Origin of the sequence: Aliarcobacter lanthieri (assembly GCF_013201625.1) — a bacterium.
GTDB lineage: Bacteria > Campylobacterota > Campylobacteria > Campylobacterales > Arcobacteraceae > Aliarcobacter > Aliarcobacter lanthieri.
This window is the reverse complement of record NZ_CP053839.1, coordinates 1441298-1498968: the sequence shown is the minus strand read 5'-3', so window position 1 is coordinate 1498968 and position 57671 is coordinate 1441298. Positions and strand designations below refer to the sequence as shown.

Genomic DNA, 57671 nt, shown 5'->3' with positions numbered 1-57671 from the left:
ATTTGCATCTTCATAAACATTATTTACTCCAAAAACTTCACAACCAAATTGGTGAAATTCTCTTAATCTTCCTTTTTGTGGACGCTCATATCTAAACATTGCTCCATAATAAAACCATCTATAAATTCCCCCAGCACGGTCAAGTTTTTTTTCTACAAAGTGTCTTACAACTCCAGCTGTTCCTTCAGGTCTTAAGCAAACATCATTTTCACCTTTATCAATAAATTGATACATCTCTTTATTTACAATATCACTACTTTCTCCAACACTTCTTTTAAATAGTGCGGTTTCTTCTAAAAGTGGAGTTTCTATATATGAAAATCCATATTTTTCTGCAATTTTTGAAGCATTCTCAATAAAATATGTAAATAAAATACTATCTTCATTTACAATATCTTTCATTCCTCTTAAACTTTGAATAGTTTTTGTGCTACTTTGCATTTATAAAATCCTCTATTTGTTTCTCAATTTCTTCTATTTTTTGCCCTGCATCAATAAATATATGCTCAATATTTATACTTTTAATAACTGCTTTCATTCTACTTTGAATTGACATTAGATAATCAATACCCCTTTTCTCTATACTATCATTCTCTTTTTTTGAGAGTCTGTTAATCAATTCATCTTTACTTAATTCAAGTAAAATTATCTTGTTTGGAAAATTATTTTGTGTTGCAAAACGATTTAATTCAAGTAATTTCTCAATATTCTCATCTTTAGCATAAGCAATCCCAGAGATAAATGATCTATCTGAAATTATAAGTTTGTCTAAATTTGGTATAATTACTTCTTGTGTATGTTCAGCACGATCTGCTAAAAATAAAAACATCTCAGCAATATTTGAATTTGCTTCTCCATTTAATATTATTTGACGAAGTTTACTTCCTAGAACTGTTCCTCCAGGTTCTTTTGTAAAAATTGCATTCTTAAATTTATTTCTTAAAATTTCTAATTGGGTTGATTTTCCAGCTGTATCAATACCTTCTATGCTTACATACATTCAATTATCCTTTTTGGAACTAAATGTTCAAAACTTCCTTTAAATCTTATGATTTCTCTAACTATAGTAGAACTTACAAAAGCATGTTCAAGCGTTGGCATTAAGTAAACTGTTTCTAAATTTTTATTTATTGAAGAGTTTGCATATCCCATTTGTAGTTCAAATTCAAAATCACTAACAGCTCTTAAACCTCTAATAATAGTATTTATTTTAAGTTCTTGTGCAAAATCAACAAGCAATGTATCAAACCCAATAACTTGAACATTTGATAAATGTTCTGTTGCCGCTTTTACAAATTCAACTCTTTTTGAATGAGAAAACATAGGTTTCTTTAACTCACTTTTTGCAACACTGATGATTACTTCATCAAAAATCTTTGTTGCTCTTTCTATAATATCTAAATGTCCAATTGTTATTGGATCAAAAGTACCACTATAAATAGCTTTTTTATATGAACCTATATAATCATATTTATTTTTCATATTTATTTCCATCTTTTGTATAAATTATTTTCAATTTTTAGTAAATCAAGCCATTTACCAATTATAAAATTTTCCATTTCTTCTAAGCTTTGTTGTGAACTATAATATCCTAAAATTGGTGGTGCAATAGTAACTCCAAGTTTTGATAGTTTTAACATATTTTTTAACGATATTGTATTAAAAGGTAGCTCTCTTGGAGCTATAATAATTTCTCTTTTTTCTTTTAACATTACACTAAAAGCTCTTGTTATTAAACTATCAGCTATACCTACTGTACATTTAGCTAATGTGTTTTGTGAACATGGAATAATAATCATTTTATCAACTTTGAAAGATCCAGAGGCTAAACTTGCACCAATATTTTTATCTTTAAATATTGTGATATTTTTATCATCTTTAAAAATATCTTTAATTTTTATACCATTTTCCAATTTTAAAGCTTTTTTTGAATTTTTAGAAAAAACTAAAAAAAGCTCTATATCTTTTGGAATTTGTTTTATAAACTTTAAAGCAAGATTTACTCCACTAGCCCCACTAATTGCAACTGTTAATCTCAAAAAAACCTCTAAATTAATTAAATTATAAAAACATTTATACTACCAAAAAAAAGCTTTGAGTTTTATTTTGTATTTTGTATATTTTAAAACTTACTGTATAAGCTTTTATAAATCAATTAATAGATAACATTTTGTATAAATTAAATTATTTAAACTATTACAAAATTAGGAGATAAATATGTCTAAAATATTTACCTATGTTAGGAAAAATCAGAATAATGAATTATATACTAAAGATCAAAAAGATTTTATAGATAGTTATATAAAAAAAAATAACTTGACTGTTAATAAAAGTATTGAAATCGAAATAAATCGACCTTCTCAAGAAAAAAATATTGTTCATTTTTTAGAAAATTGTGAAAAGAACTCTACAATTATTGTTTCAAATTTAAATGTTTTTGGAAGAACTATAGATAGAATTTTAGAAATTGTTAAATTTTTACTTTCAAATAAAATTAGAATAGTTGTTGTTGAACAAAATTTAGATTTCTTTGATGATAATGATAAACTTACACAGATGATTTTAAGTATTATATCAATGACTATAAATTTAGAAAAAGAGCTTATGAGTCTTAGAACAAAAGAGGCATTAAATGCTAAAAAACAAGATGGAATAGCTTTAGGAAAACCAAAAGGAACCATTCAAAAATCAAAATTTGATTTACAAAGAGATAAAATCGAAGAGCTTTTAGGAGTTGGTTTGAGTGTAAGAAAAATAGCTAAATTGTTGGGATACAATAATCATATTGGTTTAAATAATTATGTAAAAAAAAGAGCTATAAAAGAGCATGTTAAGGCTTTAAAAGAGGTATAAATCCTCTTTTTATTAAAAATATTGTAAAATCAAATATCAAATTAAATGGAGTTTTTATGAAGGTATTATTATTAAAAGATGTAAAAAGTTTAGGAAAAGCTGGAGAAATAAAAGAAGTAGCTGATGGTTATGGTAAAAATTTTTTAATAGGAAAAGGTTTAGCTTTACATGCAACTACAGAAGTTTTAAATAGACATAAAGCCGAACAAAAAAGATTAGCACAAAAAGAAGAAGAAGAAATAGCAAATGCTAAAGAATTAGCAGAAAAAATAAATTCTACAAAACTTACAATTAAACATAAAGTTGGAGCAAATAATCAATTAATAGGTAGTGTAACAAATAAAGAAATAAGTGAAGAATTAGAAAAACAATTTTCGATTATGATTGATAAAAAAAATATTAGTATTGATAATAAAATTAAACATTTAGGTATCTTTGAAGTAAATTGTAAATTGGGGCACTCTATAACTGCAAATTTAAAAATTGATATTATAGCTGAGTAAAAAATGTTTCACGCAACTACTATACTTGCTTATAAAGGGGCTAATAAAGCCGTAATTGGTGGAGATGGACAGGTTACTTTTGGAAATTCTGTTTTAAAAGGAAATGCTACAAAGATAAGAACACTTTATCAAGGAAAAGTTTTAGCTGGATTTGCAGGAAGTACAGCTGATGCTTTTAATCTTTTTGATATGTTTGAAGTTCATTTAGAAGCTTCAAAAGGTGATTTATTAAAATCTGTTATTGCTTTTTCAAAAGAGTGGAGAAAAGATAAAGTTTTAAGAAGATTAGAAGCTATGATGATAGTTTTAAATAAAGAGAGAATATTTATTTTAAGTGGAAATGGTGATGTAGTTGAGCCTGAAGATGGAGAAATAGCATCTATTGGAAGTGGTGGAAACTTTGCTATTAGTGCAGCAAGAGCTTTGGCTAAACATTCAAATTTAGATGAAGAAGATTTAGTAAGAGAAAGTTTAATGATAGCTGGAGAACTTTGTATATATACAAATCAAAATATAAAAATATTAAAGTTAGAGGATTAAAAATATTATGGATATGACACCAAAGCAAATTGTTGCTTATTTAGATGATTACATCATTGGGCAACGAGATGCTAAAAAAACTATTGCATTGGCTTTGAGAAATAGATATAGAAGAATGCAAGTTGAACCAAAACTTCAAGAAGAAATTATGCCAAAAAATATTCTTATGATTGGAAGTACAGGAGTTGGTAAAACAGAGATTGCTAGAAGATTAGCAAAAATGATGGGATTACCATTTGTAAAAGTTGAAGCTAGTAAATATACAGAAGTTGGTTTTGTAGGACGTGATGTTGAATCTATGGTTAGAGATTTACTTTATGAATCAATCTCTCTTGTAACTAAAGAATTTGAAGAAAAAATAAAAGATAAAATAGATGAAGAAGTTACTAAAAAAATAGTTGAGAAATTAGTTCCTCCATTACCTGAAGCAGCAAGTGATAGTGCAAAAGAAGCATTTATAAAAACTTATAATCTAATGGAAAAAAAATTATTAAGTGGAGATTTAGACGATAAAAAAATTGAGATTGAAGTTCCAAAAAAAACTCATGTTGAGATAATTGATTCAAGTTTACCTTTTGATATGAGTTCTATGCAAGAAAGCCTAAATAAAATGCTTGGAAGTCTAAATAAAGATAAAATCAAAAAAGAAGTTACTATAAAAGATGCAAAAATTTTATTAAGAGATGTTGCTAGTGATGGATTGCTTGATACAGAAGCTATAAAAATTGAAGCTATAAAAAGAGCTGAAAATGGTGGTATTATATTTATTGATGAGATAGATAAAATAGCAACAAGCAAGAAAAATAATGGTTCAGATCCATCAAAAGAGGGAGTTCAAAGAGATTTACTTCCAATAGTTGAAGGAAGTAGTGTTCAAACAAAATTTGGACAAGTAAAAACTGATCATATATTGTTTATAGCTGCGGGAGCTTTTCATGTATCAAAACCTAGTGATTTAATTCCAGAGCTTCAAGGAAGATTTCCTTTGAGAGTAGAGTTAGAATCTTTAGATGAAGAAGCACTTTATAAAATTTTAACAAATACTAAAAATTCGCTTTTAAGACAGTATAGAGCACTTTTAGATGTTGAAGGTGTAGAATTAGAGTTTGATGACAAAGCAATAAGAGCCTTTGCAAAATATTCAGTTTTAGCTAATGAAAAAACTGAAGATATAGGTGCAAGAAGACTTCATACTGTTATTGAAAAAGTTATAGAAGATATATCTTTTGATGCTGATGAGAAAAAAGGAACAAAAGTTATTGTTGATGAAAATTTGGTTTCACAAAAATTAGAAAAAATTGTGGATAATGTTGATATTACTAGATACATATTGTAGATTAATAATATTTTGCTAAAATGTGTGTTTTAATTAAAAAAGAGGGGAATATATGAAAGTAATAACTTTTTGTCAAGTTGATGATACAATTTTTAATCCAGAATTTCACGTTGAGTCTTTTCACTCAAAAAGTGAAGATAAAGCAGATATTGCTATTTTAGACATAGAATCAATATTTGAGTATGAAGAAAATAAACATAGTGTTTGTAAAGATAAATTTGTAAGTATTGCAATAATTGAAGACGAAGGTGATTATGATGCCTTTAAAAATTTTGGAATAGATGCTTGGATAAAAAGTGCTGATATTTCTCAAATAAATAATCTAATAAATCTTTTAAATAAAAGATTTTTATCATAAGGATTTTCCATTATTATTGATACACACTGCCATTTAGATAACTCTCAATATTATGAAGATATTGATGAAGTTATCAAAAAAGCACTAGAAAATGGTATAAAAGCTTTTTTAATACCAGGTGCTGATTTAAAAGATTTACCAAGAGCAATAGAATTGTCAGAAAAATATAATGAAGTATATTTTGCTGTGGGAGTACATCCATATGATATAGATGGGTTTGATGAAAATATTATGGAAAAATATGTAACTCATCCAAAATGTATTGCTATTGGTGAGTGTGGGTTAGATTATTATCGACTACCTGAAGATGAAGTTGAAAAAATAGAAAATGTAAAAAGACAAAAAGAGGTTTTTATTGCTCAAGTTAAATTTGCAATAAAACATAACAAACCTCTAATTATTCATATACGTGAAGCTTCAAATGATTCTAGACAAATATTGATAGATTACGAAGCAAGAAAAGTAGGTGGAGTTTTACATTGTTATAACGCAAGTGAACATTTACTCATGTTGGCAGAACATAATTTTTATTTCGGTATAGGTGGAGTTTTAACATTTAAAAATGCAAAAAAATTAGTTGAAATTTTACCAAAAATTCCACAAAATAAACTTTTAATAGAAACAGATGCTCCATATTTAACTCCACATCCATATCGTGGTATTAGAAATGAACCATATTATACAGTCTTTGTAGCAGACAAAATGTCTGAACTTTTAGATTTAAGTAAGGTTGAAATAGAAGATATTACAACAAAAAATGCTAAAAATTTATTTAAAGAATTTTCTAATATTTCTTAGATATAATCTAGATATTCAAAATAAAGAGAGGTACTTTTGAAAAAACTAGTCTTAATAATACTACTCTTAAGTACTTCAGTTTATGCAAACTTTTTTACTAATGAAGATTATAAAGTTTTAGATGAACTTGGAGTTCCAAAAGAATTACTTACTTCTTCTTCTTTTCTTTCAAAATATAAAGATTTATCAACACAAAAAAAGATTAAATATTATGATAATTTAATTAAGAAATCTTTATTGAATGCAAAAATAGTAAGAGAAGAGTTAGAAAATGAAAAGTTACCTAGTAATTTATTTTTTCTACCACTTATAGAATCAAGTTATGTTAATCAAATAAGTAAAAAAGGACCTTCAGGACTTTGGCAAATAATGCCTCTTACTGCAAATACTTTAAAATTAAAGAGAAATGAATTTGTAGATGAAAGATTGGATTTAATAAAATCTACTCAAGCAGCAACTTCTTATTTAAAAAAATATTATAAGAAATTTGGAGAATGGTACCTATCAGTTTTAGCATATAATGCTGGCGAAGGAAGAATTATACATGGATTAGCACGTGCATCTTTGGATAATTATTTAGAAAAAAATCCTAATATGTATCATGATAAAGTTATCAAATTATATAACATTTATATAAATGATTATAGAAAAAGTAAAAAAGGAATAGATAACCTTTATACTATCTATAAAGATTTAGGTAAAAAAAATGGAGAATTTGATTATACATATTTGTTAAAATATAATAATTCAAGAGATTATCTTCCAAAAACTAGTATAAATTATATTAATATGCTTGTATCTTTTTCAATATTAGCAAATAATGATAAGTTTAAAAATCTAGATAGAAATTCAAGATATAATCTTGAAAAAGTAACTGCTGCAAAAGGTTTAAGATTAAAAACTATTGCAGATGCATTGTCTATGGATTATAATGAGTTAAAAGGTTTAAATAAACATCTTTTAAAAGAGATTATTCCTACAGATAAAAATAGCTATAGTTTATATATCCCTCATACTAAAGTTGAGTTATTTGATTCTAGAATAGCAACTATTAAAGGTGGATTAACTGTTGAAAACACAAATATACCTAAAAAAGAAAATAATACAAATAATTTAGTAAAATCAAATAAAACTATACATATAGTTAAACAAGGTGATACTTTAGAAGGGATATCTAAAAAATATAAAGTAAGTATTAAAAAGATAAAAAGTGATAATAAAAAACAGACAAATATGTTAAAAATAGGAGAAAAAATTGAGATTTATAAATAAAAAAAGATATTTTATATATTTAATTCTTGTATTTGGTTTCTTATTTACAGGTTGTTCAACAAGACAAACTTCTTATGATTATAGCTCATTTCATAAAAATACAGGAAATACAAATATTAATAATTCAGAAGCTATGCATAGAGCAACGATGAGACCTTATGAAGTATTTGGAGTAAGATATTATCCTTTTGTTGCAAATGTTGGAGATACTTTTGATGGTATTGCATCTTGGTATGGTCCAGATTTTCATTCAAAGAAGACTTCAAATGGCGAAATTTATAATATGTATGCAATGACAGCTGCACATAAAACTTTACCTATGAATACTGTTGTTAAAGTTGATAATTTAGATAATGGAAGAACAACTGTCGTAAGAATCAATGATAGAGGTCCTTTTGTTGTAGGAAGAATTATAGATTTATCAAATAAAGCAGCTCATGAAATTGATATGGTTAGAAAAGGAACTGCTAAAGTTAAAGTAACAGTTTTAGGATATAATGGACTAATAGATGATAAAAATGCTCCATCTGTTGGAACTATTGAAAAAAAACCAGCAGTAGAAACAATAGATGTAGTTGAAGATGTTATTGTCACAACAAATGTTAATACAAATATTGGAGCACCAATCCAAACATCAAATTCTACTAAGCCAGTTGTTGGAAAAGGAAAATTTAGTATTCAAGTTGGAGCGTTTAGTTTACAAGCAGGTGCAATAAAAACAGTTGATGAATACAAGTCAAAGTTCCCTTCGAAAAAAGTTGAATATAGTGAAACAGGTGGAATATATAGAGTTTATATTAGAGGATTTTCATCTTATGATGATGGACAAAAATTTAAAGAAAGAAATAATTTAACAAGTTCAATAGTAGTACAAAATTAGGATTTAAAATGATAGAAATAAATAGAGTTACAAAAGAGACAGATATTAAATGTAAATTGAATTTAGAAGGTAGTGGACAATTTTCTATAAATACAGGTGTTGGTTTTTTTGATCATATGCTTGAAGCTTTAAGTAAACATAGTAGTATTGATATAAATTTAGAGTGTAAAGGTGATTTGCATATAGATTTTCACCATACAGTTGAGGACTGTGGAATAGTATTAGGACAAGCTTTGAAAAAAGCAATATTTCCTATTAAAGCAGTTGAAAGATATGGTAATGCAACTGTTGTAATGGATGAAGCTGCTGTTTCATGTGCTTTAGATTTATCTAATAGACCATTTTTAGTTTATGAAATAGATGTAACTGAAAAAGTAGGTCTTTTTGATGTTGAATTAGTTGAGGAATTTTTTCATGCTTTAAGCTCAAATGCTGGAATAACTTTGCACTTAATTCAAGATAGAGGTAGAAATAAACACCATATTATTGAGGCTACATTTAAAGCTTTTGCTGTTGCTTTAAGAAGAGCATTAGTGAAAAATGAAAAACTTGGAATCCCAAGTACAAAAGGTGTTTTATGATTGAGTTAATTGTTTTTGATGTTGATGGTACATTAACAAATGGACAAATAACTTATAGCTCAAATGGAGATGAATTTAAATCTTTTGATGTCAGTGATGGATTAGCAATAGCTGTTTGGACTAGGAATTTAGGGAAAAAAGTAGCAATTATTACTGGAAGAAATTCATCTATTACAGAAAAAAGAGCAAAGGAATTAAATGTTTCTCATATTTATCAAGGCGTAAAAAATAAACTTGAAGTATTAGAAGAAATTTTAAAAAAAGAGAGTTTAACTTTATCTCAAGTTGCTGCTATTGGCGATGATTTGAATGATTATAAAATGCTTAAAAATGTAGGATTGTCTTTTACCCCAGCAAATGGGACACAATATTTAAAAGATTTTGTTAATGTAGTTTGCAAAAAAAGAGGTGGTGAAGGTGCTGCAAGAGAGATGATTGAATATATAATAAAAAAAGATGGTATGGAAAAGGAGTTTTTAAACGCATGGGTTTAAAAATCTTTGTAGGGATTATATTTATTATATCAATATTCTTTTATTTTACTCCTATAAAAGAAACAAAGAAAGATATAAAAAATGAAGATATAGCATTATTTATATTTGAAAAACCAAATATGTATAGTTTTGATAAAAATGGATTAACTAGAATAATTATTGCAGAGCAAGCAATTAGATATGAAAATAGAGATGAAATGTATTTTGGAGATATTACTATAAATAATAGTAATGAAAAAAGAGATTTTAAAAGTGAAAGTATTAAAGCAAATTTTATAGTAAAAAAAGGTGCAATTTATACTTTAAAAGACGATGTCGAATATTTAAGAGATGATTTTGTTAAAATATATACACAACATTTGATTTATGATGATTTAAATAAAATTGCAAAAAATAATAAACCATTTAAAGCAGAGTATTATACACATAAATATAATGGTGAAAATTTATACTTTAATATAGACAAAGATATTATAAACTCAAAAAATACACATTTTGAGATTGATATGAAAAAATAAGAGGTAAAAAATGAGAATTTTGGCTGGATTAATAGTGTGTTCTACACTTTTATTTTCACAAAGCGAAACTTTAGTAATAGATGCACTTGATTTTAAAGCGGATGATAATAAAGGTATATCTACTTTTACAGGTAATGTAAAAGTAAGAATGGGTGAAGATAAATTAAATGCAGATAAAGTAGATGTATATTTTGAAAATGATAAAAACTCAAAAAATAAAGTTGCTACAAAATATGAAGCTACTGGAAATGCAGATTTTGAAGTAATTTCAAAAGATAAACATTATGTTGGAAAAGGTGATAAAATAGTTTATAATCCTAAAAAAGAAGAATATACTATTCTTGGGAATGGTTTTGTACATGAAAAAAATGATGATAGAAAAGTTTATGGAGATAATATATATATAAATCAATTGACAGGTGAAGCAAAAGTTAAAGGAAGTGAAAATAAACCAGTAAAGTTTATAATAAATGTTGAAAGAGGAGATAAAAATTAGTATGAATTTAATTGATGCTACTTTTTTACAATCAGCTCAAAGTATAGTTGATTCTCCTGCACCAAATATTGCAGAAGTTGCATTTTTAGGTCGTTCAAATGTTGGTAAATCTTCTTTATTAAACTCTTTAACAAATAAAAAAGGTTTAGCAAAATCATCTTCAACACCTGGAAAAACACAGCTAATAAACTATTTTGATATCAAATTTAAAACAACAAATGAAGAAAATCCATATTTATTTGCAAGATTTGTAGATTTACCAGGATTTGGTTATGCAAAAGTGGCAAAAAGTTTAAAAGCTGCTTGGAATAAGAACTTAACTGGTTATTTACAACAACGCCCAAATTTACAAATTTTTGTACATCTAATAGATTCAAGACATCCAGAACTTGAAATAGATAAAAATGTTGATGATTTTTTAAGAACTATTAAACGAGGTGATCAAATAATTGTAAATGCTTTTACAAAAACAGATAAATTAAATAGTAGTGAATTATCAAAATTAAAAAGAGATTATCCAGAAGGAATTTTTATATCAAACCTTAAAAAAAGAGGTATAATAGAACTTCAAAATAAAATTACAGGATATTTATTTGGAAATTAGATTTTATAAACCGACAGTTATTGATATACCAAAAATGCAAGAACTTGTAAAACCTGAAGTTGAAAGTGGAAAGATTTTACTTAGAACTGAAGATGAAATGGCTACAACAATTCGCTCTTATACTATTGTTGAAGTTGATGGAGAAATGGCTGGATTTACAGCAACACATATTCACTCTCCAAGACTTGCAGAAGTAAGAAGTTTAATAGTAAAAGAAAAATTTAGAGGTTTAAAACTTGGAAAGAAATTAGTTGAAGCCTGTGTTAAAGAAGCAGAATTTTATGGAATAAAACAAGTTTTATCTTTAACTTATGAAAAAGAGTTTTTTTTAAGATGTGGTTTTATAGAGATAGAAAAAGAGGATATCCCAGAACAAAAAATTTGGGCAGATTGTATTCGCTGTAAACTCTTTCCAATTTGTAATGAAGTTGCAATGGTAAAAGATCTTTAACTTCGTTAAGTTTATATTAATTTTTTTTTAGTAAAATCGGGCAAAATTAAGCTTAAAGGAATAATTATGCCACCTACTACCTTGCAAATTATCGCACTTGTTATATTCGTTCTCGCAATTATACACATATTCTCCGTTAAATATTTTGAACATTTATCTCACAGAAGTCAAAAACACTCAGGACTTTTTCACTTATTGGGTGAAATAGAAGTAGTTTTTGGTATTTGGGCTATGGTTTTAGTAATTTTTATGTTTCTTTTATTAGGTAAACAAAGTACAGTCGATTATGTAAATACTAGAAACTATGTTGAACCAATGTTCGTTTTTGTAATTATGGTTATTGCTGCAACAAGACCAATCTTACATACTGTTATAGCTTTTGTTAAAAAATTATCAAATATATTGCCAGGTAAAGGTGCAATGGGATTCTATTTTGTTGTTTTAGCAATAGTTCCTTTATTGGGTTCATTTATTACTGAACCAGCAGCTATGACTCTTGCCGCTCTTATTTTAAGTGATAAGTTATTTTCTCAAGGAATTTCAAATAAATTTAAATATATGACTTTAGGAGTACTTTTTATAAATGTTTCAATTGGTGGTACTTTAACAAATTTTGCTGCTCCTCCTATCTTAATGGTTGCTCAAACTTGGGATTGGAGTACTGTTTTTATGTTTAAAACTTTTGGTTGGAAAGCAATTATTGCAATTCTTATAAATACTAATTTTATGATATTACTTTTCTATAAAGAATTATCAAAAATAAATATTAGAACAACAGTTAGTGATAGAGAAAAGCTTCCTTTTGGGATTGTTTTGGTACACTTTATGTTTTTAATTTTGGTAGTATATTTTGCACACTATCCAGCATTCTTTATGATTTTATTTTTACTTTTTTTAGGTGTAACTTACGCTTATCAACAATATCAAGATAGATTGATGTTAAGAGAAGGTCTTTTAGTTGCATTTTTCTTAGGTGGACTTGTAATCTTAGGTGGACAACAAGAATGGTGGTTAAAAGATATTATTTCAAGTTTAAGTAATGCTGAAGCATTTGTTGGAGCAATTACTCTAGGTGCATTTACAGATAATGCTGCTATAACATATTTAGGGTCATTAGTTGAAGGATTAAGTGATGAATTTAAATATTATTTAGTTGCTGGAGCAGTATCTGGTGGTGGATTAACTGTTATCGCAAATGCACCAAACCCAGCAGGGGCAGCTATTTTAAAAAGCCATTTTGAAGATAATACTATAGATCCAAGATATCTATTTTTAGGTGCACTAGCTCCAACATTAATTGCTAGTATATGTTTTATAGTTTTATAAGGAAAAATTTATATGATTACTAATTTTGCCAAATTTGCAAGAACAAATAAGAGTTTGATAGTTTTTTCAAACTCTTTTAGCCATATAGAAGTGTTTAAGAAATTTTATAATGTTAGAGTTAAACCAAAAGAGTTTGGTTACTTAAAAATAAATGAAGATAGAATTTGTTTATTGGAAGATGATTTAAAGTGTGATTTAATTCAAGGAAGAACGGATGCTTTAATTAGGAATAAACTTTTAGATTCATTTGTAGTTGAATCAAGATATATTATAACTTCTACAAAATTTATAATATTTCCTAAAAAATTTGCATTTAAAAGAGTGGCAAATAGAATTTTTACTGATTATGTAATTCAAGGTGCTGGAGAAGTTACTTTTGAGAAAATCAATAATGAAATTATTATTAAATGTTTTGGTGAAGCAAAAGAACTTAATATAAAAAGTAGAGAAATCGATGCTTTAATTTTAAAAGATGAATTAGAAGCTAATTTTGATGATTAAAAGAAATTATTGAATTATTAAAGATAAGGAGAGTCTTAATACTCCTCTTCATCTTCTGCTTCGCTATCAAAACAGTAAACACACTCTTCATCAAAGAATGAATATTCATCATAACAATAGAATCTTTCACAACTATCACATTTAAAACAATCGTGTTCTTTTGCTAATTTTTGTTCTAACTCTTCACTTGTTAAGTTATGCTTTATAGCGTAATCCTCAAAGATTTGATAAACATTTTTGTTCTTATCAGATTTAAGCTCTTTTGCTAAATCTTCTAAATTATCTATATCCATCTTACTTGCCTTTATTTTTTTGTAAAGGATATATTATCTCAAAAAATTGTATAATCATACCTTAAAAAAATTAAGGCTTTAGAAAAAATGAATGACAATGAGATAAAAACACAAAAGTTTATAGTGAAATACTTTACTGAAATTATGATAAAAGGTGATAGTGCTAAAAGGCAAATGATAAATCAACTATATCAAAATCTACAAAAAATATCTTTAAGAATTTCAAAAGATATACAAATAAAAAAATTTTTTGATAAGATAGAACTTGTAACCCCTTTCGATTTTGTTGAAGAATTAAGAGTAAAACTTTTAGAAACTTCAGGAATTGAACAAGTTTTGGAAGCAATACAAATTGATAATATGCATACATTAGATGAAATAAAAGTAAAAGTCAATGAATATATGAGTCATACTATCTCTGATAAAACTTTTGTTGTACGTGCGAAAAGAGTAGGAACTCAAAATTTTAAATCAACAGATATTGAACAAACTGTTGGTGGGTATATGTTAGCTATGAATAAAAATAGTAAAGGTGTGGATTTAAAAAATGCTGATATTACAATTAATTTGGAATTAGAACACGCTAAATTAAATATTATTACAAAAAAATATTTTGGAATGGGTGGTTTCCCTTTAGGAACTCAAGGTGATATTTTATCTTTAATGTCTGGTGGATTTGACTCAACAGTTGCTTCTTATTTATCTATAAAAAGAGGGATAAAAACTCATTTTATATTTTTTAATCTTGGTGGTTTAGCTCATGAAATAGGTGTTAAACAAGTTGCTTGGTATTTATGGAATAGATTTTCAAGTTCTCATAAAGTATCATTTATAACTGTACCTTTTGAAGATGTTGTTTCTCAAATTTTTAAAGATATAAGTCCTTCTTATATGGGAGTAATGCTTAAAAGATTAATGATACAAGCTTCAGAAAATATAGCAAAAGATTTAAAAATAGATTCTCTTTTAACAGGTGAAAGTGTTGCACAAGTTTCAAGTCAAACTTTAAGAAATTTAAGTTTAATCGATAGTGCATCAAATATGCTTATTTTAAGACCTCTTAGTTTTATGAGTAAGCCAGATATTATTGATATTGCTACAAAAATAGGGACTAGAAAATTTGCTGAAGCAATGCCTGAATATTGTGGTGTTATATCTCAACATCCAGTAACTTTTGGTAGTTATGATAGAGTTGAAAAAGAAGCTAAAGCTTTTGATTATTCGATTTTAGATGAAGCTATTAAAAATGCTAAAATTAAAAGTATAGATGAAGTTCTAGATGATATTTGTGAAATAGGGAGTTTAGAAGTTGTAAATGAGCCAAATAAAAATGATATTGTGATTGATATAAGACAAAGTTTAGATTGTATAAAAACAGATGTTGAAACGTTAAAAATACCATTTTATAATCTTAAAAAAGAGTTTAAAAACTTATCAAAAGAAAAAACATATCTTCTTTATTGTGATAAAGGAGTTTTAAGTCAACTTCATGGGCAGTTTTTAAAAGATAGTGAAGGATATACAAATATTAAAGTTTATAGACCAAAATAAGTCTATTAATGATAAAATTAATTTTAATTTTTAAAAAAGGATATAAATGAAAAAAATAGTACTTATAATAGTAGCTATTTTTGTAGCATTATTACTTATTTGTTTTACGATTACAAGTACAACAAAGAGTAGTATTCAATCAAAAGTAGATGAATTAAATAATAATGGTTTTTATGTAACAAATAAAAATTATAGTAGTTTTTTTAATACAAAAGGTAAAGGAAAAATTGAGATTACAGATGCTGTAAAGGCTATTGATTATCTTTTAAGTAAAAAAGCTAATAATGAGCTAAAAGAGGAAATTATTACATTATTATCATCTATAGAAAATGATGATAAAAAAGAAGTTTTAAATGGTTTAACTTTCGATTATAATTTTGTAGTTTCAAAATTAGGTTCAAATTTAGATTTGAATTTATATTTAACAAAATTACCTATAAAATATACTTATAATGCAATGAAAAATTCTTATTCAAATTCAACTATTAGTGAAATGGCTAAAAATAGAGATGTTCATATAAATATTGATGAAAAAGGTAATTTTAGTATTTCTGATTTTACTTTTATTTCTCAAAATAATGGAATATATACATTTAGAGGAATTAAAGGAAATCAAAATAGTATAACAATACCTTTGTTAGATTTTGAAATAGGAAATTATTACTTAGATGATAAAATAGTTCTTGAAAATGTATATTTTTCTTATAATGAAGATAAAAATAAAAAAGTTGATTCAAAGTTTGATATAGGAAGTCTTAAATATAAAAATGTATATCTTCTAAATGAATATGATATAAAAAATTTAAAAGTGCATTCAAGTTCGGTTTTAAATGGTGATGATTTAAAAGGTGATACAAAAATATCTTTCGATGAATTAAATTTTAAAAATACTGATTACTATACAAAAAATGATAAAAATAGTACAAATTTAAAAAATACATCTCTTACTATTGCTTATGATAAATTACCTTATAAAGAATATAAAGAATTTACAAAATCATTAGGTATAGAAGCATATTCTTTACAACCAACAGCCAATACTAAAGATTCAGATAAAAAATTTCTTGAAGTATTAACAAAATCTGATTTAACTATCAATATAAATGGTGAGTCAAAAGATTTAAATGTAGATAAAAATAGCTTATATAAAGATTTAAAATTATCTGGAAATCTAATATTGAATAAAAATTTAGATTTATTTAATATTCATACTTTAAATGATATTTTTAGCACTTTAAAAGCTAATATTGAAGTAGATAAAGAATCAATTGAGAAATCTATACAAACTTTTGATGAGGAATTAAAAGGTAAATTAAAATTTGAAAATGCAAATGATGAAAATTTTAAAAAACTAGAAATTGAATTAAAAGAAGATGGGCTTTATGTAAACAATATTTTAACTTTGAAAAAAGATAAACTAAAATTATATTCAAATAATTATAACTCATATGGTTATAATGATACATATAGCTCATATGATGGTAAAGAGTCTAACATAGATAATGTATCTTATTCTTATGAATTAGTTTCTCCAAATCTTTTAAGAGTTAATTTTAAATATAAAACAGGTTTAAAAGATATATCTTCTGGTGGAATTTCTGTATCTTTCCCTCAATTTAAAGATGATACAAGAGTAAAAGCTAAAAATACAAAAACATTTAAAAAACTTGATGTTTATAAATCTGGAGATACACTTTATAGTGGATTATTAAAAGAGAACATAACTGGTTCATATTTAATGATTGAAGGTTGGGATGAAGATTGGAATGATAAAAATATTGAAAAAGAGTTAAGTGTTGATTTAGATATTACAGATTTGAATAATGTTCTTGAAATAAATTTAAGAGGATATTCAACAGAAGCTAATAAATTCGATTATGAACTTGTACCAAATCAAAACCAAAGTTTTACACAAGATCAACAAACATATCCAATAAAAATATCTGATATAGATTTATATACTCTAAGAAATAGTAAAAAATAAGAAAGGCTTAAATGAAAAAAATATTGTTAGGAGTTATTGCTCTTATTATTGTTCTAGTAGCTGTTTGTTTCTTTTTAAGAAGCAGTTTTAGTTCAAAAATTGAAGCAAAGATTGAAGAGCTGAAAGCAAATGGATTTAATGTAACTTACAATGAAAAATTTGTACCACTTAAAATAGTTGGAGATGGTAAAATTGAAGTTGTTGATTCTTCAAAAGTTACTCAATATATAGTACAAAGCCAAAAAGGAGAAGCTAAAAAAGCTTTAGAAAGACTTGTAAACAATGAGAAGTTATTTTCTCCAGATGTTGATTTGTCAAAAATAATTTTAGAAGGTGCAGTTTTCGACTATGAATTTAGTTTAACTCTTTTAACTGCAAATCTTGATTTGAACTTTTATTTAACAAGATTTTCAAATAAAATTATGGAAGATTTACCAAAAACTTTTGAAGATATGTTAAAAAATAGAGATTTTCATATAAATATAGATGAAGATTATAACTATAAAATTAAAGATATCAATATTGTTTCTCCAGATAATCAAGCAAAATTTAGTCTTCTAGGAATGCATGGAAATAAAACAATTTTTGATATGGATAGTTTTAAATTTGATATTCCAAAAAATAAATTTTCTCTTAGTTTATATGGAATAAAAACTTCTTATGAAGAAAAACATAATAAAGCTATTGATTCGACTTTTGATATAAAAACTATACAATTGGGTGATGAAAAGGTACAATTAGATATAAGTGGTTTAGAAAGTGAGTCTTCTCAAAAAATTTCAAATGATTTATTAGATGGAAATACAAAAATATCTATTGATTTATTATCTTTTAAAAATAGTGTTACAAATGTAAATTTAAAAGAAACTTCTTTTGGTTTAGGACTTGATAAATTACCTATGAAAAAGTATGAAGAGTTTATAGATAGTTATTATAATATTTCTGAAGATATAAACAATGAAATACATAACAAATTAAAAGAACTTTTAAAAGAGATTGCACAAAATGATTCAGAGATAAAAATATATGCAAATTCAAGAAATCTTAATTTCTTAGGTCAAGAGTGGTTTGAAGAAATTGATTTAAAATCAAATATTACTTTTAGTAGTAAGTTAGGTGATATGAACTTCCAAACTGTTGATGATGTTGTTAAAACTATAAATGTAGATTTGAAAATTGATAGTAAATCGGCTCAAAATATTGCAAATCTAATAGGATTAAGTAGAATGGGTATAGAATTAGTTGATTCTGAAGATAAAAAATTTAAAATTTTAAAAGCACAGCTTAGAGAAGATGGTATTTATGCAAATGATGTTTTGATTTTACCAAAAGCGATGCTACAAATTCCACAAGGAATGGAACTAAAATAAATATTTAGGCAAAAGCCTAAATATTTCCTCTTTTTTTAACAATTTCTTTTTCTATTAATATAAAAAAGAAAGGAATTAAAGAATAAATAAATAATTTTAAACTAAATAAGAATCCCCATTTATATTGTCTCATAGCATTATATAAAGCTATACAAAATAAAATAAAAAATATTCCATGCATCATTCCAAATATTTTAACAGCAAGTGGTTCATCAAAAAAATATTTTAGGGGCATTGCTATAAAGACTAATACTAAATAAGATATCCCTTCGATTATAGATATTGTTCTAAATTGAGAAAACTTTGTTCTTAACATTGTTAACCTTTTGATTTTTTGCTTTAAGTATAGTAAACTATTATTTATCAAAGGTTAATATAAAACCATTTTAAGTAAAATCGCAAAATTTATAAAAAGGAATAGAATGAATAATATTTTAAAAATTTTATTGATATTGTCAATAGTATTTAGTTTTTCAAATGCAGTTGATATGGATAGAAGATTAGAATTATCGTATATTAATACAAGTGGAAACACTGATACAAGTTCTCTTTCTGGAAAACTTGGAGTAAATGCAAAGTTTGATGAACGAGAAATAAAAGCAAAAGGTTCTATACTAAGAAGTAAAGATAACAATAAAAAATCAGCAAATAAATATGAATTAAGTCTTGATTATGACCATATGATTGGGGATAGATTATATACTTATTTAGGTGCATTTTATGTAAATGATGAATTTTCAGATTATGATTCAAGATTAAATATAGGACCTGGATTAGGATATAAATTTATTTATACTGATGATGAAGTTTTAGATCTTCAAGGTGGATTTGATTATGCTATTGATAAATTTGATAATGGAAAGAAAGATGAATATGTAGCTTCAAAAGTAGAGCTTAATTATAAATATAAAATTAAAGAGAATATTGAATTCAAACAAATGTTAAGTTATCTTGCTTCTATGGAAGATAGTAAAAAATATTTTGTTACAAGTGAAACAGGTGTTGCTGTAAAGATGATGGATAATTTTTCTTTAGGAGCAAGTTATAGATTAGATTATGTAAACTATACAGAAAAAAAGAAAACAGATAAAAAGTTCTTAACATCTTTAATTTTTGATTTTTAAAAAAGCTTATACTAATATTTTAAATAAAGTCTTTATCTATTTTTTGTGATATATATAAAAATAGATAAAGATATAATGATTACTCCAACACCTACTATTAAATAAAGTGCATTTATCATTTGATTATAATCATTTATTGCTATTTTAAATACTACTAAAAGTGCTTCAATCAAAAGTGCTATTATGATTGTTATCATAAATTTTGTTAAAACTTTATACTCTGATTTCTCATTTTTATCATAACTTTTGAATAATACTTCTTGTTCTAAAACAGTTTTTGCTAAATCAAATATTGCTAAACCTAATGTTAAAGCAATAATAGGTTTAAAAATATACTCAATAGATATTATATGATTTAAAATAGAATTAATAAAATCATATAAAGAGTAAAATATAGTAAAAAGTGCTAAAGCTATCATCAGAACACAAACAACAACATAAAATGTTTTATTCAAGATATTAAATTTTTTATTAATTTCTAAAAATCCAAGTTTTCTTAGAATTGATTGTAAATTAAAATCTAAGAATATTATACAATCATCCAATTTTATAATAGTTGTAATACAAGTTTGTGCTGTTGCACTACTAACATAAGGTTTTGTAATAGCTATTTTTTCATCTTTTGATTCTATATTATCTAATAAATATTGTCTATTTCTACCTATTGGTTTTTCTACTATTTTATCTTTAAAAATATTTGGAGAAGTTTGATTTAAACTATTTATATCGGCAATATAAATAAGTTCAAGAGAAGGAAATATTTTAAAAAGCTGTTGATAGTTTTTTGAAGATTTTGATTTTATATCACCTATATTATAAATACTCTCTTTTATAAAGGTTTCAATATTTTTTTGATTTTTATTGTATATTTCTATAAACTCTTGCATAAAAAATCCTTTTGATAGCAAAATTGTATCAAAAAATTCTATAAATAAAGAGTTATTTTATTTTTTGATTTGATATATGTTTTAATAAAATAATTTTTGCTTTACTTACTTAATTTTAAATAGTTTAAAAGATGATTGTATGATTAGTATAGTAATATACCCTACAATTGCTCCCAAAATAATATCACTAAAAAAACTTCCAAGAGGAATACTTGTTAAAATATTATCAAATGATTTTAAAATAAGTGTTTCATGAGCAATTATTCCACCACCAACAGCAAGCATTGCAATAGTTCCTAAAATCCCTATAATTTTTATAATATGTGGCATAGCTTTTACACAAGTATTTCCTATCTTTTTTAAATATAAACTCTTTTTACCTTGTAAGTAAAATCCTATATCATCTAGTTTTATTATAAATGCAACTATTCCATATACAAAAATTGTTGTTAAAATACCAACGCTAATTAAAACAAAAAGTTTAGTTATAAAATCACTATTGTCAAGTAAACTTAGGCTAATAACAATTATTTCAAAAGATAGTATAAAATCTGTTTTAACTGCACTTTTTACTTTTTCATCTTCAAATTTTTCATTTGAAATTTCATTTTTACTACTATTTTCACGATGGTTTTTATGGTGAAAGAATTTTTCTAAGATACTTTCTACACCTTCATAAGCTAAATAAACTCCACCAATTATTAATATAGGAGATATTGCCCAAGGCGCAAGATAACTTAAAATTAAAACAACTGGAATAATGATAAATTTATTTATAAAACTTCCTTTTGCAATTTTATAAACTATAGGAAGTTCTCTTTGTGCTGCTTTTCTTTTTGCTTCAAGTATTGCTATATTTCTTATATTTTCTAATTCACTAATTACTTCTTTTTTAGAATTCTCATCTAATTTCTTTATATTATCTTGTAACTCTTCAACTGTTTTTGCATTTTCTAACTCTTTTTTTAGAATTTGAGAAGTTGTTTCATTTGTAAAATTTGCAATAGCAGCTAAATCATCAACTAAAAGCCCACTTGATTTAACACTAGCAAGTTTTGTATAAGTTGCAATATCATCAAAAAGAAGTCCGATATCATCGAGTGAAGTTGCAAGTGATTTTGCTGTTGTTGCCATAGTTTTACCTGCAAGAGAGCCTATATCATCTGCTAAAATAGATAAATATCCCAGTATCCCAGACATTAAATTCCTTTAAGTTGTTTTTTTAATGGAATAATATTTAATCTTTCCTAATAAAATAAAATTTAATAGATAATTTTAATAGTTTTCTATACTTTCAAAACTCCACCCATGGTTTTTTAAGAGGGTAATTAAGGTATTGAGATTTTTTTCTCCTTCAAAATGACTAGAAAACATAATATCATGCATTAGGAGAATTACTTTATTTTCTTTAGTAGTTAATTTACTTTTATAAATTCTTTCCATAGAATTTAAAACTTCTTCAGGTGTTTGTATTGGTTGTCCATTAAATTCATATTCCCATTCAATATCCCATCCATATATATAGAAACCTTCATTAAAAAGATCATCATATACTGACATCTCTTTCTCTTGTTGTTCTTTGCTAATTGCATAATCATTTATCTTTATATCTGGAAGTCTAAATACATTTCTTCCTGCAAGACGAACTGGTAAAAAATCTGATGCACTATTAGAAATTCTATCATGAGAGATTATGTCATTTGCTTTTTTTATATCTTCAACTACATTTAAAGGATTACTATAAAACTTTTTATATTTGTGATTTGCATGAGAATATGTATGATTTGCAATAGTAATATTTGAAAAATTTAAGGCTTTTTCATAAATATGTTTTGATTTTTCTATCTGTGAACCAATAAAAAACATAGTAATTGGAATATCTTCTTTCTTAATTACTTTTAATACATTATTTGTGGCTTTTATTGGTCCATCATCAAATGTAAGAAGAACTATCTTCTGTTCTTTTGGCTTTTCAAGAGGAATGTCATCTGAGAAGAAATCAGTATTTGCAAATAAGTTGAGAGACAAAAATATAGAAATTAAAAAAATATACACAAAAATCCTAGATACTTAAAATCAATTTTGTATAATACTGAAATTAATTTAAAAGAAGCGAAAAATTGAAAAATATTTATGATTGTATAGTTATTGGTGCTGGAGCTGCTGGAATATTTGCTAGTATAAGTTGTGCAAAAAATGAGAAAAAAGTTTTACTTTTAGAAAAATTACCAAAAATAGCAAGTAAATTGAAAGCAACAGGTGGTGGAAAGTGCAATATTACAAATACATTAACACAAGATGACTTTATATCAAAGTTTGGTAAAAATGGAAGATTTATACAAAGTGCATTAGATGAATTTAGCCAACAAGATTTACAGTATTTTTTTAATTCTATTGGTGTAGAAACCATAGCTAGAGATGGATTTAGAGTATTTCCTATAAATCACAGTTCAACTATTATTTTAGAAGCTTTAAATAAAGAGTTAGAAAATCAAAAAGTGGAAGTAAAAACATCTATAAATATTGAAAACATAAAAAAAGAAGAAGAATTCTTTTATATAAAAACTTCAAATGAAACTTTTATTTCAAAAAATATTATAGTTGCAACTGGAGGGCTTGGATATCCAACTTTAGGAGCAACTGGTGATGGATATAATTTTGCTTCAAATTTTGGACATACTATATCTAAAACTCATCCTGCTATGATGCCACTTTTTACAAAAGAGAAAAATTTTGGTTCTTGTAAAGCTGATACTATTTCAAAAGCTATATTAAAAGTAAATATTCCTAAATATAAAAAATTAAAATTAGTTGGTGATTTGATATTTACGTCACAAGGTCTTAGAGGACCAGTTATTCTTGATTTTGCAAGAGAAATTACTCCTATATTATCTACATATAATGAAGTTCCACTTTTAATAAATTTTATAAAAGGTAAAAATGAAGAAGAGATTTTTCAGCATTTAAAAAATGAAATATTAAAAAATCCACAAGATAATATTTTACAAAATTTAGAAACACTATTAGCTAGTAGTGTAGCAAATGAAATTTTAAATTTATGTGAAATAAAAACAAATATAAGATTTAAACAAATAGATGGAATTAAAAGAGAAAAACTAATAAAAACTTTAGCTTGGACACCTTTTACCGTTATTGGGCATGATGGCTTTAAACAAGCTATGATAACAAGAGGAGGAATAAGTTTAAAAGAGATTGATTCTAAAACTATGCAAAGTCGTTTAATAGAAGGTTTATATTTTTGTGGAGAGCTTGTAGATATTGATGGACCTTGTGGTGGATATAATCTTCAATGGTCTTTTTCAAGTGGATATTTAGCTGGAAAGTTAAAAAAATAGTTTGGTTTACTACAAATTAGTAAAAATATACTATAATAGACAATTATAAAAATATAAATATTAGGATATAAAATATGTTATTGATGAAACTTCAAGCAAGAGAAAAATTTGCTTTTTTACAACTAGCACACTATTTAGCAAGAATTGATAATAGCCTTGGAAGAGATGAAGAAGATGTTATCTTAGAATATTGCGATGAAATGGGGATTGAAAACCTTGATTCTTTTGATATAGATAGTTTTAGTTTAGAAGATACATTAAAAAACTTCAAAAGTTTAAAAAGTAAAAAAATAGTTATCTTAGAATTGATGATTTTAATACATATTGATAAGAATTTTAATATAAATGAACAGATTTTAATAGATAAAATAGCAAAATATTTTGATATTTCTGCTTCAGAAGTAAATAATTATTCAGCATGGGGAAAATCTGTGGCTACGCTTTATGAAATTGCAAGAGTTTACATAAAAGATGAAAATTTAGAAGAGTGTGTATCATAAGTAATTTGGGACAAGAAATGGAAATTATTAAAATTTTAAATGATAGAATTGATAATTTACTATATGAATATGAGAAAGTAAAACTTGAGAAAATTGCTTTAGAACAACAAATTCAAGAATTGATAGATGAAAATGATAAATTAGAAAGAAATAACCAAGATATGATGCTAAAAATAGAGAGTACATTAACACTTATAAAGGCACAGAAGTGACTAAAGAGCTAACTTTCCACATAAATAATATGGCTTATACAATAACAGCAGATGAAGATCTTGAACGAGAACTTTGTAAGTATTTAGATGTAAATAAAAATAATGAAACAAAATCTTTATTACTTGCATATTTAAAACTTACTCAAGAATATAGAACTTTTAAAAAAGAGGTTGAAGATATTGCAAATAAACTTGCAGGAGTTTAAACTTAAAGCTTTTTCCTCTTTGGAAATTATCATAACAATCGTAATATTAGCTATTTTCTTATCTTTTATTTTACCAAAAATCAGTACATACTTAGAAAAAAATGATATCATAAAATTAAAATCAGATATTATTTTAATAAAAAACGGTTTACAAAAAGAGAAAACAAAAAGAGTTTTAACACAAGAAAATAACTATATAAATTCACTAGATAATGCAAAAATAGATAAAAATAATGAAGAGTTATTTTCAAATATTTTAACTTTACCAATTAAATCTACAACAACAAAAGATAAAGAAAATGGTTTTTGGGCAAAAGTATCGAATAATAAATATATATTTTTTACATCTACAAAAACTTATGAGTTCTCTTTAGAAGATAGTGATTTATTTGTATTAGTAAAGAAATAGATTGTAAAGAGTTAGAATGAATTATTATGAATTAGCTATATTAAAATCTCCTCTACAAAATCTTACTTTTCAAAGTAAGGAAATTATTGATATTGGTTCAAAAGTTTTAGTTCAATTAGCAAATAGAAAAAATTTTATTGAGGCAGTTGTTATAAAAGAGGTTGAAAAACCAGAGTTTGAATGTAGCAATATTTTAGAAATTTGTGATGAGTTTTACTCTTCTTTTATGCTTGAACTTGCAATTTTTATATCAAAGTATTATGTTTGCTCTCTTGGTTATGCTTTGAGTATTTTTCAAGCTTTTAATAAAAATATTAAAGATGAGAATATTGATATAAAAATTGATAGTAAAATAGAATTATCAAATTTTCAACAAAAAGCAAAAGATTTTTTAGATGAGAAAAGGCAAGCTTTACTTTTTGCTTCTACTGGAGCTGGAAAAACTGAAATATATATAAAAACTATAGAAGAAACTATAAAAAATAATTCTCAAGCTATACTTTTAATGCCTGAAATATCCTTAACTCCACAAATGCAAAAAAGACTAGAAAAAGTTTTTGGAAATTCTATTGCTATTTGGCATTCAAAGATAACTACTAAAAAGAAAAAAGAGATACTTATTGGACTTCAAAATGGAAGTATAAAATTAATAGCTGGTGCTAGATCAGCACTTTTTTTACCATATACAAACTTACAATTAATAATTGTAGATGAAGAACATGATGATTCATATAAAAGTGATCAAACTCCAAGATATAATGCAAAAGATTTGAGTATCTATATAGCTAAAAAGTATGAGATAAGGCTTGTTCTAGGAAGTGCAACACCATCTATTGGCTCTTTTCATAAAATACCTTATTTTAATCTTGATAAGACATTTTTTGAAACAAAAAAAGAGTATATTTTTGAAGCAAATTCTCAAACAATTAGCCTAAAAAGTTTAGCTAAAATAGATAGTACTTTAAAAAGTGGAAATCAAGTAATAGTATTTTTACCAACACGAGCAAATTTTAAACATCAAATATGTTTTGATTGTGGAAAAAGTGTTGAATGTCCATTTTGTAGTGTTTCTATGAGTTTACATAAAAATGATTTAGCTTTGAAATGCCACTATTGTGGATATACTCAAAAAATACCAGAGTTTTGTCCCTCTTGTAAAACTGGGATTATCAGAAATCATAGAGTAGGAACTGCACAAATACAAGAAGAATTAGAAGCAAATTTTCCAAATATTAATATAAAAAGATTTGATAAAGATGAGATAAAAAGTGAGAAGGTTTTAAAAAATACTCTAAAAGATTTTAATGATAATAAAATAGATATTTTAGTTGGAACTCAAATGCTTTCAAAAGGACATGATTATCATAATGTAAAGTTAGCAGTTGTTTTAGGCATAGATTTTGTTTTAAATATGAATTCATATAAAGCAAGAGAAAAAGCTTTATCTTTACTTATTCAAATATCAGGGCGTAGTGGAAGAAGTGGATTTGGAGAAGTGATAATCGAGACAAAAAATGAAGATTTCTTCAAATACTATTTAGAAGAATCAAACTATTTAGAGTTTTTACAAAGTGAAATGGAATTCAGAAAAGATTTATATCCACCTTTTGTAAAACTTGCACGAATAGTTTTTTCAAATAAAAATGGTTTAAAAGTAAAAGAAGAAACTTTAGAAGTTGTAAATTTATTTAAAACTATACAGGATATTGAAGTAATAGGTTTTGGAGAGTGTGCTATTTTTAAAATAGCAAATAAATATAGATATGAAATTTTACTTCGTTCAAACAATACAAAAGCACTATTAAACGCATTGCACTCTATAAAATCAAGTGATGCTTCAATAGATATGGATACTATTTATTAAAAATTTAGTAAAATCAATAAAACAAAGGAGATAAAATGGTAACTACGAAAGATGATTTTAAAAATTTAGTTGAAGATATAAAAAGACAAAGTTGGTATAAAGAGCCAATAGCCTTTGCAATAGCTAGAGTAAATAGAGGTATTCTGGATAGAAATAAGATTTTAGAAGTTACATATCCTACTATAAACTGGAACGAAAATAGTTCAAGTGCTGCAATTTTTTTAAATGCTATAAAACAAAGTGGAGTTGCAGTTGATACTACAAAAAGTGAGGCGGTTTTTGATTTAAGCGATAGTTTTTTATCATATTGTGTAGAGAGTTATAAACCATTTTATGAAGAAAAAGATAAACATAAAAATTTACAAGTTATTTCAACTTTAGCGTCTTTACCAATAGAAAGTGGACTTAATGCTGATGATTTTAAAGTTGTATTTATTTTTGACGATTCAAAACCTCAAAGTATTGAAACATCATATTTAAAACTATATGTAAAATACAATAAAAAAATAGAAAATATAAATTTAGATGGAATTGAGGATTTACTTACAACTTGTGCTTGGATAGATGGTGTTCCAGTAGAACTTGACTGGTTAAGACAAAATGAAATTTTATTAAAAGTTGCAGATAAATATCCAAAAGTTGAATTTGTAGGAAAATATCCAAGATTTTTAAAACATATTATTCCTAGTGAAAATGAAACTTATAGTTTCGAAAATCTTCTAAAGTAGCTTTTTGCTACTTTGATTTTTCCATTTTCTTATTCTTGCTTTAGCATTTGTATATGGAGAAGATGTATTAAATTGAATCATCCTTCCTAAAGTCCATTTCTCATACCAACTTACTTCATAAAGTTCTTTATTAGATTTATTTTGTATAAGTATTAAAATATTTTCAACTACTTTATCTAATTTAATAATTAAAGTATTAAAATCATCATATTGATAATCTTCATAAAATTTTTGTGCAAGTTTTCCTAATTGATTCCATTTATAACCTGTTTCTGGAAAATCAACTTGTTGATTATTTTGTCTCTTCTTGTCCCATTTTAAAACTAATTCTCCCCAACCAATTAAATATGAAATAAGATTGTTTATAGACATTAAAGTATTTTTTGAATGCCCTTCTAGTTCTTTTATATTTGTTATTTCTACAGGGATATCATTTAATTCTTTCTTTAATTTAATATAATTTGTATTTATAGCAATTAAGAGTTCTTCCTTATTCGTAGGTACAGCCATAAAAACTCCTTTTGGAATTGTTTAAAAACAAGTTTATGATAATATAACTGATAATATCGTATAATCTTGCCTTTAATTTTATAAAATCGACAAAAAGAGCAAAGAGAAAATATGATAGAGCTAGTAAATATAAGAAAATCATACCCAACACAAGACTTATATCAAGATTTAAACTTACGATTAAATAAGGGTGATAAAGTTGGATTAGTTGGTAGAAATGGTACAGGAAAATCAACACTTTTTAAACTAATTTTAGGTGAAGAACAACCAGATAGCGGAGAAGTGGCAACACCAAAAAACTATAAAATAGGTGCGTTAAAACAATATTTTGATTTTACAGAAAAAACTTTACTTGATGAAACAGCATTGGCTTTGAATGAAGATGATAAATATAATATTTATAAGGCTGAAAAAATATTATTTGGATTAGGTTTTAGTGATGAAGATTTACAAAAAGAACCAAAAAGTTTTTCTGGTGGTTATCAAATACGAATAAATTTAGCAAAATTACTTTTAACTGAACCAAATATGCTGCTTCTTGATGAACCTACAAACTACTTGGATATTTTATCTATTAGATGGCTTAGAGAGTTTCTAAAAAGTTTTGATGGAGAAGTTATCCTTATAACACATGATAGAGATTTTATGAATAGTGTTTGTACACATACTATGGGAATTATTAGAAAAAATGCTTTTATAATTCCAGGAAATACAGAGAAGTTTTTTGAACAGCTTTCTGCAAATGAAGAACACTATGAAAAACAAAAAATTGCTCAAGAGAAAAAAATAAAAGATCTTGAAGAGTTTATTGCTAAAAATAAAGCAAGAGCAGCAACAGCAACTTTAGCCCAATCAAAAGTAAAAATACTTGAAAAAATGGATATCTTAGAAGATTTAGATTATGACAAAGATTTAAAATTTGATTTTAACTATAAAGATACAAGTGCAAAATTTTTACTTGAAGTAAAAGATGTAAGTTTTGGATATACAAAAGAAAACTTACTTTTTAAAGATATAACTTTTGCATTAAGTCGTGGTGAAACTTTAGGAATTATTGGTAAAAATGGAAAAGGTAAATCAACACTTCTAAATGTACTTGCAGGTGAATTAAAAGCTTTAAGTGGAAATATAGATTTTCATCCAAGTACAGTTTTTGGGCATTTTGGACAAACAAATATAAATCATTTGAATATGAATAATACAATTATGGATGAAATTCACTCTGTAAATGTAAAGTTACCTGAATCAACAATAAGAAATATTTGTGGAATTATGATGTTTAGTGGTGATAATGCAAAGAAAAAGATTTCTCTTCTATCTGGAGGAGAAAAAAGTAGGGTAATGCTAGGAAAAATAATAGCAAAAGATGTAAATCTACTTTTCCTTGATGAACCTACAAACCACCTTGATATTGAGTCTATTGAAGCACTTACAAATGCTATAAAAGAGTTTGCTGGTTCAAGTATCATTGTAACTCACAGTGAAGAATTACTTAGAAAAGTTTGTGATAGATTGATAGTATTTACAAATGATGGAGCAGATTATTTTAATGGAACTTATGATGAATTTTTAGAAAAAATTGGTTGGAATGATGATATTGATGATAAAAAATCAGTAAAAAAAGAGATTAAAAGTGATAAACCAAAGATAAATAAAAAAGAGAGTAAAAAACTAAGAGCTGAATTAGTAGCTAAAAAAAGTCAAGATTTAAAACCTTTAAAAGCTAAAATTGAAGAATTGGAAAACCTTGCTTCTACACTTTTTGGAGTTGATAAAACAAAAGTAGAAAATGAAATCTTAGAATTTATGCAAAAAATAGAGATTATAAATAGTGAATTTGAAGAAAAAATGAGTGAATTATCATAAATAAAGGAATAAAATGAAAAATATTATCTTAAGTTCTTTACTAATATTAACTTTAACATCATGTTCAAATAAAGATGTTAATAAAAAAGAAGAGCTTAAGATAAATACTCAATCTCAACTTGCTGCTATTATGATAAAAAGAGCACAAGAAGGAGATATGAAATCTCAAAATAATCTTGGAACAATGTATGCAAAAGGTTTTGGCATTGAAGAAGATTTTGAAAAGGCTGTTTTTTGGTGGGAAAAAGCTGCTACTCAAGGAGATGTTATTGCTCAAAATAATTTGGGATTTATATATTATAATGGAGAAAATAATATAGAACAAGATTATCAAAAATCTAAACATTGGCTGGAAAAAGCTTGTGAAAATGGAAGTGAAATATCTTGTGATAAATATAAATCTATTCTCAAAAAAGATAAAAATAAAAATTAGCAATTATTGGATTGTAAAAAACTTTATATTCTTTTATACTCTTGCATATAAAAGATGGAGTTTAAAATGTCAAAAAAAATATCAACTATTTTATATATAAAAGTAGGAAATGTAACTGTCACAAAACTTGAAAATCAAAAAAGAGAAGAGCTTGTCTCTGGTATAAAAAAATATCCGGTTTCAAAAGCATTTCTTACTAAAACTGGATTTGTTGATGATTTTCAAGCTGATTTACTTCATCATGGTGGAGAAAATAAAGCACTATTTTTATTTTCAAAACTAACATATCAAAATATAAATTCACATTTCAATAATATTTTTGATATATCTAATATGGCATATTTTGGAGAGAATTTAATACTTGATAAAATTTGTGAAAAAGATATTTGTATTGGAGATATATTACAAATTGGTGATACACAAGTACAAATTACACAACCAAGACAACCTTGCTGGAAACTTAGTGCAAATACAGAAAAAAAGAATATGACAAAATTTATTTTTGAAAGTGGATTTACAGGATTTTATGCAAAGGTTTTAAAAGAAGGTAATATAACAAAAGAAGATGATGTTTTCTTACAAAGTAGGCTTAATCCAACATTAACTATTGAAAAGCTAAATAAAATTATAGTAAATCCAATGATTGATGAAAATTTGACTTTAGAAACTTTAAATTGTAAAGAGTTAGGATATCAGTTTAAAAACTCTTTACAAAAAAGATATGATTTAGGTGATAAAGATGAGCAATTTAGTTATTATCACACATAAAAGGATTTAAAATGAGAAGAGCAGAATTTGATGTAAAAGATGAAAATAGTATAAATGAAGTTTTGGAAGCTTGTGAATATGGAACTTTAAGTTTAATAAATAATGGTAAACCATATTGTATAGCTTTAAATTTTGTATATTTTCAAGGCTCTATATACTTTCATGGAAGTAATGAAGGTAAAAAAATAGATACTATTAAAGAGAACCCAAATGGTTCTTTTTTGGTTGTACAGCCATATTCTACTATTCCATCATATTTTTTTGATACAGTTGCTGCTTGTCCTGCAACTCAATTTTTTGCTTCAGTTTTACTTGAAGGAATTTTGAGTTTTATAGAAAATGGTGATGAAAAAGCAAAAGTTTTAAATGCTTTGATGAAAAAATTGCAAAAAGATGGTGGTTATGAAGAAATAGCTTATGATAAGGCAATGTACACAAAAATGTTGGATAAAGTTACTATTATTAGGTTAAATCCACAAAATATATCTTGTAAAATAAAAGTAGGGCAAAACTTAAATGATGAAAAAAGAGATAAACTCACTCAGAAATTAGAAAATAGAGCTTCAAATATAGATATGCATACTATCAAACAGATGAAGTTTTATAACAAACAATAAAAAGAGAAATTAAAATTTCTCTTTTTTAGAATCAAATAAAGCTAATATATTTTTATATTCAATTGCAAACTCTAAGTTTATTAAAGAACTTTTACCTTCTATGATTTTTAATGCTTTTTCAATATCTTTTTTACTAAAGATATCATCAAGTGCCTCGATATAATCTTCTAAATTTAGCTTATTTTGGTACATTCTTAGAAGTTGTGATAAAAGATAGTTAAAATTTTTATTTGTTTGTTCTAAATTAAAAATAGCTTCTTCATACTCTTTTAGTTTTATTAAAATATCAGCTTTAAATTCAAAAAGAGAAAAGTCTTCTTTAAAAATAACACCAATAAATGCTCCAACATTTACAGAATCATCATAACCATCAATTTGAGTTAATAAATCTTCTAAATCATAAGCATCTTTATTTAAAATAAAATCTCTTATTAGTTTTCCTTGATTCTTATTGTTATAAATCATATCTTCAAGTGGATATATTTCTGAAAAATTTGGAACTATCATTTGACAAGAGTAAAAGCCTAAATAATCATATTCTCTTAAATATATAGTTTTATTTTGTTTATCTAAAATCTCTTTTAAAAGTATAAATTGCTCACTACTTTTTTCTATATTAAATTGCCAAGGAGTATATGAATACGATTTTTTTGAACTTAAAAATTGTATTCCTACTTTTGCATTTGAGTCTACAAAATGTGATTCTAAATTTGATGATGAGCTTATCTCTCTCATATCAAATGATGGTTTTTCAAAGCTATCAAGTTCGTTTAATTCTCTACCTTGTAATAGTTCAGTCAAAGTTCTTTCAATTGATACTTCTAAAATAGGGTGGCTTCCAAAAGATAAAAAAAGTGTATTATTTTTTGGATTTATAAAAGCTATTGCAGTTACTGGAAAAACTCCACCTAAAGAAGAATCATAAACTTTTAATTTAAAACCTTGATCTTCTAAAGATTTTATATCGTCTTTTATTTTTGGAAAGTTTTCTATTATTTCTTTTGGAAATTCTGGTAAAGCTAAACCTTCTTTTATAACTTTTAGTTTTACATATCGTTCAAAAATTTCACAAAGAGCTTGAACTTTTGCTTCATTTTGTGTATTTCCTGTAGATAATCCATTACTTGCAAAAAGATTTGATAAAAGACTTGTTGGAAAATATACTTCTTGTTTAGTATTTTGATTTATAAATGGTATAGAAATGATTTTATCAAAATTATTTGAATTAAAGTCCAAAAAATCTTCATTTTCAAAATCTTTTGTATCATATTGTTTTTTTAATTCATCAGGAAAAAAATCTTCATCAATACTGAACTCTTTTTGATCAGGGAAAAACTTTCTATCTTCTAAATAAAAATCATTAAAATATAGATTTGTTTGTAGTCTTTCTATAAATTCTCCATAAGCACTAGCTAAACATGAGTCCAACATTGAGCCTTTTCCATTAGAGAATATATAATTATTCGCTCCTTCAAAGCTTAGGTTTATAGAAAAACTATTTTTTACTGGATTTTTTTCTTTTGAGAGTTTTACTTTATATCCAAAATCATCTAATATTTTTTTCATTTTTGATATTGAAACTTCTACTGGTGCATCTTTTGATACTATATTCATACGATTTGTTCTTTGCTTTCTTAAAAATTTTGCAAAGTATAGCTAAAAAGTTCCCAAACTATTAGTTTGAGAACTATGATTTTAAAATTGTTTAATTCTTTTTAAATTTAATATTTAGAATAAAATAAGAGATTAATCCTAAAACAAGACCCCAAAATGCACCACCAATACCAAAAATATTGATATTTGCAGCAGTTGCTAAAAATGTAATCATAGCAGCTTCTCTTGTACTTACTTCACTCATTGCATTTGAAAGGCTTCCTGCTATTGTACTTATTAGTGCAAGCCCAGCTAAAGTACTAATAAATGTTGCTGGAAAAGCTGAAAAAAGTGCAGCCAAAGTAACTCCAAAAATACCAACCAAAATATAAAATACTCCAGCTGCAACTCCTGCAATCCATCTTTTAGAAGGATCTTCATGTGACTCTTTTCCTGTACAAATAGCAGATGTAATAGATGACAAACAAAAAGCATGAGAACCAAAAGGAGCCATTATTATTGAACCTAAACCAGTAGTTGCAAGAATAGGTTTTGCACTTGTTTTAAATCCATCATTTTGAAGTATTAAAAGCCCTGGCATATATTGCCCAGTTAGTGTAATTAAAAATAGTGGTAAAGCTATACTCAAAGTTGCATTGAGTGAAAAAGCTGGTTCTGTGAAAACTGGAGCTGCTAATTTTAGTTCAAACCCTGCAAAATCTATTTGTGATTGAAGAAGTAAAAAGATAAATCCAAAAACTAAAACAGAAACAATAGCATACCTAGGAGAAACCCTTTTTGCTAAAATATATACAAAAAACATTGAAATAGCCAATATTGGATTTATTGTCATATTTAAAAAAGCAGAGATACCAAACTGCAATAAAATCCCTGCAAGTAAAGCTGAAGCTACACTAATAGGGATTAGTTTTATTAGCTTTCCAAAATATCCAGTAACCCCCAAAATAAAAAATGCTAAAGCAGAGAGTATATATGCACCTATGGCTTCAGCATAAGAAATAGATACAATAGCAGTTACCAAAAATGCAGCTGCTGGAGTACTCCAAGCTGTGATAATAGGTTCTTTTGTATACCAACTAAGTAATATCCCTGTGATTCCTACTCCAATAGAAATTGACCAAACCCATGAAGCTGTCTGTTCTGGACTTAGTCCAGCCATTTGTGCAGCTTGGAAGATTAAAATAAAAGTTCCACCATAATTAACAATAACTGAAATTAAACCAGCAATTATTGGTGGAATAGCAGATGTTTTTTTACTCATTTTCATACTCCTTAATTAAAAAATTATGAAAGTATAAGTGCTTTAAAAATATTTTACAATCCAAAAATTGCTAATTCTTAAATTTTATAAAATTGATTAAAATAAGCAATTTTTGGATTGATGAAAAAATTATTTTCTTTTATAATTTCTTAAAATTTTAAATAAAAGGGGAGATATTATGAGACATCGAACAAAAACACATTTATTAACTAAAGATGAAATAGATGAATTACTTTTGAGATCTGAAGTTGGAAGATTGGGAACTATTAGTGAAGATGGATTTCCTTATATTTTACCAATGCATTATGTATATTTTGATAATAAAATATATATGCATGGACTTCCAAAAGGTAAAAAAATAGATAATGTAAAATTTAATCAAAATGTATGTTTTGAAGTAGATGAAATGATAGGTTTACTTTATGAAGGAGTTGAAAATCCTTGTGATGTTAATACAGAATTCAATAGTGTTATTATAGAAGGTAAAGCTTCTTTGCTTAGTGAGTTTGATGAAAAGTATAGAGCCTTGAGTCAAATAGTATCTAAATTTACACCACATTTAGTAGGTAGAGAACTACCAGAAAAAATGGTAAAAGGAACAGCTGTAATAAAGATTGATATTTTAAATTGTGTAGGAAGATATTATAAATAAAAAACTAAAAGAGATTTTCTCTTCTAGTTTTAGAATTTTCTATTAAAAAGCTTAACAAAATCTTAAAGATTATCTATTAAGTAAAATCAAAGTAAAGAGATAAAAATAAATTAGTTAAAATAATCAAAATATAAGAAATATTTCATTTTAAAAAGTACTAATTTATGGTAATTTTAGATGGACATTTAATAAATTTCAAAATTTCTTGTAAAAAGACGTCCATTTTTTTATAGTTCAGTCGTCTTACTAATTAGAGAAACCAATTCTCATAATAAATAAAGATAAGGAGAGATGATGAAGAATAAAGTTTTTGTTTCAGTAGTAACATCAATGATGATAAGTGGAACAATGTTAAATGCAAAAGAGATAAGTTTGCAAGAGGCAGTAGATAGTATAGTAAAAGAGTATAAGGTAAGTTATATTTCAAAATCAAAAAGCTTGAAGGATAGGAAAGTTGATGATAGCAAAATGAGTTTCGGGGGGGGTAATAAACAGTTTAAATAAAGTCTTAGAAACTGAAGAATTAAAAGCAGTAGAAGAAGAGGGGATAATATATATAATAGATAAACCAAAAGCAGTAAATGGTTTTTCAAAAACAACAGTTATAGATACAATTTCTGTAAATGAAAGCTATAAAAATGGAAGTGCTGAATCAGGATATTTAGTAGAAGATGTAAAAACTCTAGGAGTTTGGGGAAATTTATCTCTTCAAGATACTCCATATTCAATGAATGTTATGTCTGCTGAACTCTTGGAAAATATGGGAGTTACAGATATAAAAGGTGTTACAAGAGCAAATCCAGTTTTACAAGATAGAGGTTATCAAGATATTTATGGTGGAATGGATGCAAATATTAGAGGATTTAGAAGTTACAATACTTTAATTGATGGTTCTCCAGTTGCTTCTTTTAGTGTTGCACCAAATGAAGAAGCAGATAGAATTGAAGTTATAAGTGGTTTTAGTGGATTTTTATATGGTGGTGGAAATGTTGGAGGTGCTGTTAATTATGTACTTAAAAGACCAACTCCAAAGCAAATGAATAAAATCACAGTTGGAAATAATGGAGGAGAAAATCACTATACATCTTTTGATAGTGGTGGACCTATAAATGATAACTGGGGATATAGAATAAGTGGTATTTATCAAGATGGAGAAACATCTCAAGAAAATAGAAAAGAAGAAAAAAAAGTAATAACAGCAGCAGTTGATTTTAAAGTAACAGATGATTTACTACTTCAAATATTTGCATCTCATAGAGATACTCTTACAACAGGGCAAAGACCAATTTGGTTGATTACTGGAAATATGCCATCAGCTTATAATACAAGTAAAAGTTATACTCCTGAGTGGGGATGGATGGATAATGAAAGTGATAAGGTAGAATTAAGTGCAAAATATAATTTTTCAGAAAATTGGAGTTTAAGAACAGCATATATTTATCAAACTTCAGAATATGAAAATCAACAATTTATTAATAAAGTAAATACTAATACGAATACATATACAAGAAGTATCTATTTTCAAACGCCAAATAATTATAAAGATAGTGGAGGATATGTTTATTTAGATGGCAATTTTTATACTGGATTTATTAATCACAATTTAACAATGGGTGCATCAGTACATCAAAGAAATCAGAATATAACTAATCCATCAAGAATAACTTATAATGACCCAAATATTTATAATAATGTAAATGCTTTTAATACTATGAATAAAGTTGCATATACTCAACCTAATACAAAATATAGAAGTAATGAATCATTAAAGAAAAATATTGTTTTAGGTGATAATATATCTTTTAATGAGCAATTAAGTGCATTAATAGGAGTTAATTTAGCTTATTTGAAAAGTGATAGTTTTAATGTTAATGGTTCAAGAACATCAGGATATGATGATAATGCTTTAACTCCAACTATATCTTTGATATATTAAACCAATAGAAGATTTAACCACTTATGCTACTTATATAGAAGCTTTAGAAAATGGTTCAACTGTTAGTTCAAAATATAATAATTATAATGAAGTTTTTTCACCCTATATAAGTAAACAATATGAAATAGGGGCAAAGTATAATGTAAATAAAAACTTACTTTTGAGTACTGCAATATTTAGAATTGAAAAAGCTAATTCTTATGAGGATAAAACTACAACACCTCTTCCAACACTTACTCAAGATGGGCTTTTAATACATGAAGGAATTGAACTTCTTGCAACTGGAAAAGTAACAGATAGATTAACAGTCTCAGGTGGAGTTACATATTTAAAACCAACTATTGAAAAAGCTACAAATAAAGCTTTACAAGGTAAAGAAGCAACTGGAACTGCATCTGAAATGGTAAAAATATTTTTAGAATATAGGCTTCCAATAGAAGCAAAAATATTTTTAGCAGGAGGTGTTTATTATACGGGTTCTGCTTGGCAAGATAGTGCAAATACGTCTAAAATTCCTTCTTATACTTTGTATGATGCAAGTTTAAGATATGAAACAAAACTTGATGGATATGACACTATTTTTAGAATAAATGTAGCAAATCTTACAGATGAAAATTATTGGGTGAGTGCAAACTCTTTAGGAACACCAAGAATAGTAAGTTTTTCTGCAACTGTTAAGTTCTAATATAAATTTATAGAATTTATAATTAAGTTTATATCTTAAGTATATAAGCTTAGATCATTGGATTTGTAGCGAGATTCTCCTATACACCTATTATTTATTTATGAGCAGTTTTGCTTGCTATAAATCCATGGTTTCTTACTAAAATATATTAATAGTTAAATAGATTGATGATAAAATACACAATCTGAAATTAAAGCTAAAATATGAAAAAAATCAAGATATTTATCGATTCAAGTGTAAATCCACAGCAAAAAATAGGATTTGGAGCTTTTTTAGAAGTTTCTGATGATGATTTGTTGATTGATAATTTAAAGAAAATTATAAAAATAAAAAAATTTGATGATACAAGTTCCACAAAACTTGAACTTCAAACTTTACTTTGGACTTTAGATGAGATTTGTCAAATAGATGAAAATACTCAAATAGAAGTTTATACAGATTGCCAAAATATAATAGGCTTACAAAGTAGAAGAGAAAAGTTTGAATTAAATGATTATAAAACTTCAACTGGCAAAACTATAAATAATCATGAGATATATAAACTATTCTTTCAAAAAATAGATAAGTTAAATATTGATTTTATAAAAGTAAAAGGGCATAAGAAAAATAGTTTAAAAGATAAAATTGATACTATTTTTAACCTTGTAGATAAAGCTTCAAGAAATGCTTTGAGAGAGAATATAAGTATTTAAACTATATCTAAAAAACATCCATTTCCATAAGGTTGTTTTGAATAGTATAATTTTGAATGTTGAACTATCAAAGCATGATATTCTTGATAAGTTATAACTAACTCTTTTTTATTTTTTATCACTTTCTTTAGTTCTTCTTCCATAAAATATTTTATATCGTTGTATTTTACTTTTTCATCTAACAGTTTATTATGTACTAGCAATCTTTTTGTATAAGCATCTACTTTAAACTCTGCTTGGTTATATCCATATAACAATATACTATCAGCAGTTTCAAATCCTATTCCTTTTATAGCTAAAAGCTCTTCTCTTGTAGGAATTTTGCTATTTAAATTTTCAAAAAACTCTATGAAATTTAAAATATAATTTGCTTTTTGATTGTTATATCCAGATGGTTTTATAAGTTCTTTTAATTTTTCTATTGGTAAATCTTTGATTTTTTTGTAGTTTAGACAACCTAAATCATTTAAGTTATTTAAAGATTTGACAACGGAAGTAAAAGTAGTATTCTGAGTCAAAATTGAGCCTAAACATACTTCAAAAACTTCATTTTCATCTCTTGGAAAACTATAGTCTAAAATATGATATCCGTCATTATTGCCTTGTTTTTGACTATTTTTACCTTGATAGTTTATAAACGGCCACCAACCTTGAGGACCATAAGTTTCATAAAGTTTTTTATAAATAGTGAATATTTTATTCACTTTTATTACTTTCTTTTATAGACTCATAAGCTATTAAGATTTTTTTACGCTCAATGCCCCATCTATAACCACTCATAGCTCCACTCTTTGCTATTACTCTATGGCAAGGTATTAAGTATCCTATATGATTTTGTCCTATTGCACTTGCAATAGCCCTTACAGCTTTTGGTTTATCAAGATAATTAGCAATATCACTATATGTTGCAACTATTCCATTTGGTAGATTTAAGAGTGCTTTCCAAACATTTATTTGAAGATTTGTCCCTTTTACTAAAAGTGGATATTTCTTATTTTTTATAAAGATATTTTCCAAGTACTCATTTGCCAATCTTTGATTAAAAATTAAATTTGCATTTTCCCAAAGTTCATTAAATCTTTGGAAAATATCTTCTTTATTATTATCTATAAAACCTAGATAACATATACCTTTATCAGTAAATCCAATCAAAGCTTCACCAAAAGGAGTTTGTCCAAAACCATAAGTTATTTGTACATCTTTACCTTTTTCTTTCCATTCTCTTGGAGTAACACCTATTAAATTTACAAAAAGTTCATGAAGTCTGCTAGTGCTAGATAGTCCAATATCCAAACTACTATCTAGAATGGATTTGGATTCTTTTATATGCTCTTTTGCATAGTTTAGAGTTACGCAGTGTAAAAACTGCTGAGGAGTAACACCTACATACTCTTTAAAAACTCTTATAAAATGGTATTTACTCATACCGATATTTTGGGCTACTTCATCAACACTTGGATGTGATTTGAAGTTCTCATCTATGTATTTTATAGCCTTTTCTATCTGTTTATAAGTTTTATCTAGTGTAGGCATTACACTTCCTTTATACTCTTAATAAGTAGATTTAGTATAAATCACAAAGTTAGATGCAAGTTCTTCCATCTCTTTATTGATTTTTTTATGCAACTCTTTATCTTCTATATTGTCTAATACATCACAAATTTTATTTGCAATAATCTCAAACTCTTTTTCTTTCATTCCTCTAGCAGTTAAAGCAGGACTTCCTATTCTAATACCTGAAGTTATGAATGGACTTCTTGTTTCACCAGGAACTGTATTTTTATTTACAGTGATACCTGCATCTCCTAAAGCTGCATCAGCATCTTTACCACTAAATGGTTTATTTAAGAAGCTTACTAATACTAAGTGATTATCTGTTCCACCTGAAACAATATCATATCCTCTTTTTGTAAGAACTTCTCCTAGTACTCTAGCATTTGCTTTTACTTGTTTTGCATAATCTTTCCATTTTGGATCTAAGATCTCTTTAAATGCTACAGCTTTAGCTGCAATTACATGAACTAAAGGTCCACCTTGTAATCCTGGGAAAATAGCAGAGTTGATTTTTTTAGCTATTTCTTCATCATTTGTCATAATTATACCACCTCTTGGACCTCTTAAAGTCTTATGTGTAGTAGTAGTTACGATATGAGCGTGTGGGAATGGACTTTGGTGTTCACCAGCTGCAACAAGACCTGCAATATGAGCAATATCAGCAAATAAAATAGCACCAACACTATCAGCTATTTCCCTAAATCTTTTAAAATCAATCTCTCTTGCATAAGCACTTGCACCACAAACAATAATTTTTGGTTGAACAGTTTTTGCAATTTCAGCAACTTTATCATAGTTAATTCTACCATCAAGTTCAACACCATAATAAAATGCTGAATAATTTTGTCCTGAGAAACTTGGTTTACTTCCGTGAGTTAAATGTCCACCATGAGATAAATCCATACCTAAAATTCTATCACCAGCTTTAAGTAATGCTGCATAAACTGCACCATTTGCTTGACTTCCAGAGTGTGGTTGAACATTTACAAATTTACAATCAAAAATTTTACAAGCTCTATCAATAGCAAGTTGTTCTACTTTATCAGCTTGTTCACAACCACCATAATATCTTTTATAAGGATAACCTTCTGCATATTTATTTGTAAATACACTTCCCATAGCTTCCATTACAGCTGGGCTTGTAAAGTTTTCACTAGCAATCATTTCAAGATGATTTGTTTGTCTTTTTAACTCATCTTCTATTATTGCAAAAACTTCGTTATCTGCTTCTTTTAAATTCGCGTTTGTTATGTAATTCATAATTTCTCCTTTAAATTTTTAAAATATTAACTTATTTATATGAAATAGACAATCCAAAAATTGCTATTTTTCTTCTAAATTTTCATCTTCCAATTGTTGTTTTTTCTCTTTAAAAACTGCTTTTGCAATAATTTCTAAGTAAAAACTATCAAAATTTTGCGAAGATGCAAAATCAACATACTTAATAACATCTTGAAATTCGATATTATTTGCTTCATCTTGAGATTTACCAGCTTTACACTCAAATTGCCAAAAATTAAACTCTTCAGGAAGTTTTTTACTTTTTTCTCTTTTTATGTATTTTCTAATCTCATTTTTAATTGAATCAACTTGTCTATCTATAGACTTATTTTCCACAATTAATTTAAAAACTTTTTTCATTAAAACCCTTTTTTAAAAGTTAGTATTATAACAAGTTTATTATTTTAAATAGAGAAAATATTTGATATAATCATAACAATTATGAAAAAAAGAGAAGAATTGCAATTTAAAATAACAGATAAGATAAAGAATTTAGAAATCACGGATATAAAAGAGAATCTTTTTCACTATTCTTATGATAGTAAAACTCTAAAATCTTTGTTCAAAAGTAATATTTCAAAAGAAGAGATATCTTATCTAACTGCTTATAGTAGTTTTAAGGGAGAGATTTATGAAAATATTATCTATGAACTTTTACTTGATTATGCAAAAACAAATGATGATATAAAAGGCTTTGTACTAAAAGGTCCATATCAAGATAAAGAGAATAAATTTATAAAAAGTGGACTTTTAATAGATAGAACTTCTCAAATTGTTTTTAAATCAGCATACAAAGATATAAGTGAGTTTGATGCTCTGTTTTTTACTGAAAAAGGTTTATACTTTGTAGAGATGAGTACATCTAAAAAAACTTCAAGTTTAAATAAACGTTTAGATAAAAAATATGCACTCTTAAAGATGATATTCCCACATTTAGAAATAAATGCTTTGATAGTTTTAACTGTTGGTTCAACAGGACTTAGAAATTTTCCTTCTTATGCTACTATATGGGTAACAAAAGATTTAGAAGATGATACTTTAATAGAAGAGATAATCTTTGCTAAAAAAGTAAAAAATGACTTACAAACTTTAAAAGCTCCAAATAGTGAAAAATATCTTGAAGCTTATAGCTTAAAATATAAAAAATTTGCTTATTTCCCAACTTTGGAATGGATTTTAAACACTTCAAGAAAAAACCCAAAATTTAATGTTGATTTGAGATTTTTTTCATCATCAAGAATGGAATTATATTTTGATATCTATACAAAACTATATATAGGATATTTAAGTGTTGATGAGTTCAAAAAACTATATTCAGATTTTGATATGCAAGTTGATACTCAAAGAGTTATAGTAACTTTAGAAAAAGTAAATCAAACACAAATTGATATAGTTTATTATGCAAAACTTACAAATAAAAAATTATATAGGTTACGACTTGAAAATGGTTGTGAAGCTTCAATAAAACAAAAAGAACCAGATGGATTTACAAATGCTGAGGTTAGATTTTTTATGAAAGTTTTGGAAGAGAAACATCTTTTACATCTAAAAGATATAAAACATCTTTTAAAAAATATTTCACTAATTGAGTTTAAAAAATGACATTATTATTTTTATATTTATTCTTAGCACTATTTTTCTCATCACTTTGTTCTATTTTAGAAGCAACTGTTTTATCTTCTACTCCTTCTTATATTGAGAGTATGGATAAAAATAGTTATAGTGAAAAAAGTATAGGCTTAGTAAAAGAGATGAAAGGAGATATTGATAAGTCAATATCTGCAATTTTAACTTTAAATACTTTTGCACACACTATGGGAGCAGCTGGAGTTGGAGCACAAGCTGCTATCGTTTTTGGTGAAAAGTGGCAAAGTTTAGTTGCTTTTATACTTACTTTATTAGTTTTATATATTACTGAGATATATCCAAAAACTTATGCTGCTTTATATTGGAAAAGATTTTTAGTTCCAACTGCTTATATAATATCATTTTTGATAAAAGTAACATATCCATTTATTTGGTTTGGTACAAAGATTACAAACTATATTCAAAAAAATAAAAAAGAAGAAACAAACTTTTCAAAAGATGAAATTATGGCTTTAGTAAATCTTAGTGAAAAAGAGGGAAGTATTCAATCAAAAGAGAGTGATTTTATAGAAAACCTTTTTGAACTAAAAAGTATAAAAGCAGAGGAAATTATGACTCCAAGAAGTGTGGTTTTTGCACTTAATGCTCAAACAACTGTAAAAGAGGCAATAGAAAATGATAAACTTTATGTTTATTCTAGAATTCCAGTTTTCAATGAAACAATAGATAATATTGTAGGGGTAGTATTTAACCAAACTGTTTTAGAGCAAAGAGTAAAAAAGAAAAAGAATAAAACTTTAGAAGATATTATGGTACCTGTACATAAAGTTCCAGAAAGTTTATCTATTTCTGTATTACTTGATTTGTTTATAAGAAGAAAAACTCATCTTTTTATTGTTCAAGATAATTATGGACAAACAAGTGGTATTGTAACACTTGAAGATGCCTTAGAAACTCTTTTAGGAGTTGAAATAGTAGATGAAATGGATGAAGTTACTGATATGCAAGAGTTAGCAAAAGATAAATTTAGGAAGTTTCAACATAAAACTTAAATAAAGGAGATTCCTTGGAAAGTTTAAAAAGTGATATAAATTTTGCAAAACTATTTTATGTTTTTGCTTTTATGTTTTTAGTATTTTATTCTTTTAATAGTCTTAGTAATATTTTAATACCTATTGCGATAGCTTTTTTTATTTGGTTCTTAATAAATGCTTTAGCTTCATTAATAAGAAAAATTCCTTATATAAATAAAAAGTTTTTAGATTTTATAGCAACTCCATTATCTTTGATAATCATCATATATTCTATGATAAAAGTAGGTACATTTTTAACTTCAAGTATGATGGAATTAAGCTCTGTTGTATCTCAATTAGATTCAAAAATAAATATTGTAATAGATAAAATTTCAACTTTAACTTCAATAGATGTAAAAGAACCATTGAGTAAATTTTTTCAAGAATTCAGTATCTCAAGTGTTTTAAATAGAATCTTTGTTGTATTTAGCTCAATATTTAGTAATTTGATGCAGATTTTTTTATATGTATTATTCTTATTAATTGATCAGCAATTTTTTAATGCAAAATTAAATGCCCTTTTCAAAAAAGAAGATAGTAAAATAAGAGCAAAAAATATACTTAGTTCTATATCTCAAGGTATTAGAGCATATATTTTTATAACTACAATTGTAAGTCTAGTTACAGGGTTCTTGACTTTTTTAATATGCCAATATTTTGGAATGGAAGCTTCTGTTTTATGGGGATTTATAGCATTTATATTAAATTTTATTCCTACTATTGGAACAATAGTTGCTGTTTTGATACCTACAACGTTTGCTTTTATACAGTTAGATAGTTTAAGTGATATTCTTTGGTTATTTTCAGCTTTAGTTATCATTCAATTTGTAATAGGAAATATTATATATCCAAAACTTATGGGAAATAAATTAAATATTTCTCAATTTGTTGTGATATTGTCTTTAGTTGTTTGGGGTGCTATGTGGGGAAGTATTGGAATGTTTTTAGCTGTTCCTATTATGATGATTTTACTTATAATTCTCTCTCAATTTGAGAGTACAAAAAGCCTAGCCATATTAATATCTGAAAATGGTAATATTGTGAGAAAAGATGAAAATTAGGCTTATAGTAATAATTTTTATATTACTTTTTGCATCTGTAGAAGTAAAAAAGTTTATGGATAAAAAAGAAAAAGATTTAACTATTGAAAGCTTAAGAGAAACATTAGAACTTAAAAATGGTGATATTATTGTCAGAAGAGAAGATAATCCTCTAAGTGATTTTTTTGCAACTTTAGATGGTGCTGGATTTTCACACATTGGAATTTTAGCAAATAGTAAAGATGGTTTTGTTGTTTTTCATTTAGAAGTTGATGAAAATAGTGATGAAATGAAAGTGTCAAGTATAAAAGATTTTGTAAATTTTTCAAAAAAAATAGCAGTTTACAGACATAAAGAGGCTATAGATGAAGATAAATTATCACAGATTTTGATAAATTTTTTAAAAGATAATCCAAAGTTTGATTTTGAGTTTTCTTTAGAAAATGATACTTTTTACTGTACAGAGTTTGTAAATAATATATATTTTAAACTTTTTAATGAAAATTTATATACTTATATGTATGAGTTTGATGGGAAAAGTGGAATTTCTATAAATAGTCTTATCCAAAATCCAAATTTAGACAAACGATATGAACTAGAGTTTTAAACTCTAGTTTTTTACTGTTCTTGCCAAAGAAGTTCAAGTTTTATATCATAAATATCACTTCTTTTTGGTTTTATAAATAACTCTTCAATTTCATATTTAGCTATATCAAATTCTTGATTTATTTTATCTATTTCTTTTGTTAATTTATCTTGAAGTTCATTTCTTTGTGTTTGAAGTAAATTTATCTCATTTTCAACAGCTTTTACATCATTCTTTTCTTTTAAAACCCTACTTACTCCTCTAGAACTTGTTGCTACTTTTGAAGCTATAGCTGATTTGCTAGATTTTCCAAAAAAAGCTCCCAAAATAGAAGTTCCTATTGAAATAATACTATTTGTAGTTATACTAGAAGCTTCTCTTTGCTCTTTTTCTAATTTATCAAAAAGCCTTGATATTTTTTGTTCTAATGTATTATTGTCTTTTTGAAATTTTTGTTTTAATTTATCTATCTCTAAATCAATTTTTTCATTCAGTCTATCTTGTATTCGGATTTTAAAATCATTTAAACTCTCGTGTTGTTTAGAAACGAGTTTTAAAATATCATTTTTATATAAAGTTAATTTTGAAGTTCTATATATATAATCAGTAAAATTCTTTTCTAAAGCTTTTAATTCTCTATCATTTTGTATAAATAGTGGTACTTCATAATAAAAAGAGTTTGTTTTTTCTTTATCTTCAAGATTTTGAATTAAGAAATCTTCTTTTTCTTCAAAATTTATCTCTTTGATATTTTCATCTAAATAAATTTTATAAGATACTTGTTCTTCTAAATCTATACTTTTTGTACTATTAATATAGTGTATATTACAAGAAAGAAGCAAATAGGGTTGCATATAATAAGCACTATTTTGTGAGATATAACTATATCTTTCTTTTATACTACTCACAATTAATGGTTTTGCTATACCTTTTTGAACATCTATAAAGGTTTCTGTTGATATCTCTTTTTGAGTATTTCTATTTAATTTTCTTTTATCACTCATAAGTTTCTTTATACCATCTTTTGAAATTGGTCCTTTTAAGTATGATAATGCCCATCTTGTTTCAAATATCTTTATTTTATCTTCATTTATATTTTTTAATATAAAGTTTCTTTTTTGAAGATTACTTATAGTTGATGATAATTCTTGTTTATTAAAAGCTCCATCACTTGCACTATTTAAACCATCAATTACTTTATCAATATCTTGTTTTGTTTGAAGTCTTCCTATAAACCAAGTTCCAATATTTGATAAACCTTTATAATCTATATCAACTGGATTTTGAGTTGAAAGAATGATTCCTATTCCAAAACTTCTTGCTTGTTTTAAAAGTGTTAGCATAGGTTGTTTTGAAGGAGGATTTGCTAGTGGTGGAAAATATCCAAATATTTCATCCATATAAAGTATGGCTTTTAAAGATGTTGTACCTTCTTGTCTTCTCATCCAAGCTAAGATTTGATTTAGTAATATTGTTATAAAAAACATTCTTTGTGAGTCATTTAAATGAGCAATAGAAAATATTGAAACTCTTGCTTTTCCATTTTCATCATATAACATTTTTGAAATATCTAAACTTTCTCCTTCAAGCCAAGTACTAAAAGATGGACTAGCAATAAGTGTATTTAGTTTTAATGCAAATTTTAATCTATCACTTTGTGCAAAAAATGTTTCTAAATCGAAAACTCCAATTTTTGAAAAAGGAGGAGTTACTATTAAAGTAATTATCTCTTCTAATGTTAGGTCTTTTTGTTCTTTAAAATAATTTGTAAATATTGAACTAAGAAGAATTGATTCTTTTGAAGTTGCTTCTTGTTTATCGTCAATTAATGATAAAAGAGAACTAACTGTAGAACTAATAAGTGAAGAAAAAACTTCATTGTCTTCTAATACTTCAATTGCTGGTGCTTTGAATGAAGATAAAATTGAAATTTGAACTCCTGCATTACTTCCTGGAGTATATATAGTAAAATCTGCACTATCCTTTAGCTTTTTTATTCTATTTATATCTTGAAAATCTTTTTCTATCCCATTTTTCCATAATGATGCTATATTTGAAGCTAATTCATCTTTTGTTTTTCCACTATTTGCAACTTCACTATCATCAATCCAAGGTTCAAAATCATTAGGTGTTAATTCAGGAAAAGTTAGCATTAAATTTGTCATATCACCTTTTGGATCAATAATGATTGATGGTATTTCATCTATTGCTGCTTCTTCAAGTAAACTTATTCCTAAACCAGTTTTACCACTTCCTGTCATACCAAGAATAGCTGCATGAGTTAATAAATCTTTATTTTGATAGACCAAAGGAGTTTTTTGTCCATTTATGGTCTCTTTTCCAATATAGAAAAGTTTTAATTTCTCATAATCAAAAGTATTCATAGTAAACCTTAATAATATTTTTATAGATTATATCGAAAAATTTAATTAATGAAAATATAGTATAATTGTCAAGAATAATTTAAAAAAATATTAATATAAGAAAGGTATAAATGATACAAAAAATTGATATAGAGTCTTTAGTTTTTAAAAATGAATTAGAAAATACAAAAGATTTTACAAAAGATGTAATAAAACAATATAACTTAGTTTTTAATCCAGATGATGAAGTAAATGAGTCCATTCAAATGGGATTGACTAGAAATATGCTTATTTATGGGAAAAGGTATTGTCCCTGTTTTATGGTTATAGAAGAAAATCAAAATGAAAAAAATAGATTATGCCCCTGTACACCAGCTTTAAGTGATGAAATACCAAATAAAGGAAGTTGTCATTGTGGAATTTTTTGTACACATCAAAAAGCTAAAGAATTAAGTTTAGAAATGAATACAAAAGAGGCAATAGTTACACATTTTAGAGGATTAACAAAAGAAGAATGCCAAGAACTATTTAATAAAGAAGAGATTAATTCAATTGAATTAGAAGCATTACTTGAAGCTAGAGAAAAAGGAGCTATAAAATTTAATTTAGTAGATACTAGAGAGTGGATGGAATGGATTAGTGCAAGAATAAAAGGAACTGATTATTTAGTTCCAACAACTAGTTTTTATAATTCTATCGAAGAGTTAAATGATAAAAAAGATATTCCTGTAGTTGTATATTGTCATAGTGGAAGTAGAAGTGCTTACTGTCAAAGAATTATGGAGAATATGGGATTTAAAAAAGTTGTGAATTTAGATTATGGAATTATAAGCTTTAGAGGAGAGATAATTAGAGGAGAGGAATAACTCCTCTTATTTATCATTGTACTTTTTTAATAATTCCATAATAGAAATAAATAGACTTATCGTAGCTGGACCTATTATCATTCCCCAAAAACCAAAAGTTGAAAGTCCTGCAACTATTGCAAAGAATATTAAAAGAGAACTAATATTTGTTTTGTTTTTTACTACTTTTTTATTTATATAATTTATTATTACTGGTTTTATAAAAGTATCTGCTATGATAGAAATAACTACAATAGAGTAAATAGCTATAAAAATAGCACTTGATAAACTTCCTGTTGTTGCTTCATAAATTGAAACTGGCAGCCACATCATAATCCCACCAATAACAGGAACTAAAGAAGCAAAACCATATAGAACTCCAAATAAAAGTCCATCATATCCAAAAGCACTCAAAAATACTCCAAATAAAAACCCTTGAAAAATTGCAGTTATTAAAATAGAGTAAAAAACAACACTCATAACACTTGATGATTCATTGAATAAAATATTTACATCATCATTATTTATAGGGAATATATTTTTTAGATAGTTTGCAATTTGTGATGAATAAAGAGTGAAAAATAGAAAAAATACTAATATTAAAACCATATCAATCATAAATTTTGCAGAATTTCTACCTAAATCTGCACTAAAACTTACTAATGTTTGAACGATTTTCCCTATATCTATTTTTGAAGTTATATTTTTTGTAAAATCATTTAAGAAACTAAACTCAGCTAAAATATCAATAGCCGAATTCTTGATATTATTTAAGTTATTTATCAAAACATTTTGATCTACTTGATTAAAAAATGTTGCAAATGAAATAATACAATATAACATTGGTAAAAAGAATAGTGAAGCCATAAGTATAGTTAAAATTGATGTTGAAACAGCATTATTCTTTATAACAATATTTATTTTTATAAATAGTGAATTCGTAGCAATCGTTAAAAGAATTGCTACAAAAATAGGTTTTAAAAATGGATCAAATAGTTGAACTAAAAAAAATAGTAGTAAAATAGCAATTGCTATTAAAAAGTATGATGGCTTCAAAATAGATTTCCTTGTTGTTCATCTGATTTCATTTTTGGTGGAGTTAATCTAAACATATCATATGTTTTTACACTAGCTACTCTTCCACGAGCAGTTCTTTCTATATATCCATTTGCCAGTAGGTATGGTTCTATTGCATCTTCTATTGTTCCTTCATCTTCACTAAGTGCTGCTGCAATAGTTGATAGTCCCATTGGTTTACCACGATTTGTAATAAGAAGTTCAAGTAGATTTATATCCATTTCATCAAATCCATTTTCATTTATTCCTAGTTCATCTAAAGCATATTTACAAGTATTTAAAATTATTGATTTCTCTCCTGAAACTTGAGAAAAATCTCGAACTCTTCTTAATAATCTTAATGCAACTCTTGGTGTTCCACGACTTCTTTTTGACATTTCAAGTGCAGAATTGTCTTCGCAAGTTATACCTAGTTTTATTGAAGCTTTTTTGATTATTTTTGCTAGTTCTTCATGTGTATAAAATTGCATTCTAAAGTGCATACCAAATCTTTCTCTAAGAGGATTTGATAACATTCCTGCTCTTGTTGTTGCACCAATTAGTGTAAATCTTGGTAAGTCAATTTTAACAGTTTGAGCAGCAGGTCCAGAACCTATAATGATATCAAGCCGATAGTCTTCCATTGCAGGATATAAAATTTCTTCAACAGCAGGACTTAAACGGTGTATTTCATCAATGAAAAGAATATCACCTTCTTCCAAATTTGTTAAAATTGCTGCTAAATCACCACTTTTTTCTATCATAGGACCAGCGGTTACTTTTATATTTGAGCTCATTTCATTTGAGATTAGATATGAGAGAGTAGTTTTACCAAGCCCTGGAGGACCATAAAAAAGAATATGATCAAGGGCTTCATTTCTTTTTCTTGAAGCATCAATAAATACTCTTAAATTCTTTTTTATCTTTTCTTGTCCTATATAGTCATCCCAAGAAGAAGGACGAAGACTTTGTTCATTGTTTTCTTCTTCAAAAGATACTGTTTCTACTTCAACTAATCTTTGCATATTTTAATACTCTTCTTCTTTTGAAGGAAATGCTTTATTTTGAACATCTTCTTTATATTTATTGACAGCATTTTTTATAATATTTGCACCATCTAAATAGTGTCTTACAAATTTAGGTTTAAATTCTTCAAAGAATCCTAACATATCAGACCAAACTAAAACTTGTCCATCTGTATCAATTCCAGCTCCTATACCAATAGTTGGTATATTTACTGCCTCTGTTATTTTTTTTGCAACATCGCTCATTACACCTTCAACAACAATAGCAAATGCTCCTGCTTTTTCAACAGCTATAGCATCACGAATAAGTTGTTCTGCATCTTCTTTAGTTTTTCCTCTTACTTTATATCCACCTTCACTTCTTACATACTGTGGCATAAGTCCAATGTGTCCCATAACTGCAATAGCATTTGAAGTTAGATGTTTTATAATATCAGCTCTATCTTCTCCTCCTTCTATTTTTACAGCACTTGCTAGTGTTTGCTGATATACTTTTGTACAGTTTCTTAAAGCTTCATCTTTATTTATATAAGTTCCAAAAGGCATATCTGTGATTATAAAAGAATTTTTTGCACCATTGCAAACTGCTTTTGTATGGTAAATCATTTGATCTAGAGTAGAACTTAAAGTGTCAGTTTCTCCCATAAAGCTCATATTTAAGCTATCTCCAACTAATATCATATCTGTTGATTGTGAAAATAATTTTGCAAAAAGTGCATCATATGCTGTAATAACTGTCAATTTCTTTTTATTTTTTGATTGTATTATTTTTGTTATATTCATTTTTTCAAAATTGTTTACTATTATACTCATTCAAAATCCTTAAATTAAATATAAAGATTATAGCTAAAAATATATTTTAATTTGGTTTTGGATAAAATCTATTTAATTAAAAAATAGGATTTGTATTTTGAAAAAATTGGTTGCATATATTACTACCTCTTTACCAAACAATAATTTTACTGTTGATTTGGCATTTGCTTTAAAAGAAAGTGGAGTTGATACTTTAGAATTAGGAATACCTTTTAGTGATCCCGTTGCTGATGGACCTATAATTGAAAAAGCTAATTTAATGGCACTTAAAAATGGTTTTAAATTAAAAGATTTATTTGAAATTTCTTCAAAAATAGGAAAAGATATTGATACACTTTGGATGGGATATATGAATCCATTTTATCATTATGGAATAGAAGAATTCTTGAAAAAAGCACAGGATTATCAAATTGCAGGTACTATTATCCCTGATTTACCTTTTGAAATGTCACAAAAATATGAACCTATTTTTAAAAAATATAACAAAGTAAATATAACATTTGTTGCTCCTACAACTCCAAAAGATAGAATAAAAAAGCTTGTGGAAAATTCACAGAAATTTATATATATGGTTGCGTATGCTGGAATTACAGGAAGTGGAAGAGATGAAGATTTAAGCAAAATAATTTCGGATATTAGAGAATATACAACAACACCTTTATATATTGGTTTTGGAGTAGATGAAAAAACTTGTAAAGCAAAATCAAAAGATCTTGATGGAGTTATTGTAGGTAGTGCTTTTGTAAAATATATTATAGATGATAGTTTAAGTAATAGTGAAAAAATATCTAAAATTTCACAATTAGCTAAAGAGATAAAAACAAAAATAAATGAATAAAAAATGAATATTTTTAATCAAGATTTAGAGTTTTTTGAAGAAAATAGAAGTTGTTCTTATTTTGAAAAAGAGATTTCAGATATAAGATATCAATATCTTTACTCTTGTTCTATTCCAGATTATCAAAAAAAGTTGGAACGAGGTTGGAGACGATTTGGGAAAATGCATTTTGTTCCAGAATGTAAAACTTGCACAAAATGTATATCAATGAGAATAGATGTAAAAAACTATATATTTTCTAAATCTGATAAAAGGGTGTTTTCTAAAAATAAAGATACAAAACTATATATTAGAAAACCAACACTTACAATGGAACATCTAAATTTGTATGATAAATATCATAAGTTTATGAATGATAAAAAAAATTGGCCATATTATCCTATTACTGTTGATGACTATGCCAAATCTTATGTTGAAGGAAGCTCTGATTATGCAAGAGAATTCTTGTATATGAAAGAGGATAAATTGATTGGTGTTGCATTAGTAGATATTTTACCAAAATCAATATCTGCTATTTATTGTTATTATGATCATGAATATTCTGATTTGTCAATTGGTAAATTTTCTATTTTAGCCCAAATTAAAATAGCAAAAGAGTTAAATATTCCATATATTTACTTAGGATATTGGATAAAAGATCACTATTCAATGGGCTATAAACAAGCTTATCAACCCTTTGAAGTATTAAAAAATAGAGCAGGGCTTAATGAAGAACCTATATGGGAAAAATATACAAGCTAATTATTAATTTCCTAATAAAACTACAATAAATATTACTATTTAATAAAAGATTTAATATAATGCCTTTTAAAATTTAAGGAGAATTATGAAAAATTTATTATTAGTTCTATTCTTTGTAGTTTCAGTTTTTGCAGAAAATACAGTTGAACAAAAACCATATAATCCAAATGTTGATTGTGTTATTTTAGAAGATGAGAATTCAATTATATGTAAATTTGAAGTAGAATTAGATATTGAAAATAATCAAACAATAGTTATAAATTGGGTTGATCCTAATGGTGAAATATCAAGAAGTAGAGAGATGATAATTCCAGCAGGGGATACTTCAGCTTATGATTTTAGATATCTTGATGGAAGAGAAAAAGGTGAATGGAATTTTGTAATTGTTTATAAAAACAATAATTATTCATCTAAGTTTGAGTTAAAATAGTAGAGAGCTAAACTCCTACTACTATTTTTGTTATATTGTATGCTATAAATGACATTATCCAAGCTGTAGTTGTGGTAAATATAAATAAATAAGCTAAATATTTCCAACCTCCAGATTCTTTTGCAAAAACCATTGCTGCTGCTAAGCAAGGTATATATAACATTACAAATACTATAAATGAAACTGCTGCTTCAAAAGGAATATTTGATTTTATTTTTTCGATTAAAGATGATGTAGGTTCATCTGGATCACTTTCCCCTAATCCATATAAAATAGATAGTGTTGAAACAACAACTTCTTTTGCAGCAAGACCTGTTTCAAGTGCAACAGCCATTTTCCAATCAAATCCTAAAGGTGCAAAAAATGGTTCACTAAATTTACCAAGTTTTCCTAAGTATGAGTTTTCAAGATTGTATAAATCTAACTCATTTTGTAATTCTTGTTTTATTTCATCATTTAAAGCTATTTCAATTTTTTGGTTTATTTCATCTTCCATATTGGGATATTTTGGGTAATTACTCATAAACCATATTAATATTGAAGCTGCTAAGATAAATGTACCCGCTTTTTGTAAATACATAAATCCTTTATTTGTAACTTCTTTATATACTAGTTTTATAGAAGGAAGTCTATATTTTGGCATTTCCATAACAAAAGGTTCATCTTGTCCTTTAAAAACAATAACTCTTAATATTTTTGCAGCAAATAATCCAAAAATAGCTCCAATAATATAAATTAAAAATAGTATATTTCCAGCATTATTATCCCCAAAAAAAGCACCAACAAAAAGTACATAAATAGGTAATCTTGCCCCACATGACATAAATCCAATTATAAATAAAGTTATTAACCTATCTTTCTCATTTTTTAGAGTTCTTGCTGCCATATATGCTGGAACGGAACACCCAAATCCAGTAACTAGAGGAATAAATGATTTTCCATGAAGTCCAAATTTATGAAAAGTTCCATCTAATAAAAAGGCAACTCTACTCATATATCCAGTACCTTCTAATAAAGAAATACCTAAAAATAATATTAATATATTTGGTAGAAACATAACAACAGCACTAACTCCAGCTATTATTCCATCTCCAATTAATGAAGATATTTCATTATCTCCAAGTATTTCTTTTATAGAGTCTATTAAACTAATAAATCCACTATCAATATAATCCATAGGGATTTGTCCTAAAGTAAAAGTTAACTGAAATAATCCCCACATTAAAAATAAAAATATTGGAAGACCAATATATTTATTCATTAGAATAGCATCTATTTTTTCTGTGGTTGTTTTTTCTTTAGATTCTTTTATATTTACACATTCTTTTATAATATTTTTTACAAAATTAAATCTTTGAGTTAGAATCTCATCTTGTGATATGAAAAATTGTTTATGTGTTGATTGAGTTTTTTCTTCTTGAAAGGTTTTTATAATTTGTTCTAATAAATTTTGAATTCCTTCTTTTGTTATTGCACTGGTCTTTATACAGGGTGTATTTAAAATAGTTGATAATTTTTTATCATTAATCTCAATATTTTCATTTTTTGCTTCATCAATCATATTTAATGCAATAATCATCTTTTTATTTAGTGTTAATAGTTCACTTGTAAATAAAAGATTTCTTTGAAGATTAGTTGAATCTAAAACATTTAAAATAATATCGTAATCATGATTGTTTAAAAAGTTTTTTACAACTTTTTCTTCTATTGAATAATTAGTAAGTGAATAAGTTCCAGGTAAATCTATAATTTGAATATTAAAATCTTTATATTTGAAATTTATTTCTTTTCTTTCAACAGTAACACCAGCAAAATTACCAACTTTTAATCTTGAGTTTGAAATAGAGTTGATAATCATAGATTTTCCAACATTTGGTTGCCCTACTAGAGCAATTCTTATAGTATTATTAGTATCCATATTAATGAACCTCTATTTTATTTGCTTCACTATGTCTTAAAGCAACTTTTGACTGATTTATTTTTATTTCAATAGTCTTCTTTGCTAAAGATTTTGCAGTTACACTAATAGGTACTCCTTCAGTTATTCCAAAAGAATATAATCTATTCCTTAGAATTTCATCACAATTTATAGCTTTTATCGTAGTTATTTTTTCTAAATCTAAGTCATTAACAGACATTTTTTACTCCTTTTATAACTTAATAATTGTTATTGTAATACAAAAATATTTAAAGTTATGTAGAATTTTAATAATATACTTTGAATTTTTTATAAACTTTAGATATACTATGTAGTTTAAAAAAATAAGAGGTGTTACATGATAGAGAATAATAATAATTACGAAGAAGTAATTAACGATCTTAGAAGAATAGTTAAGCAAAAAGGTCTTAAGTACACAGAGCAGAGAGAGATTGTTTTAAGTATATTATTGCATGCAAATGATCACTTAACGGCTGAAGAGATTTATAATCAGATAAAAAAAGAATATCCTAAATCAAATGTTGGTATTGCTACAGTATATAGAGCTTTAAGTTTTTTAGAAGAAGTAGATTTGATTGCATCAATTAACTTTGGAACTGAAGGTAAAAAATATGAAAGTAATATGAAGTCACACCATGATCACTTAATTTGTACAGAATGTAATTCTATTATTGAATTTGTTGATGATGAGATTGAAAAAAGACAAGAGAAAATTGCAAAAGCTAATAAATTTAAAATATCTAGTCATTCAATGCAACTTTATGGTATTTGTGAGAATTGTCAAAAGTAGTATAGTTTTTATACTACTTTTTATTTTATAATATATCAGATTTTATTTGGTTTACCCAACTTTCTATTCTTTCATCAGTTAAATCACTTTGGTTATCTTCATCTATTACTAAGCCTACAAATTCTTTATTTATTTGTGCTTTTGAATAATCATGATAATATCCTTCAGTTGATGTAAAACCAACTACTTTTGTTCCTACTTCTTGTAGATGTTCATAAATAATTCCTATTGCATTTGAAAATTCATCACAATAACTTTCTTGATCACCTAAACCAAAAAGTGCTATTGTTTTATTTGATAAATCAAGTTCTTTAAAATCATCCCAAGCACTTTCCCAGTCATCATTTAATTCGCCATCTCCCCAAGTTGAAGCACCTAAAATAATTTTATCGTATTCATTTATTTTTTCTATTTTAGTTTTATCAAGATTAAAAATATCTATATTTCCTAATTTTTTAGCTATTTTTTTAGCTACATCCTCACAGTTTCCAGTATTACTTCCGTAAAATATTGCTGTTGCCATCTTATTTTTTATCCTTTTTTTAATTTTTTATAATTGATCTAAAAGAGTAAGGTATTGCTTTAATTTGATACTCTCTATTTTTTAATTCATCTACATAAACAGGTATATGTCTAGTAAATTGTTTGTTTTTTGGGTAAGCTAAATATATTTGATAAAAT

Annotated in this window: 69 protein-coding genes (2 of these 69 running past the window's edge); 45 read left to right on the top strand and 24 right to left on the bottom strand. The window is 25.9% G+C overall.

Annotated elements, in window-relative coordinates; translation table 11 throughout:
• The 4 genes in view from hisS to ALANTH_RS07600 are tightly spaced (at most 2 nt apart) and all read right to left on the bottom strand, a layout consistent with a single transcriptional unit that may run on beyond the window.
• Positions 1-441, bottom strand: the beginning of a protein-coding gene (hisS, locus tag ALANTH_RS07615) for a histidine--tRNA ligase (protein WP_026807575.1). Its footprint begins 801 nt before the window's first position; only the first 441 of its 1242 coding nucleotides appear in the window; its start codon is at positions 439-441; its stop codon lies off the left edge, out of view.
• Positions 431-1000: a dTMP kinase gene (gene tmk / locus ALANTH_RS07610; RefSeq protein ID WP_026807576.1), complete on the bottom strand. Its 570-nt coding sequence runs from the start codon at positions 998-1000 to the stop codon at positions 431-433. Before tmk ends, hisS begins: the two co-directional genes overlap by 11 nt.
• On the bottom strand, positions 991-1482 hold the full coding sequence (gene coaD / locus ALANTH_RS07605) for a pantetheine-phosphate adenylyltransferase (protein WP_051583595.1): 492 nt from the start codon (positions 1480-1482) through the stop codon (positions 991-993). Before coaD ends, tmk begins: the two co-directional genes overlap by 10 nt.
• Positions 1483-1484: 2 nt before the next feature.
• A complete protein-coding gene (locus ALANTH_RS07600; protein ID WP_026807578.1) occupies positions 1485-2039 on the bottom strand; it encodes a UbiX family flavin prenyltransferase in 555 nt (184 codons plus the stop codon).
• Between the two features lie 178 nt (positions 2040-2217).
• On the opposite strand from ALANTH_RS07600, the gene ALANTH_RS07595 reads away from it, so the two are divergent.
• From ALANTH_RS07595 to ALANTH_RS07520, 16 genes are all read left to right on the top strand, one after another.
• On the top strand, positions 2218-2853 hold the full coding sequence (locus ALANTH_RS07595) for a recombinase family protein (protein WP_026804617.1): 636 nt from the start codon (positions 2218-2220) through the stop codon (positions 2851-2853).
• Between the two features lie 56 nt (positions 2854-2909).
• Complete coding sequence (rplI, locus tag ALANTH_RS07590; protein WP_026804616.1) at positions 2910-3356, top strand: 50S ribosomal protein L9; 447 nt, start codon at positions 2910-2912, stop codon at positions 3354-3356.
• 3 nt (positions 3357-3359) lie between these two features.
• Complete coding sequence (hslV, locus tag ALANTH_RS07585; protein WP_026804615.1) at positions 3360-3896, top strand: ATP-dependent protease subunit HslV; 537 nt, start codon at positions 3360-3362, stop codon at positions 3894-3896.
• Positions 3897-3903: 7 nt separating this feature from the next.
• Complete coding sequence (gene hslU / locus ALANTH_RS07580; RefSeq protein WP_026807579.1) at positions 3904-5232, top strand: ATP-dependent protease ATPase subunit HslU; 1329 nt, start codon at positions 3904-3906, stop codon at positions 5230-5232.
• A 52-nt stretch (positions 5233-5284) separates the two neighbouring features.
• Complete coding sequence (locus ALANTH_RS07575; RefSeq protein WP_026804613.1) at positions 5285-5590, top strand: hypothetical protein; 306 nt, start codon at positions 5285-5287, stop codon at positions 5588-5590.
• 9 nt (positions 5591-5599) lie between these two features.
• Complete coding sequence (locus ALANTH_RS07570; protein WP_026804612.1) at positions 5600-6388, top strand: TatD family hydrolase; 789 nt, start codon at positions 5600-5602, stop codon at positions 6386-6388.
• Between the two features lie 36 nt (positions 6389-6424).
• Positions 6425-7660: a lytic transglycosylase domain-containing protein gene (locus ALANTH_RS07565; RefSeq protein ID WP_026807580.1), complete on the top strand. Its 1236-nt coding sequence runs from the start codon at positions 6425-6427 to the stop codon at positions 7658-7660.
• Positions 7644-8540, top strand: a complete 897-nt coding sequence (locus ALANTH_RS07560; RefSeq protein WP_026807581.1) for a septal ring lytic transglycosylase RlpA family protein — start codon at positions 7644-7646, stop codon at positions 8538-8540. Before ALANTH_RS07565 ends, ALANTH_RS07560 begins: the two co-directional genes overlap by 17 nt.
• An 8-nt stretch (positions 8541-8548) precedes the next feature.
• Positions 8549-9121 carry an imidazoleglycerol-phosphate dehydratase HisB gene (hisB, locus tag ALANTH_RS07555; protein ID WP_026807582.1) on the top strand — a complete coding sequence of 191 codons (573 nt, stop codon included), beginning with the start codon at positions 8549-8551 and terminating at the stop codon, positions 9119-9121.
• Positions 9118-9615 carry a KdsC family phosphatase gene (locus tag ALANTH_RS07550; protein WP_026804608.1) on the top strand — a complete coding sequence of 166 codons (498 nt, stop codon included), beginning with the start codon at positions 9118-9120 and terminating at the stop codon, positions 9613-9615. The genes hisB and ALANTH_RS07550 overlap by 4 nt, the downstream gene beginning before the upstream one ends.
• A complete protein-coding gene (gene lptC, locus ALANTH_RS07545; RefSeq protein WP_026807583.1) occupies positions 9606-10133 on the top strand; it encodes an LPS export ABC transporter periplasmic protein LptC in 528 nt (175 codons plus the stop codon). Before ALANTH_RS07550 ends, lptC begins: the two co-directional genes overlap by 10 nt.
• 10 nt (positions 10134-10143) lie before the next feature.
• Entirely contained in the window at positions 10144-10629 is a 486-nt protein-coding gene (gene lptA, locus ALANTH_RS07540; protein ID WP_026807584.1) for a lipopolysaccharide transport periplasmic protein LptA, read from the top strand.
• Between the two features lies 1 nt (position 10630).
• Positions 10631-11233, top strand: a complete 603-nt coding sequence (gene yihA / locus ALANTH_RS07535) for a ribosome biogenesis GTP-binding protein YihA/YsxC (protein WP_026807585.1) — start codon at positions 10631-10633, stop codon at positions 11231-11233.
• Positions 11223-11684 carry an N-acetyltransferase gene (locus ALANTH_RS07530; RefSeq protein ID WP_026807586.1) on the top strand — a complete coding sequence of 154 codons (462 nt, stop codon included), beginning with the start codon at positions 11223-11225 and terminating at the stop codon, positions 11682-11684. Before yihA ends, ALANTH_RS07530 begins: the two co-directional genes overlap by 11 nt.
• 66 nt (positions 11685-11750) lie before the next feature.
• Positions 11751-13010 (top strand): putative Na+/H+ antiporter, encoded by a 1260-nt coding sequence (locus ALANTH_RS07525; RefSeq protein WP_026804603.1) that lies wholly within the window; start codon positions 11751-11753, stop codon positions 13008-13010.
• Positions 13011-13022: 12 nt separating this feature from the next.
• Complete coding sequence (locus ALANTH_RS07520; protein WP_026804602.1) at positions 13023-13511, top strand: hypothetical protein; 489 nt, start codon at positions 13023-13025, stop codon at positions 13509-13511.
• 35 nt (positions 13512-13546) lie between these two features.
• Here ALANTH_RS07520 and ALANTH_RS07515 read toward each other — a convergent pair whose 3' ends face one another.
• A complete protein-coding gene (locus ALANTH_RS07515; RefSeq protein WP_026804601.1) occupies positions 13547-13804 on the bottom strand; it encodes a hypothetical protein in 258 nt (85 codons plus the stop codon).
• Between the two features lie 87 nt (positions 13805-13891).
• On the opposite strand from ALANTH_RS07515, the gene thiI reads away from it, so the two are divergent.
• Genes thiI through ALANTH_RS07500 form a run of 3 tightly spaced genes read left to right on the top strand, consistent with a single transcriptional unit; the run spans position 13892 to position 18709 of the window.
• Entirely contained in the window at positions 13892-15355 is a 1464-nt protein-coding gene (thiI, locus tag ALANTH_RS07510; RefSeq protein WP_026807587.1) for a tRNA uracil 4-sulfurtransferase ThiI, read from the top strand.
• Between the two features lie 46 nt (positions 15356-15401).
• Complete coding sequence (locus tag ALANTH_RS07505) at positions 15402-17339, top strand: hypothetical protein (protein ID WP_026807588.1); 1938 nt, start codon at positions 15402-15404, stop codon at positions 17337-17339.
• An 11-nt stretch (positions 17340-17350) separates the two neighbouring features.
• Entirely contained in the window at positions 17351-18709 is a 1359-nt protein-coding gene (locus tag ALANTH_RS07500) for a YdgA family protein (protein ID WP_026807589.1), read from the top strand.
• A 16-nt stretch (positions 18710-18725) separates the two neighbouring features.
• Here ALANTH_RS07500 and ALANTH_RS07495 read toward each other — a convergent pair whose 3' ends face one another.
• Positions 18726-19025 (bottom strand): DUF3817 domain-containing protein, encoded by a 300-nt coding sequence (locus ALANTH_RS07495; protein WP_026807590.1) that lies wholly within the window; start codon positions 19023-19025, stop codon positions 18726-18728.
• Positions 19026-19131: 106 nt separating this feature from the next.
• Here ALANTH_RS07495 and ALANTH_RS07490 point away from each other — a divergent pair, with 106 nt between their 5' ends.
• The gene (locus ALANTH_RS07490; protein WP_026804596.1) at positions 19132-19833 is read left to right on the top strand and encodes a DUF481 domain-containing protein; all 702 of its coding nucleotides are present in this window, start codon (positions 19132-19134) and stop codon (positions 19831-19833) included.
• Positions 19834-19865: 32 nt separating this feature from the next.
• Here the strand turns inward: ALANTH_RS07490 and ALANTH_RS07485 are convergent, their stop codons facing one another.
• From ALANTH_RS07485 to ALANTH_RS07475, 3 genes are all read right to left on the bottom strand, one after another.
• Positions 19866-20720 carry a hypothetical protein gene (locus ALANTH_RS07485; protein ID WP_026804595.1) on the bottom strand — a complete coding sequence of 285 codons (855 nt, stop codon included), beginning with the start codon at positions 20718-20720 and terminating at the stop codon, positions 19866-19868.
• Positions 20721-20825: 105 nt separating this feature from the next.
• Positions 20826-21920 (bottom strand): DUF808 family protein, encoded by a 1095-nt coding sequence (locus ALANTH_RS07480; protein WP_026807591.1) that lies wholly within the window; start codon positions 21918-21920, stop codon positions 20826-20828.
• 75 nt (positions 21921-21995) lie between these two features.
• Positions 21996-22775 carry a polysaccharide deacetylase family protein gene (locus ALANTH_RS07475; protein WP_026804593.1) on the bottom strand — a complete coding sequence of 260 codons (780 nt, stop codon included), beginning with the start codon at positions 22773-22775 and terminating at the stop codon, positions 21996-21998.
• A gap of 65 nt (positions 22776-22840) precedes the next feature.
• On the opposite strand from ALANTH_RS07475, the gene ALANTH_RS07470 reads away from it, so the two are divergent.
• The 7 genes from ALANTH_RS07470 (at position 22841) to ALANTH_RS07440 (ending at position 27995) form a co-directional block, all read left to right on the top strand.
• Positions 22841-24076, top strand: a complete 1236-nt coding sequence (locus ALANTH_RS07470) for a BaiN/RdsA family NAD(P)/FAD-dependent oxidoreductase (RefSeq protein ID WP_026807592.1) — start codon at positions 22841-22843, stop codon at positions 24074-24076.
• Between the two features lie 74 nt (positions 24077-24150).
• Complete coding sequence (locus ALANTH_RS07465; protein WP_026804591.1) at positions 24151-24576, top strand: hypothetical protein; 426 nt, start codon at positions 24151-24153, stop codon at positions 24574-24576.
• A gap of 17 nt (positions 24577-24593) precedes the next feature.
• A complete protein-coding gene (locus tag ALANTH_RS07460) occupies positions 24594-24788 on the top strand; it encodes a hypothetical protein (RefSeq protein WP_026804590.1) in 195 nt (64 codons plus the stop codon).
• A complete protein-coding gene (locus tag ALANTH_RS07455; protein WP_026804589.1) occupies positions 24785-24994 on the top strand; it encodes a hypothetical protein in 210 nt (69 codons plus the stop codon). The genes ALANTH_RS07460 and ALANTH_RS07455 overlap by 4 nt, the downstream gene beginning before the upstream one ends.
• Before the next feature lie 19 nt (positions 24995-25013).
• Positions 25014-25403, top strand: coding sequence for a hypothetical protein (locus ALANTH_RS07450; RefSeq protein WP_051583596.1), 390 nt, complete (start codon positions 25014-25016; stop codon positions 25401-25403).
• A gap of 16 nt (positions 25404-25419) precedes the next feature.
• On the top strand, positions 25420-27267 hold the full coding sequence (locus ALANTH_RS07445) for a primosomal protein N' (RefSeq protein WP_026807593.1): 1848 nt from the start codon (positions 25420-25422) through the stop codon (positions 27265-27267).
• A 35-nt stretch (positions 27268-27302) separates the two neighbouring features.
• The gene (locus ALANTH_RS07440; protein WP_051488742.1) at positions 27303-27995 is read left to right on the top strand and encodes a tetrahydrodipicolinate N-succinyltransferase N-terminal domain-containing protein; all 693 of its coding nucleotides are present in this window, start codon (positions 27303-27305) and stop codon (positions 27993-27995) included.
• Here ALANTH_RS07440 and ALANTH_RS07435 read toward each other — a convergent pair.
• Positions 27987-28505 (bottom strand): ClbS/DfsB family four-helix bundle protein, encoded by a 519-nt coding sequence (locus ALANTH_RS07435; protein ID WP_026807594.1) that lies wholly within the window; start codon positions 28503-28505, stop codon positions 27987-27989. The genes ALANTH_RS07440 and ALANTH_RS07435 overlap by 9 nt on opposite strands.
• Positions 28506-28616: 111 nt before the next feature.
• Here ALANTH_RS07435 and ALANTH_RS07430 point away from each other — a divergent pair, with 111 nt between their 5' ends.
• From ALANTH_RS07430 to ALANTH_RS07415, 4 genes are all read left to right on the top strand, one after another.
• On the top strand, positions 28617-30371 hold the full coding sequence (locus tag ALANTH_RS07430; RefSeq protein ID WP_026807595.1) for an ABC-F family ATP-binding cassette domain-containing protein: 1755 nt from the start codon (positions 28617-28619) through the stop codon (positions 30369-30371).
• Positions 30372-30384: 13 nt separating this feature from the next.
• Positions 30385-30804: a tetratricopeptide repeat protein gene (locus ALANTH_RS07425; protein ID WP_051583597.1), complete on the top strand. Its 420-nt coding sequence runs from the start codon at positions 30385-30387 to the stop codon at positions 30802-30804.
• A 66-nt stretch (positions 30805-30870) separates the two neighbouring features.
• Positions 30871-31572 carry an MOSC domain-containing protein gene (locus ALANTH_RS07420; protein ID WP_026804584.1) on the top strand — a complete coding sequence of 234 codons (702 nt, stop codon included), beginning with the start codon at positions 30871-30873 and terminating at the stop codon, positions 31570-31572.
• Positions 31573-31583: 11 nt separating this feature from the next.
• Entirely contained in the window at positions 31584-32189 is a 606-nt protein-coding gene (locus ALANTH_RS07415) for a pyridoxamine 5'-phosphate oxidase family protein (RefSeq protein ID WP_026807596.1), read from the top strand.
• Between the two features lie 9 nt (positions 32190-32198).
• Here ALANTH_RS07415 and ALANTH_RS07410 read toward each other — a convergent pair whose 3' ends face one another.
• Positions 32199-33803 carry a YcaO-like family protein gene (locus tag ALANTH_RS07410; RefSeq protein ID WP_026807597.1) on the bottom strand — a complete coding sequence of 535 codons (1605 nt, stop codon included), beginning with the start codon at positions 33801-33803 and terminating at the stop codon, positions 32199-32201.
• A gap of 91 nt (positions 33804-33894) precedes the next feature.
• Positions 33895-35064: a benzoate/H(+) symporter BenE family transporter gene (locus tag ALANTH_RS07405; protein WP_026807598.1), complete on the bottom strand. Its 1170-nt coding sequence runs from the start codon at positions 35062-35064 to the stop codon at positions 33895-33897.
• Between the two features lie 178 nt (positions 35065-35242).
• Between ALANTH_RS07405 and ALANTH_RS07400 the strand changes: the two genes are divergently transcribed.
• The 5 genes from ALANTH_RS07400 (at position 35243) to ALANTH_RS07380 (ending at position 39029) form a co-directional block, all read left to right on the top strand.
• On the top strand, positions 35243-35716 hold the full coding sequence (locus ALANTH_RS07400) for a pyridoxamine 5'-phosphate oxidase family protein (RefSeq protein ID WP_026807599.1): 474 nt from the start codon (positions 35243-35245) through the stop codon (positions 35714-35716).
• 294 nt (positions 35717-36010) lie between these two features.
• On the top strand, positions 36011-36220 hold the full coding sequence (locus tag ALANTH_RS07395) for a hypothetical protein (protein ID WP_172658510.1): 210 nt from the start codon (positions 36011-36013) through the stop codon (positions 36218-36220).
• Entirely contained in the window at positions 36204-37652 is a 1449-nt protein-coding gene (locus tag ALANTH_RS07390; RefSeq protein ID WP_081801325.1) for a TonB-dependent siderophore receptor, read from the top strand. The genes ALANTH_RS07395 and ALANTH_RS07390 overlap by 17 nt, the downstream gene beginning before the upstream one ends.
• The gene (locus ALANTH_RS07385) at positions 37648-38337 is read left to right on the top strand and encodes a TonB-dependent receptor (protein WP_081801324.1); all 690 of its coding nucleotides are present in this window, start codon (positions 37648-37650) and stop codon (positions 38335-38337) included. Before ALANTH_RS07390 ends, ALANTH_RS07385 begins: the two co-directional genes overlap by 5 nt.
• Positions 38338-38540: 203 nt before the next feature.
• Entirely contained in the window at positions 38541-39029 is a 489-nt protein-coding gene (locus tag ALANTH_RS07380; protein WP_026807911.1) for a ribonuclease HI, read from the top strand.
• Here ALANTH_RS07380 and ALANTH_RS07375 read toward each other — a convergent pair.
• The 4 genes from ALANTH_RS07375 to ALANTH_RS07360 form a co-directional block, all read right to left on the bottom strand.
• Positions 39026-39733: an endonuclease III domain-containing protein gene (locus ALANTH_RS07375; protein ID WP_026804573.1), complete on the bottom strand. Its 708-nt coding sequence runs from the start codon at positions 39731-39733 to the stop codon at positions 39026-39028. The genes ALANTH_RS07380 and ALANTH_RS07375 overlap by 4 nt on opposite strands.
• Complete coding sequence (locus ALANTH_RS07370) at positions 39726-40562, bottom strand: bifunctional helix-turn-helix domain-containing protein/methylated-DNA--[protein]-cysteine S-methyltransferase (protein WP_026804572.1); 837 nt, start codon at positions 40560-40562, stop codon at positions 39726-39728. The genes ALANTH_RS07375 and ALANTH_RS07370 overlap by 8 nt, the downstream gene beginning before the upstream one ends.
• 18 nt (positions 40563-40580) lie before the next feature.
• A complete protein-coding gene (locus tag ALANTH_RS07365; RefSeq protein ID WP_026804571.1) occupies positions 40581-41843 on the bottom strand; it encodes a serine hydroxymethyltransferase in 1263 nt (420 codons plus the stop codon).
• A gap of 63 nt (positions 41844-41906) precedes the next feature.
• Positions 41907-42224 (bottom strand): DUF6172 family protein, encoded by a 318-nt coding sequence (locus ALANTH_RS07360; protein WP_026804570.1) that lies wholly within the window; start codon positions 42222-42224, stop codon positions 41907-41909.
• An 81-nt stretch (positions 42225-42305) separates the two neighbouring features.
• Between ALANTH_RS07360 and ALANTH_RS07355 the strand changes: the two genes are divergently transcribed.
• Genes ALANTH_RS07355 through ALANTH_RS07340 form a run of 4 tightly spaced genes read left to right on the top strand, consistent with a single transcriptional unit; the run spans position 42306 to position 46171 of the window.
• The gene (locus ALANTH_RS07355) at positions 42306-43466 is read left to right on the top strand and encodes a hypothetical protein (RefSeq protein ID WP_228282868.1); all 1161 of its coding nucleotides are present in this window, start codon (positions 42306-42308) and stop codon (positions 43464-43466) included.
• Positions 43463-44503, top strand: coding sequence for a CNNM domain-containing protein (locus ALANTH_RS07350; RefSeq protein WP_026804568.1), 1041 nt, complete (start codon positions 43463-43465; stop codon positions 44501-44503). Before ALANTH_RS07355 ends, ALANTH_RS07350 begins: the two co-directional genes overlap by 4 nt.
• 14 nt (positions 44504-44517) lie before the next feature.
• A complete protein-coding gene (locus ALANTH_RS07345) occupies positions 44518-45585 on the top strand; it encodes an AI-2E family transporter (RefSeq protein ID WP_026804567.1) in 1068 nt (355 codons plus the stop codon).
• Positions 45575-46171 (top strand): YiiX/YebB-like N1pC/P60 family cysteine hydrolase, encoded by a 597-nt coding sequence (locus tag ALANTH_RS07340; RefSeq protein ID WP_026804566.1) that lies wholly within the window; start codon positions 45575-45577, stop codon positions 46169-46171. Before ALANTH_RS07345 ends, ALANTH_RS07340 begins: the two co-directional genes overlap by 11 nt.
• 11 nt (positions 46172-46182) lie before the next feature.
• Here the strand turns inward: ALANTH_RS07340 and ALANTH_RS07335 are convergent, their stop codons facing one another.
• On the bottom strand, positions 46183-48534 hold the full coding sequence (locus tag ALANTH_RS07335) for an ATP-binding protein (protein ID WP_026807910.1): 2352 nt from the start codon (positions 48532-48534) through the stop codon (positions 46183-46185).
• Between the two features lie 110 nt (positions 48535-48644).
• Here ALANTH_RS07335 and ALANTH_RS07330 point away from each other — a divergent pair, with 110 nt between their 5' ends.
• A complete protein-coding gene (locus tag ALANTH_RS07330; RefSeq protein ID WP_026804564.1) occupies positions 48645-49379 on the top strand; it encodes a ferredoxin-thioredoxin reductase catalytic domain-containing protein in 735 nt (244 codons plus the stop codon).
• 6 nt (positions 49380-49385) lie between these two features.
• Here ALANTH_RS07330 and ALANTH_RS07325 read toward each other — a convergent pair whose 3' ends face one another.
• From ALANTH_RS07325 to panB, 3 genes are read right to left on the bottom strand one after another with little or no spacing between them, the layout of a single operon-like run.
• Entirely contained in the window at positions 49386-50414 is a 1029-nt protein-coding gene (locus ALANTH_RS07325; RefSeq protein WP_026804563.1) for an AI-2E family transporter, read from the bottom strand.
• Entirely contained in the window at positions 50411-51439 is a 1029-nt protein-coding gene (gene ruvB, locus ALANTH_RS07320) for a Holliday junction branch migration DNA helicase RuvB (RefSeq protein ID WP_026804562.1), read from the bottom strand. Before ruvB ends, ALANTH_RS07325 begins: the two co-directional genes overlap by 4 nt.
• A 3-nt stretch (positions 51440-51442) precedes the next feature.
• A complete protein-coding gene (gene panB, locus ALANTH_RS07315) occupies positions 51443-52252 on the bottom strand; it encodes a 3-methyl-2-oxobutanoate hydroxymethyltransferase (RefSeq protein WP_026807909.1) in 810 nt (269 codons plus the stop codon).
• 97 nt (positions 52253-52349) lie between these two features.
• Between panB and trpA the strand changes: the two genes are divergently transcribed.
• The 3 genes from trpA to ALANTH_RS07300 all read left to right on the top strand — a co-directional run bounded on the left by trpA (position 52350) and on the right by ALANTH_RS07300 (position 54261).
• Positions 52350-53090 (top strand): tryptophan synthase subunit alpha, encoded by a 741-nt coding sequence (gene trpA, locus ALANTH_RS07310; protein ID WP_026804560.1) that lies wholly within the window; start codon positions 52350-52352, stop codon positions 53088-53090.
• A 3-nt stretch (positions 53091-53093) separates the two neighbouring features.
• Entirely contained in the window at positions 53094-53831 is a 738-nt protein-coding gene (locus ALANTH_RS07305; RefSeq protein WP_026807908.1) for an arginyltransferase, read from the top strand.
• A gap of 85 nt (positions 53832-53916) precedes the next feature.
• Positions 53917-54261: a hypothetical protein gene (locus ALANTH_RS07300; RefSeq protein WP_228131134.1), complete on the top strand. Its 345-nt coding sequence runs from the start codon at positions 53917-53919 to the stop codon at positions 54259-54261.
• Positions 54262-54268: 7 nt separating this feature from the next.
• On the opposite strand, the gene feoB is transcribed toward ALANTH_RS07300, so the two are convergent.
• Entirely contained in the window at positions 54269-56179 is a 1911-nt protein-coding gene (gene feoB / locus ALANTH_RS07295; RefSeq protein WP_026807907.1) for a ferrous iron transport protein B, read from the bottom strand.
• Between the two features lies 1 nt (position 56180).
• Positions 56181-56399, bottom strand: coding sequence for a FeoA family protein (locus tag ALANTH_RS07290; protein ID WP_026804556.1), 219 nt, complete (start codon positions 56397-56399; stop codon positions 56181-56183).
• A 138-nt stretch (positions 56400-56537) separates the two neighbouring features.
• Here ALANTH_RS07290 and ALANTH_RS07285 point away from each other — a divergent pair, with 138 nt between their 5' ends.
• Complete coding sequence (locus ALANTH_RS07285; RefSeq protein ID WP_026804555.1) at positions 56538-56990, top strand: Fur family transcriptional regulator; 453 nt, start codon at positions 56538-56540, stop codon at positions 56988-56990.
• 25 nt (positions 56991-57015) lie between these two features.
• On the opposite strand, the gene ALANTH_RS07280 is transcribed toward ALANTH_RS07285, so the two are convergent.
• Together ALANTH_RS07280 and ALANTH_RS07275 are read right to left on the bottom strand one after the other, a co-directional pair.
• A complete protein-coding gene (locus tag ALANTH_RS07280) occupies positions 57016-57513 on the bottom strand; it encodes a flavodoxin (RefSeq protein ID WP_026807906.1) in 498 nt (165 codons plus the stop codon).
• Positions 57514-57532: 19 nt separating this feature from the next.
• Positions 57533-57671 carry the 3' end of a hypothetical protein gene (locus ALANTH_RS07275; protein WP_026804553.1) on the bottom strand. Its footprint extends 617 nt past the window's final position, so the window shows 139 of its 756 coding nt (coding positions 618-756); its start codon lies beyond the right edge, outside the window; its stop codon occupies positions 57533-57535.

Bases quoted from the DNA above. Each gene is read 5' to 3' on its own strand.
- tmk (WP_026807576.1), bottom strand. From the start codon at position 1,000: ATGTATGTAAGCATAGAAGGTATTGATACAGCTGGAAAATCAACCCAA.
- coaD (WP_051583595.1), bottom strand. From the start codon at position 1,482: ATGAAAAATAAATATGATTATATAGGTTCATATAAAAAAGCTATTTAT.
- ALANTH_RS07595 (WP_026804617.1), top strand. From the start codon at position 2,218: ATGTCTAAAATATTTACCTATGTTAGGAAAAATCAGAATAATGAATTA.
- rplI (WP_026804616.1), top strand. From the start codon at position 2,910: ATGAAGGTATTATTATTAAAAGATGTAAAAAGTTTAGGAAAAGCTGGA.
- hslV (WP_026804615.1), top strand. From the start codon at position 3,360: ATGTTTCACGCAACTACTATACTTGCTTATAAAGGGGCTAATAAAGCC.
- hslU (WP_026807579.1), top strand. From the start codon at position 3,904: ATGGATATGACACCAAAGCAAATTGTTGCTTATTTAGATGATTACATC.
- ALANTH_RS07575 (WP_026804613.1), top strand. From the start codon at position 5,285: ATGAAAGTAATAACTTTTTGTCAAGTTGATGATACAATTTTTAATCCA.
- hisB (WP_026807582.1), top strand. From the start codon at position 8,549: ATGATAGAAATAAATAGAGTTACAAAAGAGACAGATATTAAATGTAAA.
- ALANTH_RS07550 (WP_026804608.1), top strand. From the start codon at position 9,118: ATGATTGAGTTAATTGTTTTTGATGTTGATGGTACATTAACAAATGGA.
- lptC (WP_026807583.1), top strand. From the start codon at position 9,606: ATGGGTTTAAAAATCTTTGTAGGGATTATATTTATTATATCAATATTC.
- lptA (WP_026807584.1), top strand. From the start codon at position 10,144: ATGAGAATTTTGGCTGGATTAATAGTGTGTTCTACACTTTTATTTTCA.
- yihA (WP_026807585.1), top strand. From the start codon at position 10,631: ATGAATTTAATTGATGCTACTTTTTTACAATCAGCTCAAAGTATAGTT.
- ALANTH_RS07525 (WP_026804603.1), top strand. From the start codon at position 11,751: ATGCCACCTACTACCTTGCAAATTATCGCACTTGTTATATTCGTTCTC.
- ALANTH_RS07520 (WP_026804602.1), top strand. From the start codon at position 13,023: ATGATTACTAATTTTGCCAAATTTGCAAGAACAAATAAGAGTTTGATA.
- ALANTH_RS07515 (WP_026804601.1), bottom strand. From the start codon at position 13,804: ATGGATATAGATAATTTAGAAGATTTAGCAAAAGAGCTTAAATCTGAT.
- thiI (WP_026807587.1), top strand. From the start codon at position 13,892: ATGAATGACAATGAGATAAAAACACAAAAGTTTATAGTGAAATACTTT.
- ALANTH_RS07505 (WP_026807588.1), top strand. From the start codon at position 15,402: ATGAAAAAAATAGTACTTATAATAGTAGCTATTTTTGTAGCATTATTA.
- ALANTH_RS07500 (WP_026807589.1), top strand. From the start codon at position 17,351: ATGAAAAAAATATTGTTAGGAGTTATTGCTCTTATTATTGTTCTAGTA.
- ALANTH_RS07495 (WP_026807590.1), bottom strand. From the start codon at position 19,025: ATGTTAAGAACAAAGTTTTCTCAATTTAGAACAATATCTATAATCGAA.
- ALANTH_RS07490 (WP_026804596.1), top strand. From the start codon at position 19,132: ATGAATAATATTTTAAAAATTTTATTGATATTGTCAATAGTATTTAGT.
- ALANTH_RS07485 (WP_026804595.1), bottom strand. From the start codon at position 20,720: ATGCAAGAGTTTATAGAAATATACAATAAAAATCAAAAAAATATTGAA.
- ALANTH_RS07480 (WP_026807591.1), bottom strand. From the start codon at position 21,920: ATGTCTGGGATACTGGGATATTTATCTATTTTAGCAGATGATATAGGC.
- ALANTH_RS07465 (WP_026804591.1), top strand. From the start codon at position 24,151: ATGTTATTGATGAAACTTCAAGCAAGAGAAAAATTTGCTTTTTTACAA.
- ALANTH_RS07460 (WP_026804590.1), top strand. From the start codon at position 24,594: ATGGAAATTATTAAAATTTTAAATGATAGAATTGATAATTTACTATAT.
- ALANTH_RS07445 (WP_026807593.1), top strand. From the start codon at position 25,420: ATGAATTATTATGAATTAGCTATATTAAAATCTCCTCTACAAAATCTT.
- ALANTH_RS07440 (WP_051488742.1), top strand. From the start codon at position 27,303: ATGGTAACTACGAAAGATGATTTTAAAAATTTAGTTGAAGATATAAAA.
- ALANTH_RS07435 (WP_026807594.1), bottom strand. From the start codon at position 28,505: ATGGCTGTACCTACGAATAAGGAAGAACTCTTAATTGCTATAAATACA.
- ALANTH_RS07430 (WP_026807595.1), top strand. From the start codon at position 28,617: ATGATAGAGCTAGTAAATATAAGAAAATCATACCCAACACAAGACTTA.
- ALANTH_RS07425 (WP_051583597.1), top strand. From the start codon at position 30,385: ATGAAAAATATTATCTTAAGTTCTTTACTAATATTAACTTTAACATCA.
- ALANTH_RS07420 (WP_026804584.1), top strand. From the start codon at position 30,871: ATGTCAAAAAAAATATCAACTATTTTATATATAAAAGTAGGAAATGTA.
- ALANTH_RS07415 (WP_026807596.1), top strand. From the start codon at position 31,584: ATGAGAAGAGCAGAATTTGATGTAAAAGATGAAAATAGTATAAATGAA.
- ALANTH_RS07410 (WP_026807597.1), bottom strand. From the start codon at position 33,803: ATGAATATAGTATCAAAAGATGCACCAGTAGAAGTTTCAATATCAAAA.
- ALANTH_RS07405 (WP_026807598.1), bottom strand. From the start codon at position 35,064: ATGAGTAAAAAAACATCTGCTATTCCACCAATAATTGCTGGTTTAATT.
- ALANTH_RS07400 (WP_026807599.1), top strand. From the start codon at position 35,243: ATGAGACATCGAACAAAAACACATTTATTAACTAAAGATGAAATAGAT.
- ALANTH_RS07395 (WP_172658510.1), top strand. From the start codon at position 36,011: ATGAAGAATAAAGTTTTTGTTTCAGTAGTAACATCAATGATGATAAGT.
- ALANTH_RS07380 (WP_026807911.1), top strand. From the start codon at position 38,541: ATGAAAAAAATCAAGATATTTATCGATTCAAGTGTAAATCCACAGCAA.
- ALANTH_RS07370 (WP_026804572.1), bottom strand. From the start codon at position 40,562: ATGCCTACACTAGATAAAACTTATAAACAGATAGAAAAGGCTATAAAA.
- ALANTH_RS07365 (WP_026804571.1), bottom strand. From the start codon at position 41,843: ATGAATTACATAACAAACGCGAATTTAAAAGAAGCAGATAACGAAGTT.
- ALANTH_RS07360 (WP_026804570.1), bottom strand. From the start codon at position 42,224: ATGAAAAAAGTTTTTAAATTAATTGTGGAAAATAAGTCTATAGATAGA.
- ALANTH_RS07355 (WP_228282868.1), top strand. From the start codon at position 42,306: ATGAAAAAAAGAGAAGAATTGCAATTTAAAATAACAGATAAGATAAAG.
- ALANTH_RS07350 (WP_026804568.1), top strand. From the start codon at position 43,463: ATGACATTATTATTTTTATATTTATTCTTAGCACTATTTTTCTCATCA.
- ALANTH_RS07340 (WP_026804566.1), top strand. From the start codon at position 45,575: ATGAAAATTAGGCTTATAGTAATAATTTTTATATTACTTTTTGCATCT.
- ALANTH_RS07335 (WP_026807910.1), bottom strand. From the start codon at position 48,534: ATGAATACTTTTGATTATGAGAAATTAAAACTTTTCTATATTGGAAAA.
- ALANTH_RS07330 (WP_026804564.1), top strand. From the start codon at position 48,645: ATGATACAAAAAATTGATATAGAGTCTTTAGTTTTTAAAAATGAATTA.
- ruvB (WP_026804562.1), bottom strand. From the start codon at position 51,439: ATGCAAAGATTAGTTGAAGTAGAAACAGTATCTTTTGAAGAAGAAAAC.
- panB (WP_026807909.1), bottom strand. From the start codon at position 52,252: ATGAGTATAATAGTAAACAATTTTGAAAAAATGAATATAACAAAAATA.
- ALANTH_RS07305 (WP_026807908.1), top strand. From the start codon at position 53,094: ATGAATATTTTTAATCAAGATTTAGAGTTTTTTGAAGAAAATAGAAGT.
- ALANTH_RS07300 (WP_228131134.1), top strand. From the start codon at position 53,917: ATGAAAAATTTATTATTAGTTCTATTCTTTGTAGTTTCAGTTTTTGCA.
- feoB (WP_026807907.1), bottom strand. From the start codon at position 56,179: ATGGATACTAATAATACTATAAGAATTGCTCTAGTAGGGCAACCAAAT.
- ALANTH_RS07290 (WP_026804556.1), bottom strand. From the start codon at position 56,399: ATGTCTGTTAATGACTTAGATTTAGAAAAAATAACTACGATAAAAGCT.
- ALANTH_RS07285 (WP_026804555.1), top strand. From the start codon at position 56,538: ATGATAGAGAATAATAATAATTACGAAGAAGTAATTAACGATCTTAGA.
- ALANTH_RS07280 (WP_026807906.1), bottom strand. From the start codon at position 57,513: ATGGCAACAGCAATATTTTACGGAAGTAATACTGGAAACTGTGAGGAT.